The 57,536-nt window shown below is 61.7% G+C and carries 55 protein-coding genes (2 of these 55 only partly in view); 26 read left to right on the forward strand and 29 right to left on the reverse strand.

Annotated elements, in window-relative coordinates:
• The 6 genes from J2887_RS15905 to rpoE form a co-directional block, all read right to left on the reverse strand.
• Positions 1-2,206, reverse strand: the 5' portion of a protein-coding gene (locus J2887_RS15905; RefSeq protein WP_227172077.1) for an EAL domain-containing protein. The gene continues 521 nt to the left of window position 1, outside the view; only the first 2,206 of its 2,727 coding nucleotides appear in the window; its start codon is at positions 2,204-2,206; its stop codon lies off the left edge, out of view.
• A 189-nt stretch (positions 2,207-2,395) separates the two neighbouring features.
• Positions 2,396-3,751: a DegQ family serine endoprotease gene (locus J2887_RS15910; RefSeq protein ID WP_227176152.1), complete on the reverse strand. Its 1,356-nt coding sequence runs from the start codon at positions 3,749-3,751 to the stop codon at positions 2,396-2,398.
• A gap of 155 nt (positions 3,752-3,906) precedes the next feature.
• A complete protein-coding gene (locus J2887_RS15915; RefSeq protein ID WP_227172078.1) occupies positions 3,907-4,374 on the reverse strand; it encodes a SoxR reducing system RseC family protein in 468 nt (155 codons plus the stop codon).
• Positions 4,371-5,405: a MucB/RseB C-terminal domain-containing protein gene (locus J2887_RS15920; protein ID WP_324197221.1), complete on the reverse strand. Its 1,035-nt coding sequence runs from the start codon at positions 5,403-5,405 to the stop codon at positions 4,371-4,373. The genes J2887_RS15915 and J2887_RS15920 overlap by 4 nt, the downstream gene beginning before the upstream one ends.
• 13 nt (positions 5,406-5,418) lie before the next feature.
• Entirely contained in the window at positions 5,419-6,009 is a 591-nt protein-coding gene (locus J2887_RS15925) for a sigma-E factor negative regulatory protein (RefSeq protein WP_227172079.1), read from the reverse strand.
• A gap of 56 nt (positions 6,010-6,065) precedes the next feature.
• Positions 6,066-6,677, reverse strand: a complete 612-nt coding sequence (gene rpoE, locus J2887_RS15930) for an RNA polymerase sigma factor RpoE (RefSeq protein WP_227172080.1) — start codon at positions 6,675-6,677, stop codon at positions 6,066-6,068.
• A 215-nt stretch (positions 6,678-6,892) separates the two neighbouring features.
• Here rpoE and nadB point away from each other — a divergent pair, with 215 nt between their 5' ends.
• From nadB to J2887_RS15955, 5 genes are all read left to right on the forward strand, one after another.
• The gene (gene nadB, locus J2887_RS15935; RefSeq protein WP_227172081.1) at positions 6,893-8,497 is read left to right on the forward strand and encodes an L-aspartate oxidase; all 1,605 of its coding nucleotides are present in this window, start codon (positions 6,893-6,895) and stop codon (positions 8,495-8,497) included.
• A 34-nt stretch (positions 8,498-8,531) separates the two neighbouring features.
• Positions 8,532-8,786, forward strand: coding sequence for a succinate dehydrogenase assembly factor 2 (locus J2887_RS15940; RefSeq protein WP_227172082.1), 255 nt, complete (start codon positions 8,532-8,534; stop codon positions 8,784-8,786).
• A complete protein-coding gene (locus J2887_RS15945; RefSeq protein WP_227172083.1) occupies positions 8,770-9,210 on the forward strand; it encodes a hypothetical protein in 441 nt (146 codons plus the stop codon). The genes J2887_RS15940 and J2887_RS15945 overlap by 17 nt, the downstream gene beginning before the upstream one ends.
• Before the next feature lie 58 nt (positions 9,211-9,268).
• Positions 9,269-10,249, forward strand: coding sequence for a YgfZ/GcvT domain-containing protein (locus J2887_RS15950; RefSeq protein WP_227172084.1), 981 nt, complete (start codon positions 9,269-9,271; stop codon positions 10,247-10,249).
• Between the two features lie 153 nt (positions 10,250-10,402).
• Positions 10,403-11,236, forward strand: a complete 834-nt coding sequence (locus J2887_RS15955; protein ID WP_227172085.1) for an HDOD domain-containing protein — start codon at positions 10,403-10,405, stop codon at positions 11,234-11,236.
• 78 nt (positions 11,237-11,314) lie between these two features.
• Here the strand turns inward: J2887_RS15955 and ung are convergent, their stop codons facing one another.
• From ung to ffh, 13 genes are all read right to left on the reverse strand, one after another.
• The gene (gene ung / locus J2887_RS15960; RefSeq protein ID WP_227172086.1) at positions 11,315-12,055 is read right to left on the reverse strand and encodes a uracil-DNA glycosylase; all 741 of its coding nucleotides are present in this window, start codon (positions 12,053-12,055) and stop codon (positions 11,315-11,317) included.
• 2 nt (positions 12,056-12,057) lie between these two features.
• The gene (gene lysS, locus J2887_RS15965) at positions 12,058-13,593 is read right to left on the reverse strand and encodes a lysine--tRNA ligase (RefSeq protein WP_227172087.1); all 1,536 of its coding nucleotides are present in this window, start codon (positions 13,591-13,593) and stop codon (positions 12,058-12,060) included.
• 62 nt (positions 13,594-13,655) lie between these two features.
• Positions 13,656-14,751, reverse strand: a protein-coding gene (gene prfB / locus J2887_RS15970; protein ID WP_227172088.1) for a peptide chain release factor 2 whose coding sequence is annotated in 2 segments (ribosomal slippage) — positions 13,656-14,678 and positions 14,680-14,751 — 1,095 coding nt in all. Because the reading frame shifts where the segments join, the coding sequence is not laid out codon by codon here.
• A 178-nt stretch (positions 14,752-14,929) separates the two neighbouring features.
• Positions 14,930-16,660, reverse strand: a complete 1,731-nt coding sequence (gene recJ, locus J2887_RS15975) for a single-stranded-DNA-specific exonuclease RecJ (protein ID WP_227172089.1) — start codon at positions 16,658-16,660, stop codon at positions 14,930-14,932.
• 31 nt (positions 16,661-16,691) lie between these two features.
• Entirely contained in the window at positions 16,692-18,092 is a 1,401-nt protein-coding gene (gene thrC / locus J2887_RS15980; protein WP_227172090.1) for a threonine synthase, read from the reverse strand.
• A 12-nt stretch (positions 18,093-18,104) separates the two neighbouring features.
• Positions 18,105-19,406, reverse strand: a complete 1,302-nt coding sequence (locus tag J2887_RS15985; RefSeq protein WP_227172091.1) for a homoserine dehydrogenase — start codon at positions 19,404-19,406, stop codon at positions 18,105-18,107.
• Positions 19,407-19,567: 161 nt separating this feature from the next.
• Positions 19,568-20,314, reverse strand: a complete 747-nt coding sequence (locus tag J2887_RS15990) for a thioredoxin fold domain-containing protein (RefSeq protein WP_227172092.1) — start codon at positions 20,312-20,314, stop codon at positions 19,568-19,570.
• A gap of 141 nt (positions 20,315-20,455) precedes the next feature.
• A complete protein-coding gene (gene xerD, locus J2887_RS15995; RefSeq protein WP_227172093.1) occupies positions 20,456-21,367 on the reverse strand; it encodes a site-specific tyrosine recombinase XerD in 912 nt (303 codons plus the stop codon).
• A 142-nt stretch (positions 21,368-21,509) separates the two neighbouring features.
• Positions 21,510-21,866 carry a 50S ribosomal protein L19 gene (gene rplS, locus J2887_RS16000; protein ID WP_092021024.1) on the reverse strand — a complete coding sequence of 119 codons (357 nt, stop codon included), beginning with the start codon at positions 21,864-21,866 and terminating at the stop codon, positions 21,510-21,512.
• A gap of 24 nt (positions 21,867-21,890) precedes the next feature.
• Entirely contained in the window at positions 21,891-22,649 is a 759-nt protein-coding gene (gene trmD / locus J2887_RS16005) for a tRNA (guanosine(37)-N1)-methyltransferase TrmD (RefSeq protein WP_227172094.1), read from the reverse strand.
• Between the two features lie 3 nt (positions 22,650-22,652).
• The gene (gene rimM / locus J2887_RS16010) at positions 22,653-23,180 is read right to left on the reverse strand and encodes a ribosome maturation factor RimM (RefSeq protein ID WP_227172095.1); all 528 of its coding nucleotides are present in this window, start codon (positions 23,178-23,180) and stop codon (positions 22,653-22,655) included.
• Positions 23,181-23,205: 25 nt separating this feature from the next.
• Complete coding sequence (gene rpsP / locus J2887_RS16015) at positions 23,206-23,445, reverse strand: 30S ribosomal protein S16 (RefSeq protein WP_227172096.1); 240 nt, start codon at positions 23,443-23,445, stop codon at positions 23,206-23,208.
• 142 nt (positions 23,446-23,587) lie between these two features.
• Entirely contained in the window at positions 23,588-24,976 is a 1,389-nt protein-coding gene (gene ffh, locus J2887_RS16020) for a signal recognition particle protein (RefSeq protein WP_227172097.1), read from the reverse strand.
• A gap of 161 nt (positions 24,977-25,137) precedes the next feature.
• Here ffh and J2887_RS16025 point away from each other — a divergent pair, with 161 nt between their 5' ends.
• From J2887_RS16025 to J2887_RS16040, 4 genes are all read left to right on the forward strand, one after another.
• Positions 25,138-25,944, forward strand: coding sequence for a cytochrome C assembly family protein (locus J2887_RS16025; protein WP_227172098.1), 807 nt, complete (start codon positions 25,138-25,140; stop codon positions 25,942-25,944).
• A gap of 115 nt (positions 25,945-26,059) precedes the next feature.
• On the forward strand, positions 26,060-27,340 hold the full coding sequence (locus J2887_RS16030; RefSeq protein ID WP_227172099.1) for an HlyC/CorC family transporter: 1,281 nt from the start codon (positions 26,060-26,062) through the stop codon (positions 27,338-27,340).
• 482 nt (positions 27,341-27,822) lie between these two features.
• Complete coding sequence (locus J2887_RS16035) at positions 27,823-30,042, forward strand: DUF1631 domain-containing protein (protein ID WP_227172100.1); 2,220 nt, start codon at positions 27,823-27,825, stop codon at positions 30,040-30,042.
• Between the two features lie 47 nt (positions 30,043-30,089).
• Positions 30,090-30,953, forward strand: coding sequence for an energy transducer TonB family protein (locus J2887_RS16040; protein WP_227172101.1), 864 nt, complete (start codon positions 30,090-30,092; stop codon positions 30,951-30,953).
• A 108-nt stretch (positions 30,954-31,061) separates the two neighbouring features.
• Here the strand turns inward: J2887_RS16040 and grxD are convergent, their stop codons facing one another.
• Positions 31,062-31,388, reverse strand: coding sequence for a Grx4 family monothiol glutaredoxin (grxD, locus tag J2887_RS16045; protein WP_227172102.1), 327 nt, complete (start codon positions 31,386-31,388; stop codon positions 31,062-31,064).
• Between the two features lie 369 nt (positions 31,389-31,757).
• On the opposite strand from grxD, the gene argF reads away from it, so the two are divergent.
• The gene (gene argF, locus J2887_RS16050) at positions 31,758-32,672 is read left to right on the forward strand and encodes an ornithine carbamoyltransferase (protein WP_227172103.1); all 915 of its coding nucleotides are present in this window, start codon (positions 31,758-31,760) and stop codon (positions 32,670-32,672) included.
• A 6-nt stretch (positions 32,673-32,678) separates the two neighbouring features.
• Positions 32,679-33,746, forward strand: coding sequence for an ABC transporter ATP-binding protein (locus tag J2887_RS16055; RefSeq protein ID WP_227172104.1), 1,068 nt, complete (start codon positions 32,679-32,681; stop codon positions 33,744-33,746).
• Positions 33,747-33,831: 85 nt separating this feature from the next.
• Here J2887_RS16055 and glpK read toward each other — a convergent pair whose 3' ends face one another.
• A complete protein-coding gene (gene glpK, locus J2887_RS16060) occupies positions 33,832-35,313 on the reverse strand; it encodes a glycerol kinase GlpK (RefSeq protein ID WP_227172105.1) in 1,482 nt (493 codons plus the stop codon).
• A gap of 99 nt (positions 35,314-35,412) precedes the next feature.
• Here glpK and J2887_RS16065 point away from each other — a divergent pair, with 99 nt between their 5' ends.
• The gene (locus tag J2887_RS16065; protein ID WP_227172106.1) at positions 35,413-36,174 is read left to right on the forward strand and encodes a DeoR/GlpR family DNA-binding transcription regulator; all 762 of its coding nucleotides are present in this window, start codon (positions 35,413-35,415) and stop codon (positions 36,172-36,174) included.
• Between the two features lie 99 nt (positions 36,175-36,273).
• A complete protein-coding gene (gene glpD / locus J2887_RS16070; RefSeq protein ID WP_227172107.1) occupies positions 36,274-37,839 on the forward strand; it encodes a glycerol-3-phosphate dehydrogenase in 1,566 nt (521 codons plus the stop codon).
• A 196-nt stretch (positions 37,840-38,035) separates the two neighbouring features.
• Here glpD and J2887_RS16075 read toward each other — a convergent pair whose 3' ends face one another.
• Positions 38,036-39,613 carry an ATP-binding protein gene (locus J2887_RS16075; RefSeq protein WP_227172108.1) on the reverse strand — a complete coding sequence of 526 codons (1,578 nt, stop codon included), beginning with the start codon at positions 39,611-39,613 and terminating at the stop codon, positions 38,036-38,038.
• Between the two features lie 54 nt (positions 39,614-39,667).
• The gene (locus tag J2887_RS16080; RefSeq protein WP_227172109.1) at positions 39,668-40,405 is read right to left on the reverse strand and encodes a response regulator; all 738 of its coding nucleotides are present in this window, start codon (positions 40,403-40,405) and stop codon (positions 39,668-39,670) included.
• A 392-nt stretch (positions 40,406-40,797) separates the two neighbouring features.
• On the opposite strand from J2887_RS16080, the gene J2887_RS16085 reads away from it, so the two are divergent.
• Positions 40,798-41,562 (forward strand): GNAT family N-acetyltransferase, encoded by a 765-nt coding sequence (locus J2887_RS16085; RefSeq protein ID WP_227172110.1) that lies wholly within the window; start codon positions 40,798-40,800, stop codon positions 41,560-41,562.
• A gap of 35 nt (positions 41,563-41,597) precedes the next feature.
• Positions 41,598-42,398, forward strand: a complete 801-nt coding sequence (locus tag J2887_RS16090; RefSeq protein WP_227172111.1) for a lysophospholipid acyltransferase family protein — start codon at positions 41,598-41,600, stop codon at positions 42,396-42,398.
• 21 nt (positions 42,399-42,419) lie between these two features.
• Here the strand turns inward: J2887_RS16090 and J2887_RS16095 are convergent, their stop codons facing one another.
• From J2887_RS16095 to J2887_RS16105, 3 genes are all read right to left on the reverse strand, one after another.
• Entirely contained in the window at positions 42,420-42,878 is a 459-nt protein-coding gene (locus J2887_RS16095) for an FKBP-type peptidyl-prolyl cis-trans isomerase (protein WP_227172112.1), read from the reverse strand.
• The gene (locus J2887_RS16100; protein ID WP_227172113.1) at positions 42,878-45,097 is read right to left on the reverse strand and encodes an acetyl-CoA hydrolase/transferase C-terminal domain-containing protein; all 2,220 of its coding nucleotides are present in this window, start codon (positions 45,095-45,097) and stop codon (positions 42,878-42,880) included. The genes J2887_RS16095 and J2887_RS16100 overlap by 1 nt, the downstream gene beginning before the upstream one ends.
• A 210-nt stretch (positions 45,098-45,307) precedes the next feature.
• Positions 45,308-45,625 carry a hypothetical protein gene (locus tag J2887_RS16105; protein ID WP_227172114.1) on the reverse strand — a complete coding sequence of 106 codons (318 nt, stop codon included), beginning with the start codon at positions 45,623-45,625 and terminating at the stop codon, positions 45,308-45,310.
• A 412-nt stretch (positions 45,626-46,037) separates the two neighbouring features.
• On the opposite strand from J2887_RS16105, the gene J2887_RS16110 reads away from it, so the two are divergent.
• The 3 genes from J2887_RS16110 to J2887_RS16120 all read left to right on the forward strand — a co-directional run bounded on the left by J2887_RS16110 (position 46,038) and on the right by J2887_RS16120 (position 48,553).
• Complete coding sequence (locus J2887_RS16110; RefSeq protein WP_227172115.1) at positions 46,038-47,252, forward strand: glycosyltransferase family 4 protein; 1,215 nt, start codon at positions 46,038-46,040, stop codon at positions 47,250-47,252.
• Positions 47,221-47,787 carry a phosphatase PAP2 family protein gene (locus tag J2887_RS16115; RefSeq protein ID WP_227172116.1) on the forward strand — a complete coding sequence of 189 codons (567 nt, stop codon included), beginning with the start codon at positions 47,221-47,223 and terminating at the stop codon, positions 47,785-47,787. The genes J2887_RS16110 and J2887_RS16115 overlap by 32 nt, the downstream gene beginning before the upstream one ends.
• A 91-nt stretch (positions 47,788-47,878) precedes the next feature.
• Positions 47,879-48,553 carry a hypothetical protein gene (locus tag J2887_RS16120; RefSeq protein WP_227172117.1) on the forward strand — a complete coding sequence of 225 codons (675 nt, stop codon included), beginning with the start codon at positions 47,879-47,881 and terminating at the stop codon, positions 48,551-48,553.
• 68 nt (positions 48,554-48,621) lie between these two features.
• Here J2887_RS16120 and J2887_RS16125 read toward each other — a convergent pair whose 3' ends face one another.
• Complete coding sequence (locus tag J2887_RS16125) at positions 48,622-50,022, reverse strand: pectinacetylesterase family protein (protein ID WP_227172118.1); 1,401 nt, start codon at positions 50,020-50,022, stop codon at positions 48,622-48,624.
• Positions 50,023-50,220: 198 nt separating this feature from the next.
• On the reverse strand, positions 50,221-51,324 hold the full coding sequence (gene dinB, locus J2887_RS16130; protein ID WP_227172119.1) for a DNA polymerase IV: 1,104 nt from the start codon (positions 51,322-51,324) through the stop codon (positions 50,221-50,223).
• Positions 51,325-51,520: 196 nt separating this feature from the next.
• Here dinB and J2887_RS16135 point away from each other — a divergent pair, with 196 nt between their 5' ends.
• Genes J2887_RS16135 through minE form a run of 5 tightly spaced genes read left to right on the forward strand, consistent with a single transcriptional unit; the run spans position 51,521 to position 54,077 of the window.
• Positions 51,521-51,814 carry a DUF1244 domain-containing protein gene (locus tag J2887_RS16135; RefSeq protein WP_227172120.1) on the forward strand — a complete coding sequence of 98 codons (294 nt, stop codon included), beginning with the start codon at positions 51,521-51,523 and terminating at the stop codon, positions 51,812-51,814.
• Positions 51,811-52,191 (forward strand): HopJ type III effector protein, encoded by a 381-nt coding sequence (locus J2887_RS16140; RefSeq protein ID WP_227172121.1) that lies wholly within the window; start codon positions 51,811-51,813, stop codon positions 52,189-52,191. Before J2887_RS16135 ends, J2887_RS16140 begins: the two co-directional genes overlap by 4 nt.
• Entirely contained in the window at positions 52,188-52,970 is a 783-nt protein-coding gene (gene minC / locus J2887_RS16145; protein ID WP_227172122.1) for a septum site-determining protein MinC, read from the forward strand. Before J2887_RS16140 ends, minC begins: the two co-directional genes overlap by 4 nt.
• A gap of 27 nt (positions 52,971-52,997) precedes the next feature.
• On the forward strand, positions 52,998-53,807 hold the full coding sequence (minD, locus tag J2887_RS16150) for a septum site-determining protein MinD (RefSeq protein ID WP_227172123.1): 810 nt from the start codon (positions 52,998-53,000) through the stop codon (positions 53,805-53,807).
• A 6-nt stretch (positions 53,808-53,813) separates the two neighbouring features.
• Positions 53,814-54,077 carry a cell division topological specificity factor MinE gene (gene minE, locus J2887_RS16155; RefSeq protein WP_227172124.1) on the forward strand — a complete coding sequence of 88 codons (264 nt, stop codon included), beginning with the start codon at positions 53,814-53,816 and terminating at the stop codon, positions 54,075-54,077.
• Positions 54,078-54,135: 58 nt separating this feature from the next.
• On the opposite strand, the gene J2887_RS16160 is transcribed toward minE, so the two are convergent.
• On the reverse strand, positions 54,136-55,140 hold the full coding sequence (locus tag J2887_RS16160; RefSeq protein ID WP_227172125.1) for a DUF2804 domain-containing protein: 1,005 nt from the start codon (positions 55,138-55,140) through the stop codon (positions 54,136-54,138).
• A 206-nt stretch (positions 55,141-55,346) separates the two neighbouring features.
• Between J2887_RS16160 and J2887_RS16165 the strand changes: the two genes are divergently transcribed.
• The 3 genes from J2887_RS16165 to J2887_RS16175 form a co-directional block, all read left to right on the forward strand.
• Positions 55,347-56,072, forward strand: a complete 726-nt coding sequence (locus tag J2887_RS16165) for an START domain-containing protein (protein WP_227172126.1) — start codon at positions 55,347-55,349, stop codon at positions 56,070-56,072.
• Positions 56,073-56,126: 54 nt separating this feature from the next.
• A complete protein-coding gene (locus J2887_RS16170; RefSeq protein WP_227172127.1) occupies positions 56,127-56,615 on the forward strand; it encodes an HPP family protein in 489 nt (162 codons plus the stop codon).
• A 90-nt stretch (positions 56,616-56,705) separates the two neighbouring features.
• On the forward strand, positions 56,706-57,536 hold the 5' portion of the coding sequence (locus tag J2887_RS16175; protein ID WP_227176154.1) for a PhoH family protein. It continues 525 nt past the right edge of the window; 831 of the gene's 1,356 nt are visible here — the first part of the coding sequence; the start codon lies at positions 56,706-56,708; the stop codon falls past the right edge of the window.

Here is a 57,536-nt window from a genome sequence, read left to right on the forward strand (position 1 = left end):
CTTCAAACCCGGCCCGCTCCAACGCCTGAATCTGGATGCAGGCCTGGCGCAGTGCGACCTCACCGAGGCGCACGATCATTCCGGTTTCTTCTGCCAGGTGAATAAACTGCTGCGCGGACACCAGCCCCTTCTCCGGATGCTGCCACCGCAAAAACGCCTCTACGCCGAGCACTTTCTCTGTCGCCAGATCCACCTTGGGCTGGTAGTGCAGGACGAACCGATCAGCCTCCAGCGCCGTGGCCAGTTCTTCCTGCTGCAACAAGCGCCGAGCCGCCTTGATGTTCATCGCCGGCGTAAAGAACTGAAAGTTATTGCGACCGCATTCCTTGGCCCGGTACATCGCCAGATCGGCGTATTTCATCAACGCACTCGGGTCTTCACTGTCGAACGGAATCATGGTGACCCCGACGCTGGCGGTTACACCAACCTCGTGCTCATTGAGACGGATGCGCTGGCACAGCCGCCGGAGCACCGTCTCCGCCACCTTGGCAACGGCCTCCGGGCCACTGATCCGTGACAACAGCACCACAAACTCGTCGCCGCCCAACCGGGCCACGGAGTCCTCCTCCCGCACGCAGCCGGTCAGCCAGCGTGCCACCTGTTTCAGCAGTTCGTCACCGGCATCGTGGCCCAGGGTGTCATTTATCCGCTTGAAACCATCCAGATCCAGCAGCATCAGCGCCGCCGGCTCTTCGGTACGCCGGCTGCTGCGCACCACATGGTTGAGGCGATCCCGGAACAGCTGGCGATTGGCCAGACCGGTCAGGGGGTCGTAGAACGCCAGTCGATGCAGTTCCGACTGGGCCGCTTTCAGCTGCGTCAGATCCCGCAGGCTCAACACCACCCCGTCTACGCCGGGCACCGCCAGCATCGACGTGTAGGTCCCTTCCATCACCCGCCACTCGCCACCGGCATCCCGAACCCGTGCCCGCACCATCGGCAGAGACTGTCCCGAACTGGACCGGGCCTCGCGGAAGCCGGCTTCCAGCCGGGGCCAATCCTCCCCGTGCACCAGCGCCGACAGTTCCATGGCCTGAACCTGTTCCGCGTCGAAGCCCAGAATGTCCTTACTGGACGGGCTGACGTATCGGGCACGGCCATCCTCAGTCAGCACCAGAGTCACATTGGCCGCGCCCTCGGTGATGGCGCGATACTGCCCGGCACTGATCTGCGCCAGCAACCTCGAGCGGATCAGCACGAGAGCGAAAGCAAACAACAGCAAACTGATCACGACCCCAGCCAGCAGCACGATGGGGGGACGAGGGTCCGAGGCCAGGTAGTCAAAAGCCGGAGTGGAGCGGGTTTGCAGCAACCAGGTTCGACCGCCATGGACAATGCGCTGGGTCTTCTCAAAGCTGAACTCGTTGTCCAGCGACCCCAGATTGGAACCGTACATCAGGTCGTCACGGCTGGCCGCCTCAGCATCGTAGATGCGCACGTCGAGAAACGGTGAAATCAACCCGACAATGCCGTCAATCAGGGTATTCATCCGAAACGCACTGAATACAAAACCCTTGAGCAGGGCCTGACGCTCGGTTGCGTTATCCGGCGTGCGTCCACCCTGGTAGATCGGGTAATACATCAGGAAACCGGCCTGGTCTTCGGCCACTTCCTCCTGCACCAGGACCAGCTTGCCGGTAATCATCGGCTGGCCCCGATCCCGAGCCTGCGCCATCGCCCGCCGGTGCACCGGATCGGTAAAGGAATCATAGCCATTGGCCCGCCGGTTCTGGTGGCTGGCCGGCTCCATGAACACGATCGGGTGATATTCATTGCGCTCACCGATGGGCTGGATGGTGTAATCCGGCATGCCCTGCCCCCGCGCCCACGCCAGATGCTGGTCAAGATTCCAGGCCTTGACCCGCTCCGCATAGCCAATGCCCTGAATCCCCGGGTAGTAACGCTCAATGTCGACACTTTCAATGTAGGTGTGCCAGTCCAGGCGATTGAGCTCAGGCGATACCGCAAACAACCCGGCAGAACCTGCCAGCACCTGCTCGTAGTTCAGCAGACGCTCTTCAATGGCTGTTTTCAGCTGCAACGACTGGGTACGGAAACGGGCCTCGGTGCGATCCTCAACCAGCCGCACCGACACATGCCACAACACCGCAGTGGCCAGCAGGCAGATGGTCAACAGACACCAGGCAATCCAGGCATGACGAACCCGCAACAGGTCACCGAGGGAAAAATCCTTGGAATTCATCATGGCGGTGGTCCCGGTCCTTGGCGATAGGGCGCAACGCGACGAGCTTTAAAGGTCGGTGGCCGATGGGCAGAGGGGGAGCCGACCAATCCAGGCGGGCACAGGCTCCTTAGCGCCTGCAACTATAACAAAAACACCCGCCGGCCGTCGCCTTTGACGACAGCCAGCGGGGACTGGTTCTCATACGCCGGATTAGGGTTTCATCACCAGGTAGATAGCTCGACCCTGGCGAATGACCCGGACCGACACCGCCTTGCCCTGGGGCAGATCGCTGATGGCAGAGCGGAACTCACTGACGGAGGTCACCGGCTGACGATTGATCTCAGTGATGACATCCCTCGGCCGGATGCCGGCATCCAGCGCCGCACCACGGCCAACGTCGGTGACCACCACACCACCATCAATGCCGAGGTCGTTGCGGAGTTTCTCCGGCAGTGACTCAATCACCAGCCCCAGCGGCGCGGTGGACGATCCCTGGGCCGGCGCTCCGGTGCTGCTGCCCCCCTCATCGGGCAACTGGCCGATGGTGACCTCCAGCTCAATCCGGTCACCGCCGCGCAGCACGTCCAGTGTCGCGGACTCGCCCACCGGGGTACGTCCAACCATTGGCGGCAGGTCGGAGGACAGACTGATCTCGTCATCCTCGTAGGCAAGCACGATGTCACCGGCCCGAAGTCCTGCACGCTCCGCCGGTGAGCCAGGCATCACCTCCGCCACCAGGGCACCGCGTGGCCGGCTCAGACCGAACGACTCCGCCAGATCCCGGTTGACCTCCTGAATCAGCACGCCCAACCAGCCGCGGGACACGGAGCCGCTGTCACGCAGCTGACGGAACACGTTCATGGCGTCGTCGATGGGAATGGCGAAAGACACCCCCATAAAGCCGCCGGAGCGGGTGTAGATCTGGGAATTGATCCCCACCACTTCACCGTCCAGGTTGAACAGCGGCCCGCCGGAATTGCCCGGATTGATGGCCACATCGGTCTGAATGAACGGCACGTAGTTCTCTGACGGCAGCGAACGCCCCAGGGCGCTGACAATGCCCGCGGTTGCGGTGTAGTCAAAGCCAAACGGGGAGCCGATGGCAAGCACCCATTCGCCGGTCTTCAGATCGCTGGAGCGACCGATCTGCACCACCGGCAGATCGTCACCGTCATTGATCTTGAGCACCGCCAGGTCCGAACGTGGATCGGTACCCACCAGGGTGGCATTGAGTTCCCGACGATCGCTCAGGCGCACCACTATCTCGTCCGCACCTTCCACCACATGGTTATTGGTCAGCACATAACCGTCCGACGAGACGATAAAGCCAGAGCCCATGGACTGCCGGGGCGCTGACTGTCCCGGCCCGCGACCGAAGGGCGCGCCATGACCACCGAAAAAGTCCTGGAAGAACTCCGGTAACTGCTCAAACTGGCGTTGATTGAAGGGGAGGCGACGCCCCTGGGCGGAAGGTGCCTGGGTGGTACTGATGTTCACCACGGCATCGGCGTTGTCCTCAACCAGGTCGGTAAAATCCGGCAGCCCTCGGGCGGCGGCGGCAGGCATCGCCAACAGCGATGCCAGGGAAAACAGCAGCAGCGCAAAAACTGCGTGAGGGTGTCGGCAGGAAACCACAGATTCAAACCAAGATCTTGACATCTCGAACTCCCCAGTGATTTGTTCTGCTTACCTATTCTGTGTCCGGAGCGGCAATTTTCAACTTACGGATCAGTAGGATTTATCGTCAGAACCTGATCGTGGCCCGCGTCGATGCGGAGCAGCCGCGGACAGGCCTGAGCAGACAACCGCCGCCCCCGCCGCCGGGCGAGCACAAAGCCCACGCCCAGGCCGGCCAGACCGGAAACCACCGCCGCACCGTCCACGTTGGGTAGCAACCAGTCACCGCACAGGGTGCCTGCCACAAACAGCACCAGGGGCAGGCCGTAGACCAGCAACGATGCCTGCAGCAACGCCGCTTCAGGAATCCCCAGAGTCACCCGGTCTCCCACCCGGGCGCCCAGGTGGTTATCCACCGCCACCTGATTGGCACGACCACCGCTGACTTCCGCCAGCAGTTTCTGGCCACACCCCTGACGGGCCCGACAGCTTTGACAGGCACTCTGGCGAATGGTCTGCACCCACACCTGATCACCCCGCTCAGCCACCACCTGGCCAGACTCGGTGATCATGGCGCCGCGGCTCCAAAGGCTCCGGCGTCCTGCACCGCGACGGATTCCGCGACCTTCATCGCGGTCTGCGGCGGAATCTCGCCAATGACCGTCACCAGAAAGGCTTGCTCACCGGCTTCCAACGGGCGCATGTAGGCGGTTGTCGCACCGATGCGAGACGCCCCGGTGGGCATATCCAGACGTCCGGCGGGCTCAACGAACACCGAAAACGCCGCCAGGCCATCAGAGAATGCCACCGCCTGCCCATCTCCGGATACCGGCGCCGCAGCCGGCAGGAATCCATCCGGCCGCCAGCCCAGATACCAGCCATCCATGCGGGGCGGCGGTGCCTCGCCTGCTGTCGCCGGCGGTACCCGTTGGCGGATTTCCTGACCATCCAGTTGTATCTCGAACTCACTGTCTGGTAGTGAGTCGGTAATCTCCAGATCGGTAAACTGAAAGCTCTCCAGTACGCTGCCGTCCTGCCCCCGGACATGGCTCTTGAGCAGCAGTCCGGTGTCTTTCTCCAGCCACAACCGGTAGCTGTACCGGTCGCCATCGCGGGCATTCAGGCCGACCACCTTGGCGCTGTAGCCGGCCACCCGGTCCTCACCAAGCAACTGGGGCTGATACCAGTCCCGGGTCAAGACCCGCTGGCTGGCGAAGGTATCGGCAAACGGGCCGGAGGGGGTCACCTGATCCAGCTTGACCCGACCGTGATCAGGCAAGACGCACACCACCTGCGTGCCCTTGCGAACAATTTCACCACTGGCGCCATCCTGCTGCACCAGACGCTCCTCCACCTGACCGTCGCGGTAACGATGGGCAATGCGCATGGAGCTGACCTGATCGCCCCGGGAATACACGAACACGCCCCGATAGGTGGTCATGTTCAACGCCGGCCCCAGCCGTGACAGCCAGGCTTCGGCGTCGTCACCAGCCGCTGACGACGCCGAGGCCAGCGATGGCAGCGTCACCATCACCAGCAGCCACAGGGCCCACCGCCGACAGCGGAAGCCCCAGGACACAGAGCTGATTGCATAGTTACTCATACCAACAAGGATCTCAGTAAGCCGGCGCGGAAACACTGGCCAGGCGGGCATAGCCCACCGCGCCACGGCCCGCGGCCACGCTGTTATGCTGGGCGTGCTCCAGCAGGTAGCGGCTCAGCTGCTCCCACTGCGCATCATCCAGCCGCTGCAGGGCAACCTCCGGCACGGCAACACCGGCACCGACACCCGCACCACGCGGCTGTTCACTGACCACCGGCACATAGCCGTCGGCGCTGTAGGGCCCCCAACTGCTGCCCATACCAAAACCCACCAGCAAGCCGGCAAACACCATCGCTACCGCCGTCCAGTGCCAGTTCTTGCGCCGGTCACCGGTCACCGCAACAGCCACATTCGTGGCAGCATCGGTTTCATCAACCTGCGGTCCGTGCAGGGCCTGCCGCACCTGGGCACTGATGTCGATAGCGTCAGTGTTGATACCGTCAGACCCGTGACCGTCATGGAGCAGGTCACGCACGGTCTGCCACCGCTGCCACTGCGCCCGCACCTCGTCCTGGTCGGGGCAGGCAAGCACACGCCGGACCGACAGCTCATCGGCCTGGTCGTCCAGCATGGCTGAGAGTGATTCCTTCAGACGTTCATCCATGGAATGGCACCTCGCTTACCACTTGCCGTATCGGCGTTTGATTCATACATATGTCCTCAGCGCCCCTCCAGCAGGGGCCCAAGTTGTCGATCCACCGCATCCCGGGCCCTGAAAATCCGCGACCGTACGGTACCGATGGGGCACTCCAGAATCCGGGCGATGTCCTCATAGCTGAGCCCGTCGTATTCCCGCAGCAGGAAGGCGGACCGCAACTCCTCCGGCAACCCGGAAATCGCCTGACGCAATGCCTGCTGAAGCTGCTCGCGCTGCAACAGGCCTTCGGGAGACGCGTTGTCCCGCAGCCGCACACCATCATCGAAGTTCTCGGCTTCGGACGAATCGGCGCTGCCTTGGGGACGTCGCCCACGGGCTTCGAGGTAGTTCTTGGCGGTGTTGACCGCAATCCGGTAGAGCCAGGTATAAAAGGCACTGTCGCCACGGAACCGGTCCATCGCCCGGTAGGCCTTGACGAAGGTTTCCTGGGCCAGATCCATGACTTCCTGGCTGTCGTAGACGTAGCGGCTGATGATGGAGGCAACCCGCGACTGGTACTTGATCACCAGCAGATCAAACGCCGACCGGTCGCCATTGCGCACCTTGCGGACCAGTTGCAGATCCGTCTGGCTGGTGGAGGTTTCCTCGCCGTGCTGGTCAGAATCCGGGGTCATGGATGGGCTGCCGGGGGTCCGTCGGTTGATGGCCACAGGGCCTGAAATCTGTCGGTTCGAGAGCGTCATACTGATGTCGTATCCGGCGAAACAGAAAAGCAATCAAGAGCTTCAACAGCCTCACGGAGAAGGCTGCCACCCATCTGGCCAAATAGACAGCACGCGCAAAGTTTAGTTCAATACACCTCTTCATTATGGCCCGTGACCCCGACCCGATGCCACAGTCTTACGAATACGATGTTCTGATCATCGGCAGCGGCGCTGCCGGACTCACTGTCGCCCTCAACCTGCCCCGGCACCTGCGGATTGCCGTGATCAGCAAGGCCGATATCAGCAGCGGGGCCACCCTGTGGGCCCAGGGCGGCATTGCCGCCGCGCTCGACGATGAGGACTCGGTCGAACACCACATCAACGACACCCTCAATGCCGGTGCCGGCCTCTGCCACGAGGATGCCGTTCGCTTTACCGTGGAAAATGCCCGCGAAAGCATCGACTGGCTGGTGGACAGCGGTGTCGACTTTACCCGCGATGAAAACGCCGAACTGCACCTGACCCGGGAGGGGGGACACAGTCACCGGCGGATCATTCATGCCGCCGACGCCACCGGCCACGCCGTTTCCACCACCCTGACCGAGCAGGCCCAGGCCCGCGACAACATCGACCTGATGTCCCGCCGGGTGGCGGTGGACCTGATCACCAACCGCAAGCTGTCGCTGCCCGGCAACCGCTGTGTCGGCGCCTACATCCTGAATCTGGACAACAACCACGTAGAGCTGTTTCAGGCCCGCTTCACGGTGCTGGCCACCGGTGGTGCCAGCAAGGCCTACCGCTACACCACCAATCCGGACGGCGCCTCCGGCGACGGCATCGCCATGGCCTGGCGCGCGGGCTGCCGGGTGGCCAACATGGAGTTCAACCAGTTCCACCCCACCTGCCTGTACCATCCCCACGCCAAATCGTTCCTGATCACCGAGGCGGTACGGGGCGAGGGAGGTCACCTGCTGCTGCCCGATGGCAACCGCTTCATGGAACGTTTCGATCCACGCGCGGAACTGGCTCCGCGGGACATCGTCGCCCGTGCCATCGACCACGAGATGAAGCGCCTGGGGGCCGACCATCTGCTGCTGGATATCAGCCACAAGCCCGCGGACTTCATTCGCCAGCACTTCCCGACCATCCATGAGAAGTGCCTCGGATTTGGCATCGACATCACCCGCGACCCGATCCCGGTGGTACCGGCGGCCCACTACACCTGCGGTGGCGTGGTGACCGACGATCGCGCCCGGGCAGATATCAGCCAACTCTATGTGGTGGGCGAAGCCGCCTTTACCGGTCTCCACGGCGCCAACCGGATGGCCAGCAACTCGCTGCTGGAGTGTCTGGTGTATGGCCGTGCCGCAGCCGCCGACATCGCCAGACGCGAGAGCGATATCCCGCCACCTCCGCCGGCGCCGGACTGGGATGAATCCCAGGTACGGGATTCCGACGAAGACGTGGTGATCTCCCACAACTGGGATGAACTGCGTCACTTCATGTGGGACTATGTCGGCATTGTCCGCACCACCAAACGGCTACAGCGGGCCAAGCACCGGGTGGACCTGCTCGCCAGTGAGATCAGCGAGTTCTACTCCAACTACCGGGTCTCCAACGATCTGCTGGAACTGCGTAACCTGGTGACCGTGTCGGACCTGATCATCTGCTCCGCCCTGCAACGGCGCGAGAGCCGCGGCCTGCACTACACCCTGGACTACCCCGGGCTGTCTCCGGATGTCCGGGATACCCTGCTGGTCCCCACCAACTACCGGACCGACACGCCCTGAAGCGTGCCATCCCCGAACCCGAACAGGATCACCGATGTCTGACAAAACCGAATTCAACCGCCTCTTCTGGCACAGCCGCCGTGGCATGCTGGAGCTGGACGTGCTGCTACTGCCGTTCCTCAAGGAGGTCTACCTGGACCTCCCCGCCGAGGACCAGGCCCGCTACCGCAAGCTGCTGGATTGCGAAGACACCGACATGTTCGAGTGGTTCATGCAACGCAGCCGCCCCGAAGACCCGGACCTGCAGCGGATCGTCGACATGATCCTGAACCGTGTCCAGCCGGACTGAACTGACTCTGATGCCTTCCCGGGCAGCCGGTACGCTGGCTGCCCTGCCCTGGCTGGTGCTGTCCCTTGGCGCCCTGGCACTTGGGCTGACCCAGACCACTGTGTTACTGGTAGTGCTGCCCCTGACTCTGGCAGGTGCGGCGATGGCATTTCGCCGCCAGGGCCTGCTGCTTGGCCCCAAAGCTGTGCACACCCTCAGCCTGCGCCAGGGGCAACTGTGGGCCGGAGATGGCAATCAGCCACCAGTGGCAGTTACCGTCAGCCCAGAGAGCCGTATCAGCGCTCGCCTGGCGCTCTTGAAACTGACACCACTCACCTCCAGATCAGGCAGCAAGACCCTGCTGCTCCTGGATCTTGGACCTCATTGCCGCAACGTTCCCCAGGAGCCCTTCCGTCACCTGCGCACCTGGCTCAGGTTGGGGTAGCCGCTGCCCCGGGTACCACCCCGGCAGCCCGGCAACGTACATTCGCAAGGAGACCGACATGACCGACAAGACACCGGCACAGGCCGACCAATCACTGCCGACCCCCGCATTTGCCGTTGTCAGCGACCACCTGGTGGCGCGGGTCAGTGGTCCAGACGCCCGAAGCTTTCTCAACGGCCAACTCAGCCAGAGTCTGGATGACGTCACAGCAGTGCACTCACCACGAGCCGCTGCCAGTACCCACAAGGGCCGCGCGTATGCCCTGTCCCGCTTGGTCAGTGACGGCGATGACATCCTTCTGAGTCTCCAGCGGGACTGCGCCGACGACGTCATCAAGGCTCGCCTTGGGCGCTTCCTGATGCTTTACCGTGGTACCGAGATGGTGGAAGCCGAGAACATCACCGTCCTGGGTCTGCTGGGCGCGGAATGGGCCCAGTGGCTGGCGCCAGAGGCAAACCTGCAAGCGGTCGGTGACACCGTGCAGATCCACGGCCATCATCTGATTCGGACCGAGGATACCGCCGAAGGTCTGGTGCGCTTTGAGTTCTGGCAACAGGGTCCTCTCACCGGAGAGCTGGCCCACCCGTTCAGCGATGACCGCCTGACCACCCTCACCAACTGGCAGGCCTCGGAGATCGCCGCCGGAGTCCCGGCCTTGACGCCAGACAGCCAGGAACAGTACGTCGCCCAGATGCTGAACTGGCAACATCTGAACGGGATTCACTTCAAAAAAGGCTGCTACACCGGCCAGGAAGTGATTGCCCGCATGCATTTCCTGGGGCAGCTCAAGAAAAGCCTGTTCCGCCTGAAGGCCTCGGCCGGCGGCGCTGCGCCCGTCACAGGCACCCCGATCCTGGCCGGTGACAAGGCGGTCGGCGAAGTGGTCAATGCGGTTGGGTTCAGCGATGGCAGCGCGGAGCTGCTGGCAGTCCTGCGGCACGATGCGTCCCAGGGTTCCCTGCAACTGGCCACGAATGGCCAGGAGCTTACCGTGATGCCACTCCCCTACGCGGTACCCGAGCGGGAGTCAGATACATAAGTTGACAGGCAAGCGACTCAGAATTTGCTATAAATGAAGGTAGCTTAGGGGGTCTTACCGACGCCCCACAGGGGTGTGACATCGACCCCGCAGACTCGCCTGTCGGCGCTGCCACGTCCCTCCGATGATTCTTTGCCAAGGAACCTGTAGCCCATGTCAACCATCGCCGAGACCATCAAGAACGATCTTGTCGACGCCATCGAAAACGACAAACTGGTCCTGCCAACACTGCCAGAGGCAGCTCTGCAGGTTCGCGAGATCGCCGAGTCGGACGACTCCTCGATTGCAGACCTGGTCAAGGTGATCAGCAACGACACCGCCCTCTCCGCCCGCCTGATCCGGGTCTGTAACAGCCCGCTGTTCCGGGGCGCGCGGGCCATCGAAAACCTCAACATGGCGGTCAGCCGTCTGGGCATGGCCTACACCAGCAACCTGGCAATGGGCCTGGCAATGGAGCAGATGTTCCAGGCCACCTCCGACATGATCGACAAGCGCCTGCGCGCCACCTGGCAGAGCAGCACCGAAGTTGCCGGTATCTGCCACGTGCTGGCCCAGCACTACACCCGCCTCAAGCCGGACCAGGCGACCCTCGCCGGCCTGGTACACCTGATTGGCGTGCTGCCGATCCTGCGCTATGTCGAGGATCAGGACCTGCAGATCAGCAGCCTGATGCTGGACAACGTGATCGAGGAGCTTCACCCCCGCATTGGCAGCCTGATCCTCAAGAAATGGGATTTCCCGACGGAGCTGCAATCCGTACCCGAGGAATACCAGAACTTCCAGCGCCAGGTTCCCAGCGCTGACTACGCCGACCTGGTCATGGTGGCCAACCTGCAGCGGGTGGCCGGCAGCGAGCATCCCTGGACCGAACTGGACTGGAGCACCATCTCCGCCTTCGACCGCCTGGGTCTCGATCCGGAGATCGATATGAGCGAAGAGGAAGATCTCAACGCCCAGATGGAAGCCGCCATGGCGTTGCTGCAGTAACCACAGCCCCGCCAGACAGCAGAACGGGCGCCATTGGCGCCCGTTTGTGTATCCGTCCCATTCGAAATCGCCGACGGGCTATTCAGGGTGTTTGCGATAGCGCGCCAGCAGCTCTGCCTTGGTTGGCAATTGCCAGTTGACCGGCGGCCGGCCCTGCTGCTGCAGCCAGGCGTTGGCCTGGGAAAAGTGGCGACAGCCGAAGAAACCACGATAGGCACTGAGCGGTGACGGGTGTGGCCCTTCCAGCACCAGGTGACGCTCACGGTCGATCATCTTGCCCTTCTTGCGGGCATAGCTGCCCCACAACAGAAACACCACGCCCTGCCGCTCACGGTTGATGATGTCGATCACGCGGTCGGTAAAGGTCTCCCAACCTCGCCCCTGATGGGCCCCGGCCTGGCTCTGGACAACGGTCAGCACGCTGTTGAGCAGCAGCACACCCTGCTCCGCCCAGGGCTGCAGACAGCCATGGTCCGGGATAGTAATCCCCAGATCCTGCTGCTGTTCCTTGAAGATGTTCACCAGCGACGGCGGCGGCGGCACATCCGGCCGGACGCTGAAACACAGGCCATGGGCCTGGCCCGGGCCGTGGTAAGGGTCCTGCCCCAGAATCACCACCGCCACCTGCTCCAGCGGCGTGCTGTTGAGGGCATTGAAGCAGTGCTGGCTGGCGGGGAACAGGACCTTGCCGGCCTCCTCTTCGGAGGCCAGGAACTCCGCCAGCGACCGCATGTACGGCTGCTCAAATTCCGCCGCCAGGTGCGGGTGCCAGCCACGGTCCTGCCGCAGTTGAGCCGCCAGGGTTGCGACCGGATGCACGCTCAGTCCTCAGCCTGTGGCCCGGCTGCCTTGTGCTCCGGACGCATGGCAGGGAACAGGATGACATCACGGATGGACGGCGAATCGGTCAGCAGCATCGCCAGTCGATCGATACCGATGCCCTCGCCGGCGGTCGGCGGCAGGCCGTACTCCAGCGCGGTGACGTAGTCCTCGTCGTAGAACATCGCCTCATCGTCACCGGCGTCCTTCTCCGCCACCTGGGCACGGAAGCGCTCCGCCTGGTCCTCGGCGTCGTTCAGCTCCGAGAAGCCGTTGGCGATCTCCCGGCCACCCACGAAGAACTCAAAGCGCTCGGTAACAAACGGATTGCTGTCCAGACGACGGGCCAGCGGCGACACCTCGGTGGGGTATTCGGTAATGAAGGTCGGCTGCATCAGTCGATGCTCGGCGGTCCCCTCGAAGATCTCGATCTGCACCTTGCCCAGGCCCCAGCTGTCCTTCAGCGAGATACCCAGATCCTTCGCCACCTGGCGAGCACTGGCGTCATCTGCCAGCTGCTCGGCGGTCAGCTCTGGGTTGTACTTGAGAATGGCTTCCACCACCGTCAGGCGCTCGAAAGTCTTGCCAAAATCGTACTCAATGGTTTCTTCGCTGCCATCGGCCAGAGTCCGGGTATTGCTGACGATATCGCCACCCACAACAGCCCTGGCGGTCTCCCGAAGCATGTCCTCGGTCAGGTCCATCAGGTCGTTGAAATCGGCGTAGGCCTGGTAGAACTCCAGCATGGTGAACTCGGGATTGTGCCGGGTGGACAGCCCCTCGTTACGGAAGTTGCGGTTGATCTCAAACACCCGCTCAAAACCACCGACCACCAGACGCTTGAGGTACAGCTCCGGGGCAATGCGCAGGTACATGTCGATGTCCAGGGCATTGTGATGGGTAATGAACGGCCGTGCCGTGGCACCACCCGGGATCACCTGCAACATCGGCGTCTCCACCTCGATGAAGTCGCGAGCGGCAAAGTAGTTACGGATGCAGTTGATGATGCGGGACCGTGCCAGGAACACACGGCGGCTGTCCTCGTTGGTCATCAGGTCAACATAGCGCTGACGGTAGCGGGTTTCGGTGTCAGTCAGTCCCTTGTGCTTCTCCGGCAGCGGCCGCAGCGACTTGGTCAGCAGCACATACTCATCCATGGTGACGTAAAGGTCGCCCTTGCCGGATTTGGCGAGGGTGCCCCGAACCCCGATGATGTCCCCCAGATCCCAGTGCTTGGTCGCTTTCTGGACATCCTTGGTGGCGTACACCTGAATACGGCCAGACATGTCCTGCACCACCTTGAACGCCTTGCGGTCCAGCATCAGACGGCCAGCAATCGCCACCTGGATACCCAGCGATTCCAGCTCTTCCTTGCTCTTGTCACCGTATTTCTCCTGCAGTTCGGCAGCGGTGGCATCGCGACGGAAATCGTTGGGGAACGGCGAGCCCTGCTCCCGCAGTTCCGCCAGCTTGGCGCGGCGTTCAGCGATCAGTCGGTTCTCTTCCTGCTGGACGTCGGTCGGCGTTTGCTCAGTCATGGTTTCTCACTAACACTCTGGTAAAAGGAGGGATTGGGTGACCGCTGCGGCCACCCGTCCGGTTACAGCGCCATCTTCAGGCTGGCTTCGATGAACTTGTCGATGTCGCCATCAAGCACCGATTGGGTATTGCTGGTTTCAACCTTGGTGCGCAGATCCTTCACCCGGCTGTCATCCAGCACGTAGGAGCGGATCTGGCTGCCCCAGCCGATGTCGGCCTTGGCGTCTTCCTGCTTCTGCTTCTCGGCGTTGCGCTTCTGCATCTCGAACTCATACAGCTTGGCCTTCAGCTGCTTCATGGCCTGGTCTTTGTTCTGATGCTGGCTTCGCCCGGCCTGACAGGCCACCACAATACCGGTGGGGTTGTGGGTCAGACGGACCGCCGATTCGGTCCGGTTTACGTGCTGACCACCGGCACCGGAGGCGCGATAGACGTCCACCCGCAAGTCGGCCGGATTGATTTCGATCTCGAAGCTGTCGTCCACTTCCGGCGACACAAAGACCGAGGAAAACGAGGTATGACGACGATTGCCGGAATCGAACGGCGACTTACGGACCAGGCGATGGACACCGGTTTCGGTACGCAGCCAGCCATAGGCGTACTCGCCCTGGAAGTGTACCGTGGCACTCTTGACGCCCGCCACTTCACCGTCCTGGGCCTCGACAATCTCGGTCTTGAAACCGTGACGCTCGCCCCAGCGCAGGTACATCCGCAGCAGCATGTTGGCCCAGTCCTGAGCCTCAGTGCCACCGGAGCCCGCCTGGATATCCAGATAGGCGTTGTTGGCATCCATCTCACCGGAGAACATGCGACGGAACTCCAGCTTCTGCAGGTCGCCATCGAGGCTTTCCAGATCGGCGACGATGTCGGCCACGGTGCCTTCGTCGTCCTCCTCAACGGCAATCTCCAGTAGCCCCTCGGCGTCATCGAGACCGGAGGTGAGATTGTCGATGGTCTTGACGATCAGTTCCAGGTCAGCCCGTTCCTTGCCAAGGGCCTGGGCCCGGTCCGGCTGATCCCAGACAGAGGGATCTTCCAGTTCGCGTTCTACTTCGACCAGTCGTTCACTGCGATGGTCATAGTCAAAGGTACCCCCTAAGCGCATCAGTGCGCTCACGAAGCTCTTTGATCTTCGTCACTATGGGATTGATTTCCATGAAACCGCTACTCATTGTCGGGAAATGGACAGACGTTCCCGCCGGGCAGGTCAGCCGTCCGCCGGAACGTAAAAAACAGAGGCGGCATTTTACCGGAAATCCGCCGTCAGATCAGCCAGCACGAGCCAGCGATCCGCGGATTGCCCCCGGTGTCCCGCCCGGTCGATTCACGGACCGGTCAGGCCGGCTCCAGATAGTCGATCAGTAACTGCAGATTGGTACGACCGCGGAAGGTGTTGGCGTCGGGCTTGTAGACAATCCAGGCGCCGGTGCGGGTGTAGTCCGGCACCTCGGGGCCGGTGTTGAAGGCAATACCGTCAACCACCTCGCCACCATGATCCGGCTGCAACACCAGCTTGAGGTGGTTCTCGCCGACGATGCGCTGACTGATGACCTGGAACCGGCCATCGAACAGGGGTTCGGGAAAGTGCTGGCCCCAGGGGCCGGCGCGCCGCAACAACAGCGCGGTGTCCAGGGTCAGCTCCTGTGGTTGCAGCGGCCCATCGGTGGTAATCACCGCTTCCAGGTCTTCGGCCTGCAGGCTGTCCCGCACCGCGGCGTCAAAAGCCGCCACGAAGGTGTCCAGATCTGCCCGGGCAATGGTCATTCCCGCCGCCATGGCGTGACCACCGAATTTCTTCAGCAACCCGGGATGCCGGGCATCGACCACCGCCAGGGCATCGCGGATATGCAGGCCGGGAATGGAACGGGCCGAGCCCTTCAGCTCCTGGCCGTCTTCGCCCGGTGCGAACGCCACCACCGGCCGGTGGGTCTGTTCCCGCACCCGCGCCGCCAGAATACCAATCACTCCCTGGTGCCAGTCGGGATCAAACAACGCCAGCCCCCAGGGCAGCCCGTCCTGATCCAGCGAGAGGTCGGCCAACAGATCCTGGGCCTGGCTCTTCATCTCCCGCTCGATGTTGCGACGCTCACGGTTGAAGGTATCCAACTCAGTGGCCAGCCGGCGGGCCTCATCGCGACCATCTGCCAGCAGGCAGGCAATGCCCACGCTCATATCATCCAGCCGGCCGGCGGCGTTGAGCCGCGGCCCCACCACAAAGCCCAGGTCGGTGGCGCTGATCTGGGAGTGATCCCGCCCCGCCACCTCCAGTAGCGCCAGAATGCCCGGTCTGGCCTCACCCTGGCGGATTCGCCGCAGTCCCTGCTCCACAAAGATGCGGTTGTTGTGGTCCAGCGGCACCACATCGGCCACCGTGCCCAGCGCCACCAGATCCAGCAGGCTGCCCAGATTGGGCTCCGGCTGGGGCAACAGGCCCTGCTCTCGCAGGTGTCGGCGCAGCGCGGTCAGCACATAGAACATCACGCCAACGCCGGCGGCATTCTTGCTCAGAAACTCACAACCAGGCTGATTGGGATTGACGATGGCATCGGCATCGGGCAACTGTTCACCCGCCAGGTGATGGTCGGTGATCACAACCTTCACCCCCAACTCACGCGCCACCCGCACACCGTCGAGGGCAGCAATGCCGTTGTCCACGGTCACCAGCAGATCCGGCAACGGGCCATCCTGCTGCAGCCGATGGAGGATGCCAGGGGTCAGGCCATAGCCGTCGGCAAACCGGCTGGGCACCCGGAAGTCCACCTGGTGCAGCCCCAGCATCGACAACCCCAGCATCGCCACCGCGGTACTGGTGGCGCCATCGGCGTCAAAATCACCGAGGATTATCACCGACTGCTGCTGACGAATGGCCTCCGCAAGCAGCTCTACAGCCCGCTCGATACCCCGCAGCTGCATCGGCGACGCCAGGTGTTTGAGGGTGTAGCTGAGCTCGGCATCAGAACGGACGCCTCGGGCCGCATAAAGCCGCCGCAGCAGTGGCGGCAGCTGTTCCCCCCACGCCGGTGGCTGTGCCGGCATGGGGCGTCGCAGAATCTTTCTGGAAGTCATAGAAACGGGGGGCAGGAGCCTGACCGCAAGGTCAGGCGTGTTTCCAGTGGTCAGCAATGAACGACTGTACAGCGGAAAGATCATTCTCCAGAACGGAACAACGCTCTTCCCGCTCGAACAGATCCGCCATATGCACCGGCAGCTCAGGCTTGATGCTCAGGCCGGACTCCGCAATGGCATCCGGGAACTTGGCCGGATGAGCCGTACCGAGAGTCACCATGGGCACCGCCGGGTCACGGCGGCAGTTGCGGGCCGCACGAACACCGATGGCGGTGTGGGGATCCAGCAGGTACTCGTTACGCTCAAACACTTCGCGAATGGTATCGCAGGTGAGCTTGTCATCCACCGCATCGCTGTCAAACAGCTTGCGGGCATGGCGCCAGCGGTAATCCTCGATACTGACCGGCCCCTGCTGGGCACGCTCAAGCAGATCCTTCACCAGCGCACCGTCGCGACCATGCAGATCGAACAACAGACGCTCGAAGTTGCTGGAGACCATGATATCCATGCTAGGCGACAGGGTGTGCTCCAGCTGATGCTGCTCGTAGCGATTGCCACTCATGAAGCGGTGCAGAATATCGTTGCGGTTGGTGGCGATCACCAGCTGGGAGATCGGCAGTCCCATCTTCTTGGCCAGATAGCCGGCAAAGATGTCACCGAAGTTCCCGGTCGGCACGGAGAACGCCAGGCTGCGGTCGGGACCGCCAAGAGCCAGAGAGGCATGGAAATAGTACACAATCTGGGCCATGATCCGCGCCCAGTTGATGGAGTTGACCGCCGCCAGCTGGGTCTTACCCCCCAGGAACGACTGATCACCGAAGCTTTCCTTGACCATACGCTGACAATCGTCAAAGTTGCCACGCACGGCGATGTTGTGGATGTTGTCCCCCAGCACCGTGGTCATCTGCCGACGCTGCACCTCGGAAACCCGTTCGTGCGGGTGCAGGATGAAGATATCCACATGCTCGCAACGGCGGCAACCTTCAATGGCCGCCGAACCGGTGTCACCGGAGGTCGCCCCCATGATCACCACGTGCTGCTTGCGTTTCTCCAGCACATAGTCCAGCAGGCGACCGAGCAACTGCAGGGCAAAGTCCTTGAACGCCAGGGTCGGGCCCCGGAACAGCTCCATCACCCATTCGTTGGTGTCGAGCTGGACCAATGGCGCTACCGCCTGATGAGCAAATTCCTTGTAGGTCTCCTCCAGCATGGCACGGAAGTCGTCAGCCGGAATGGCATCGTCCACGAACGGATGCATGACATTGAACGCCAGTTCGCTGTAGGACAGGCCACGCCAGCTGCGAATTTCCTCAATGCTGAAATGCGGCAGCGATTCCGGCACATAGAGACCACCGTCGGTCGCCAGACCGGTGAGCAGAACGTCCTCAAATCCCAATGCAGGGGCATCACCCCGAGTACTGATATATCTCACGATGGTTTCCTGTTAACTGAAGTTTTCTGCCCGGATGCGCACCACGCGGCCGTCCACGTCGGCCAGAGCCTCAAGTTCCTCGATCGCGAGGTTAACCTGCCGCTCTTGAACGGTATGGGTCAGGATGATGACCGGGATGCGGCCGTCCTCCAGTTCGGACTCCTTCTGAACGATGGACTCAATGTTGATGCCCTGCTCACTGAGGATCGAGGCGACCTTGGCCAGCACACCCGGGTGGTCCAGCGCCTGGATCCGCAGGTAATAGGCCGACTGGATTTCCTCCATCGGCAGCACGGGCAGGTCGGCCATGGCGTCGTTGCTGAAGCCCAGGTAAGGCACACGCTGGGTGCTGTTGTTGGCAACGGCACGAGCCACGTCCACCAAGTCCGCAATCACCGCTGAGGCAGTGGCTTCATCGCCGGCGCCGGGGCCGTAGTACATGGTCTGGCCCACCGCATCGCCATCCACCAGCACAGCGTTGAGCACGCCGTCTACCTGGGCGATCAGGTTGTCCTTGGGCACCAGAGTGGGATGCACCCGCAGCTCGATACCGCTGTCACGGCGACGGGCGATACCGAGGTGCTTGATGCGATAGCCCAGGCCTTCGGCGTGGGTGATGTCGTACGGGGTAATGCCGGAGATGCCCTCGGTGTAGGCTTTCTCGAACTGCAGCGGCACGCCGAAACCGGTGGACGCCAGGATGGTCAGCTTGTGGGCGGCATCAATGCCCTCCACATCGAAGGTCGGGTCCGCTTCGGCGTAGCCCAGTGCCTGGGCCTCTTTCAGCACGTCGGCGAACTCACGGCCGGCGCGCATCTCGGTGAGAATGAAGTTACCGGTGCCGTTGATGATCCCGGCAATCCAGTCAATGCGGTTACCTGCCAGCCCTTCACGAACCGCCTTGATCACCGGGATACCACCAGCCACCCCAGCCTCAAAGGCAACGATCACGCCCTTGGCCTCGGCAGCCTCAAAGATCTCATTGCCATGGACAGCGATCAGCGCCTTGTTGGCGGTCACCACGTGCTTGCCATTATTGATGGCGGTCATCACCAGCTCACGGGCGGTTTCGTAACCACCGATCAACTCAACCACAATGTCCACGTCCGGATCGTTGACGACGTCAAAGATATCGGTGGTAAAGGTAATGTCCCCCAGCTCCAGATCTTCGCGGGCAGTGCGGCTGGCAATCCGGCTAATTCGGATGTTGCAGCCTGCGCGACCGGCAATCTGGTCCGCGTTCCGCTTGAGGACATTGAAGGTACCGCCACCGACTGTACCCAGCCCGCAGATTCCGACATTGACGTCTTTCAAACTCTCACCTCTGTTCCTGTTGATTGGGGAACTCTTGACGCCTGATCACCGACCTGAATCTTTGCCGACCATCACCAGCTTCAAGAAGCTCCTTCGCTGTGGGACGGCATAGTATAACGACTATACCGGCCAATGTGTGCACATCCTGACCAGCCTGGCGCTTACAGTACGCCAAGCCCCTTGGCGAGCTGCTCCGCAGGGACATAGCCGCGAACCATGTTGCCATCTTCCAGCACGATGGCCGGCGTACCGGTGACGCCAAGCTGCCGGCCCAGTCGATACTGCTCCATTACCGGGTTGTCACAACTTGCCGGCGTCACTGACTCGCCCTGTTTGGCCGAATTCATCGCAGAGCGCTGATCCTCGGCACACCAGACCGATTCGTACTTGGCAAATGAGGAGGAACCAGGACCGGAACGCGGGAAGGCGTAATAGTTGACGGTGATGCCAAGCTCGTTGAGGCGGGGAACATCGGCATGAAGTTTACGGCAGTAGCCACAGTCGATGTCGGTGAACACGTTGATTGCCGCCTTTTGCTCGCCGTCGGCAGCAAAGCGGATCACGCCGTCATCGCCCATGTCTGCCAGGGCGTTGACCCGCAGTTCGGACTTGGTCGCCTCGGTCACATTGACCAGGCCGCCCTCGGTTACCTGCAGCAATTCGCCGCTGATCAGAAACTGGCCGTCAGCGGTGGTGTACACCACCTCATTCTGCTCGGTGATTACCTGATAGAGCCCCTCCGCTTCCGTTGGCTGGATATCCAGCTCCCCCAGCGCAGGCAGGGCCTGAGCAATCTGCTCGGCGATGGCATCCTCCACCTCGCCGGCAGAAACGGCCTGGGTAAAAAGTACCGCGCCGCCCAGGACGGTCAACGCCAGCAACCGGATCGCCTGTGTGCATACTGTCATAACGAATCTCGTGTGAATTGGGGTCCATGAATCCCGTCTGGCCAGGACGCCAGTGGTGCGCTCAGGCACCAATCGTGCCCGACACTCACCGGGGATTCAGACAAACACCCAATGTATCAGGCCCAACCGGCATTACCAAACCTAGCCCCGGGGATGGTGCTCCCCGTGCAGGGTTTTCAAGCGATGGCGGGCCACATGGGTATAGATCTGCGTGGTCGACAGGTCGGCGTGACCCAGCAGCATCTGCACCACCCGCAGGTCAGCACCGTGGTTGAGCAGATGGGTCGCAAAGGCGTGACGCAGAGTGTGGGGCGACAGCGGCTTGTGAATACCCGCGCGGGTGGCGTAGCGCTTGATTCGGTGCCAGAAGGTCTGGCGCGTCATCGCGCAGGCACGGTTTCCCGGAAAAAGGTCATCCGAGGCCCGACCCTTGAGCAGCACATCCCGCCCCTGGTTGAGATAACTGAGCAACCAGTCCAACGCCTCCTCACCCAGCGGCACCAGCCGATCCTTACCACCCTTGCCGGTGACCCGGACCACCCCCTGACGCAGATTGACCTGATCCACCCGCAGGGTCACCAGCTCAGTGACCCGCAATCCGCAGCCGTACAGAATCTCCAGCATCGCCCGGTCGCGCAATTCCAGCGGGATCTCGACATCCGGCTCACTGAGCAGCGCCTCGACCTCCTCCTCTGACAACGCATCGGGCAACCGCTGAGGCTGGCGAGGACTGTCAATGCGCAGCGTCGGGTCTTCGGAGATGATCTGCTCCCGCAGCAGGTAGCGGTAGAACCGCCGCAGGCAGGACAGACGGCGGGCCGCTGTACTGCTCTTGCGCCCCTGCGCCAGAGCCTGGGACATCCATCCCAGCAGATCGGTGCGGCTTGCGGCCGCCAGGGGCACTGCGACAGGACGCTGATCAAGCCAGGCCGCCAGGCGAAGCAGGTCACTGCGGTAGGCGGAACGGGTCTGCTCACCGAGCCCCTCCTCCAACCAGATAGCATCACAGAACCGCTCTATCAGTTGGCTGTTGTCAGCCCCGGTCGTAGCCACTTGCAGCCTCTCACCTCCCGCCATCGCCAGCTGCGACAGCCATAAAAAAAGGCAGCCAATGGCTGCCTTTTCTGACCCTGAACTGCCACAGCAGCCCAGCATCCTTGGATCTGTTCGACGCCCGGTCGCCCGGGCAGTCGACTCAGCCCAGCTTCTCTTTGATACGAGCAGCCTTACCAGACAGGTCGCGCAGGTAGTACAGCTTGGCCTGACGCACGTCACCACGACGCTTGACGCTGATGCTGTCGATCAGCTTGGAGTAAGTCTGGAAAGTCCGCTCAACACCCACACCGTAAGAAATCTTACGCACGGTGAAGGAAGAGTTCAGACCACGGTTGCGCTTACCGATAACAACGCCCTCGAACGCCTGCAGACGCTCACGGTTGCCCTCAGTAACACGAACCTGAATAACCACGGTGTCACCCGGCGCAAAGGCAGGGATTTCCTTGGTCATCTGTTCTGCTTCAATCTGACTGATGATGTTGTTCTTGCCGCTCATCGTATGCTCCTGATACCCAATCTCTCAATGCCCTGAACGTTCAGTGGCACCCGGTTCATTTAAAAATTCATCCAGCAGCTCACGCTCTTCGTCCGTCAACACCCGCTGTTCCAGCAGGTCCGGGCGTCGCTCCCAGGTTCGCCTCAGCGACTGCTTCAGCCGCCAACGCCGGATCTGATCATGGTGACCGCCTAACAAAACATCCGGCACCGCCTGACCTTCGTACACTTCGGGCCGGGTGTAGTGCGGACAATCCAGCAAACCGTCGGCAAAGGAGTCCTGCTCCGCCGACTGCGCATGACCCAGCGCTCCGGGGATGAGGCGAGTAACCGCATCAATCACTGACATCGCTGCCAGCTCACCACCGGACAACACGAAGTCGCCCAGCGATACCTCCCGGTCGACTTCCGTCGCTATCAGGCGTTCATCCACACCCTCGTAACGACCCGCCACCAGAATCAGGTTTTCTGCAGCCGCCAACGACTCCACCACGGACTGGTTGAGCGTCTCACCCTGCGGTGACAGATAGACCACACAGGCCTTGCCTGGTGCCGCCGACCTGGCCGCATGGATGGCATCCCGCAACGGCTGAATTTTCATCAGCATACCGGGACCACCACCGTAGGGACGATCATCCACCGTACGGTGCCGATCGTGGGTAAACTCCCTGGGATTCCAGCTCTGGAAACTCAGCAACCCGTCACGAACCGCCCGACCGGTGATGCCGTAATCAGTCACGGCCTGAAACATCTCCGGAAAAAGACTAACTGCTGCAATCCACACCAGTCAGAACTCCGGGTCCCAGTCCACCACCATTTTTCCGGAAGCGAGATCAATCTCCCGGACCACCTGATCGGGGAGATAGGGAATCAAGCGCTCCCGCTGGTCGATGGCATCGACCGTCGCGTGAACCACCAATACGTCGTTGGAGCCGGTCTCAATCAGGTGGTGAACCTTGCCAAGGCATTCGCCTTCGACGGTTTCAACCACCAGCCCCTCCAACTGATGCCAGTAGTACTCCCCGGCAGGGAGTTCTGGCATGACATCAGTGGGGACGACAATATCGGCACCGCAATAACCGCGAGCGACCTCGCGATCGCTGACACCCTTGAGCTGAACCACGATGCCCGGACCGTGCCGACGCCCCTGTTCCAGCTGGATGAGTACCCGCTTGCCGTCCTGAACCAGAGTCCAGTTCGGATAGTTCAGAATACCTTCAATGGGATCGGTATAGGAAAAGACCTTGACCCATCCCTTGACCCCATACACCGAGGTAATCCGGCCTATCACAGTTTCCTGCGAACTCACTGCCATGCCCTACCCCGGTCGAGAGTCGATCTTACTCAGCGCCTTTTAGCAGCTGCGCGACGCGCTCGCTGGCCTGAGCGCCCTGGCCCAGCCAGTAGTCAACGCGATCACGATCTACGCGCAGACGCTCTTCCTGACCACGGGCAACCGGGTTGAAGAAACCAACACGTTCAATGAAACGACCGTCGCGGGATTTGCGGCTGTCGGTGACTGTCAGATGGTAGAACGGGCGCTTCTTGGAGCCGCCACGAGCCAAACGGATTGTTACCATTTCGACCAATATCCTGTTCAGTTGTACGAACTTTGTACGATTCGCATCAACCGCCTAACAGTCGATACGAAGACCCATACTCGAAAGGGGCGCTATTCTATGCCAAAAGAGCGCCAAAGGAAACAGCTAATACCTTCGACTTTTACATACGCCCGAACGGAGGCATACCGCCACCTCCGCCGCCCGGCGGCATCATCCCGCCCATGCCCCGCATCATGTTGGCCATGGCGCCTTTCTTGCTGAATTTCTTCATCATCTTGGCCATCTGCTTGTGCTGCTTGAGCAGCCGGTTGACGTCCTGGATCTGGGTACCAGAGCCTGTCGCGATGCGGCGCTTGCGGGAATTGTTGATGGTATCCGGGTAACGACGCTCTTTAGGCGTCATCGAGCAGATAATGGCTTCCATCTGCCCCATACTCTTGTCATTGACCTGCTGCTGCGCCACCTCGGCCATTTGCCCCATGCCAGGAAGCTTGTCCAGCAGGCCGCCGACACCGCCCATGTTCTTCATCTGCTGAAGCTGGTCGCGGAAATCCTCCAGATCGAAGCTCTTTCCTTTCTTGATCTTCTTGGTGAGCTTTTCCGCCTTCTTCTGGTCCAGCTTGCGCTCGGCGTCCTCAATCAGGGAGAGCACATCCCCCATACCGAGAATCCGAGAGGCAACCCGGTCCGGATGGAACGGCTCCAGGGCGTCACTCTTCTCGCCGACACCAAGGAACTTGATCGGCTTGCCAGTGATATGGCGCACCGACAGCGCGGCACCGCCTCGGGCATCGCCGTCGGTCTTTGTCAGCACCACACCGGTCAGCGCCAGGGCGTCATTAAAGGCCTTGGCGGTGTTGGCGGCATCCTGACCGGTCATGGCGTCGACCACAAACAGCGTCTCAATCGGGTTTACCGCCTGATGGAGCCGACGAATTTCCGACATCATGTCCTCATCGACATGAAGACGGCCGGCGGTATCAACGATCACCACGTCCAGGTGCTTCTTACGCGCCGCGTCAATCGCGCCCTCGGCAATCGCCACCGGGTCCTGGTCAGCGCTGCTGGGGTGGAACTCAACCTCAACTTCCCCCGCAAGGGTCTCCAGTTGCTTGATCGCAGCCGGACGGTAGACGTCCGCACTGACCACCATGACCGACTTTTTCTCGCGCTCCTTGAGCTGGCGCGCCAGTTTGGCCACGGTAGTGGTCTTACCGGCCCCTTGCAGGCCCGCCATCATGATCACGGCCGGCGGCTGAGTGGACAGATTGAGGGCCTCGGAACCATCCCCCATAACCCGCTCCAGCTCCTGCTGGACCACTTTCACAAACACCTGGCCCGGTGTCAGGCTGCGACGAACCTCCTGGCCCACGGCGCGCTTACGCACACTTTCAATAAAGGCCTTGACCACCGGCAGGGCGACATCCGCCTCCAACAGTGCCTTGCGGACCTCACGCAGGGTCGCCTTGATGTTGTCGTCCGTCAGGCGGGCCTGACCGGAAATTTTCCGCAGACTGCCAGAGAGTCGGTCTGTCAGGTTCTCAAACATAGTGAATCCGTACCCTGAAAAAATGGATGCATGAACAGGGAACCGGTTGATTCCGGTTGCACAATCGCGACATTATAACCAGACTATCGCGCTGAAACGACCAACCCGGTCAAATCTGCCCTCTACTGATGCCCGACCCGAGCAACTTGATTAAGGACGACATGGGAACGCTGATCCTCGCGGTAACCTCGCTTTTCCTCTATAGCGTCGGAACAGCCTTGCAGGCCCTCAGCTTTCGCGGCCGCGTCCACACCAATATCGCCGTCACCAGCCTGATCGGTACGCTTGCGCTGATCGGCCACGGCCTGTTGCTGTGGCAGACCCTCCATCACGACGGCGGGTTTGATTTCGGCTTTTTCCAAAGCTCCGTGCTGATCTCCTGGCTCATCGTTGCGCTGTTGCTGCTGTTCAACATCCGCAAGCCGGTGCAGAACCTTTCTCTGGGCGCTTACCCCCTGGCTGGTATCACCATCCTGATGCTGCTGGCGAAACCGGAATCCACCCAATTGGTGGCGGCTGACAACTACGGCATGCTGTCCCACGTAGCCCTGTCGATCACCGCCTACAGCCTGTTCACACTTGCTGCCGCCCAGGCCGTGGTACTGTATTTCCAGAACCGCCAACTCAAGCACAACTACAACAGCCTGCTGGTGCGCAACCTGCCACCACTGCAGACCATGGAATCGCTGTTGTTCGAGATGGTGTGGGCCGGCGTGGTGCTGCTGATCCTGGCCATCATCACTGGCGCCCTGTTCGTCAATGACCTGTTCGCCCAGAACGTTGCCCACAAAACCATCTTCTCGCTGATGTCACTGGCGGTGTTTGTGGCACTGCTGATTGGCCGCTATACCAAGGGCTGGCGCGGCATTACCGCCAGCCGCTGGACCCTCACCGGCTGCCTGCTGCTGATGCTGGGATTCTATGGCAGCAAATTCGTGCTGGAGCTGGTCTTTCACCGCATCGGCTGATCCGGTACCCGTCAGCGAATTCGCCAGACGTCACGCAGGACAAGGAAACGGGGTTGACAGCGAAAACCCCGCCCCCTATGTTCGCAGCTTATCCGCAATATAAGGACACCATCTGTTGAACGAGGCATCGCTTACGGCGCTGTTTTCGCTCCTCGCGGGGCTGATTCTGCTGTCCGCGTTCTTCTCCAGTTCAGAGACCGGCATGATGTCTCTGAACCGTTACCGTCTCAAGCACCTGGCCAAGACCGGCAATCGCGGCGCGAAACGGGCCCAGGGCCTGCTGCAGAGAACGGATCAACTGATCGGGGTCATCCTGATCGGCAACAACTTCGTCAACATCCTGGCCTCCTCCATTGCCACGGTCATCGCCATCCGCATCTGGGGTGACGCCGGCATCGCCATTGCCACGCTACTGCTGACCATCACCATCCTGATTTTCGCCGAGGTCACACCCAAGACCCTTGCCGCGCTGTTTCCGGAAAAGATCGCGTTCCCCGCCAGTTACGCACTTGGCCCGTTGCTCAAGGTGCTGTACCCCGCGGTCTGGCTGGTCAACCTGTTTACCGGCGCCATCCTCAAACTGATTGGCGTGTCCGCCCAGGATGCCGCCAGCGATCACCTCAGCCGCGAGGAGCTGCGCACCCTGGTCAATGAAGCCGGCGCACTGATCCCCAGCAAGCACAAGGACATGCTGGTCAGCATCCTCGATCTGGAGCACGTCACCGTCAATGATATCTTTGTGCCCCGCAACGAAGTGGTGGGCATCGACCTGGATGACGACCTGGATACCATCATCCGCCAGATGCGCAGCAGCCAACACACCCGCCTGCCGGTGTTCAAAGGCGATATCAACAACATTCAGGGCGTGCTGCACCTGCGTAACGCTACCAAGCTGCTGATGGAAGAAGACCTGAACAAGGCCAAACTGATGCAGCTGTGCCGCGAACCCTACTTCATTCCCGAAAGCACACCGCTGAACACCCAACTGATCAACTTCCAGAAAGAAAAGCGGCGGTTCGGCATTGTGGTGGACGAGTACGGCGAAGTGCTGGGCCTGGCCACGCTCGAGGACATTCTGGAAGAGATAGTTGGCGACTTCACCACCGACTACGCCGCCACCAGCCCGGACATCATTCCGCAGGACGATGGCACCTACATTATTGATGGCTCCACAGCGATTCGCACCATCAACAAAACGCTGGGCTGGAAACTGTCCACCGATGGCCCCAAGACCCTGAATGGCCTGATCACCGAAACCCTGGAAACCATTCCGGAGAGCAATGTCTGTCTGACCGTCGAAGGGCACCGCCTGGAGATTCTGCAGATCAAGGACAACGTGGTGAAGGCCGCCATCGTTCACGCTGCGCCGCGCCGGCCCAGACCACTCAGATCGTAGACGGGCCAGCCTGTCCCTCGCCAACCAGGGCGCGGAGCAGGCTGCCAGCAGCTAGCTATAGAGTGATTGGTTATAGCCGGCCAAGAACTCGAAAGATTATCATTTAACCCGTTACTTGACCTGGCGAAGACTCTGAACGAAATTAAAGCTGAGGTTCCCTATAATAAGAATTGGAGTGCGTTCCATGAGTCCAGGGCTGGCCCATCGCCAATCCGCTTCTGTGTTGCGGAGTCCCGACCATGGTCATGATGGCCGGGCCCGTCACCGACTGACGCCCACACCCATCCATCGCCCTCCCCTGCGGCAAGTCCGAGGTCCACTGTGGCACGCTGTTCATTACGACGGCGACATCGGACATCCCGCGGACGTGTATTTTCGGTCATTTTACCAGGCCGGGAATTGCGGTAGATTGATCACAATAACCATAAACGAAGCAGTTCGGCTCGGTCATGTATCCGGTTGAGGCGTAACAGGAGTCGGCCATGAACAAGCAGTCCGGCATACATTATCTCCACGAGCGCAAGGACGCCGGCAGCCAGAACGGGCTGCCCAGCGAGGTTGTTCGCATTCGCGATACGGTGTCTGCCGGGTTGGGAGATCTCTTGCAGGGCGCGTTTGACGCCGTTGATGACTCATTGTTCGAGCTGGCCAACAACGCCCGCAGCAACAATGAGCAAAACCGCTATTTTGAGGCGATGCGTGAAATCCGCATCAAGCGCAAGGGCATCGAAAAGCACTTCCAGGGCGCGGTGGTCAAACTGTTCAACCACCCACCCCGCATCGGCGCCACACCTTTCAGCCAGCCCGAAGGGCAGCAGCAGTCCAATGCAGACTCATTGTCCCTGGTTCAGAACGAGGAGCTGGAAGAGCAGGTCGCCCTCAATGCCATGGTCAGTAAGTCCCGCGCTCATTTCCAGGGGCCACTACTGCAACTGCAAACCCGTTTTTCCAGCGTCTACCCCGACGCCAACGACGACACGCCTGTAAATCCTCTGGCGCCGGAGCTGCTGTGCGCCGCGTTTGTCGAGGCCGCCCAGGTACTGGAAATCCAGATCCGGGAACGACTGATTGTCCTCAAGCAGTTTGACCGCTACGTGGTGTCCAACCTGGGCATGCTGCTGGATGAAGCCAACCGCATCCTGGTCCAGGCCGGCGTTATCCCCAATTTCCGTTATCACAGCAAGACCTCTGGCACCTCGACAGCCACCAGTGCCAGCACCGCCCGCTCCCCGGAGAGCGTGGGTGAGCAGGTTACCGGCGATAGCGCCTCTCAGTACGAAGACGAGGTTCTGTTCGAGCAGATCCGCCAGTTGCTTGGCCGGCACCGGGCCGCCAGCGGCCAGATGCCCAGAGCCGCCGACCCCACCATTCAGGTCATCGGCACCAGTGAGCTGTTCCAGTTAATGAACCACCTGCAACAGCCGCCCCGGGACCTGAGCCATCGCAACCTCAGTGCCGGCGAACCCGTGGTACTGGATCTGCACCAGGTGATGGAACAGCTGCTCAGTCGCACTCAGCCGGCGGAAGGCAAGAAGCCGGCGCTGAACGAGATGGATGAGGATCTGATCAATCTGGTGTCGATGCTGTTCGAGTTCATCCTCGACGACTACAACCTGTCGGCGCCCATCCAGGTCCTGATCAGTCGTCTGCAGATCCCCATTCTCAAAGTGGTGATCAAGGACAAATCCTTCTTCAGCAAAGCCACCCACCCGGCCCGACGACTACTTAATGCCCTGGCCAAGGCCGGCATAGGCTGGAGTGAGAGCGACGAAAAGAGCCGCGATAAACTCTACGAACAGATCCACAACATCGTATTGCGGATTCTGGAAGAGTTCGAGGGTGACATCAGCCTGTTTGAACAACTGGGTGAAGAGTTCGATCAGTTCCTGGCTCGGGAAAACCGCAAGGCATCACTTGTCGAGCAGCGCACCCGGGAATCCGAGCGCGGACGGATCAAGTCCCGCAAGGCCCAGGAAACCGTCGATAAACTGCTGCAGGAAAAGCTGTCGCATCAGCCCATACCGGACACGGTGCGAGACATCCTGACCAACGGCTGGAGCCGGGTCATGTTTCTGGCTTACTTGCGCAACGACATCGAGAACCGCTGGAACAGCGTGGTCCGGGTGGTGGATGACCTGATCTGGTGCCTGCACCCACAACAGGATGACAATGACCGGGACCAGTGGGTCAGGGTCGTACCCGGGCTCCTCAAGTCACTTCGGGCCGGGCTGGAAGAAGTGTCCTATAACTCCAGCAAGCTGGATGACATGATGGGCGAGCTCAAGCATGAGCTGACCGAGGCGTTCCGCGCCCACGCCCTCGCCGAGGCCCGCGGCCAGAGCCGAGAGGAACCCGAAGCGTCAGAGCCCGAACCCAGCGAGATTACCCAGCAGGCCACTCAGGACGACGCAGCACTCGCGGAGCATGTCACGGTGATAGACGGACTCACCATCGGGACCTGGGTGGAGTTCGGGCTGGTCAATGGCGCCCGCTTCCGCTGCAAGCTTACGGCCATCATCGAGGAAGCGGACAGCTTCGTATTCGTCAACCGCATGGGTCTGAAAGTGGTGGAGAAATCCCGGCTCGACCTCGCTCGCGAACTGCAACGGGGTCGACTGACCGTGCTTGAACAGGGCGCCCTGATCGACCGGGCACTGGATGCGGTGGTGGGCTCGTTGCGGGGCCATACCGCCCAGGCCTGAACACTCACTGGTTACGATGAGCAGTTACTCGGAGTATCGTTACCTCAATGTCTGACACCGCCAGCCACACAGTCCTTCCGGCCAACTACCGGATTGGACTGGCGGTTTCGATCGCCCTTTTATTGCACACCCTGGTGGCCACCCTGGTGCCTCCGGTGACCACACCAACCATCCCCGAGTTGCGGACCCTGCAGGTCACCCTGACGGCCACCCCGCAACCGGCCACACCCGCTCTCGAACCGGAACAGGAAACTCCAGCAACACCGGAGCTGGCGCCAGCACCCGCGCGACCGACAGACACCGCTGCCGACGCCGCCCCGAGCCGGCCCGCCACCGTCGTGACCACCCGCGCCGCCTCATCATCCGCAGCACCACCGCAATCTGAGCAAACGCAAACCAGAGGCAGCAATCCCAAAGACACGTCGTCGCCGACGCCGCCCACTCAATCTCAACGGCAACCGGCGACATCGACCCGCAGCCCCCGATCTGCGCCGGCGCCGAGCGCCAGCCAGAGCCGAGCCTCCGCTCCGGCAACACCCTCACAACCCTCGACCGCAACCACCAGCCCGACTGCGACGCCCAGCGAGCCGGAAGCGACCATTACCCAATTGGGGGACATTACCCAGCAGTCGCCCTACGAAGCCGCCCTGGCCCGCCGCATCTCCGAGCATTCGCGGCAATACCTGCAGGTGCGGACGGATCGCCTGATGGTGGTGGAGCTGGAACTGAACCTGTTGGACAACGGGGCGTTGATGGCGGCAAACGTCGCCCAGTCCTCCGGCAACGATCTGGCGGACCGGGCAGCCTACCGCGGCGCACTGAACGCCAGCCCCTACCCGGCTCCGCCGAGCGGAAATCAGCAGGGCAACCGGTTTCGGGTGAAGATCGTGTTTACGCCAGAACGGCTCTGAACAACAAGGATGGGTGATCAGGCCCGGAGGCCATTAGACGGGACACGAGGCTGTCGGCAAGACGGGGAAAAGAGATGGGCCAGGCAGTGCCCGGCCCATGGGGATCACTCAGGCTTCGGCCTGCTTTGACGCAGCCTTGACCATGGTTTCCAGCTCACCACTCTCGGACAGCTCAAGAATGATGTCGCAGCCACCCACCAACTCACCGTTGATATACAGTTGCGGGTAAGTGGGCCAGCTTGAATAGACCTTCAGCGCCTCACGCAGCTCCTGATTGTCCAGAATATTCACGAAGGCAAACCGCTCACCACACGCCATCAGGGCCTGCACCGTACGGGCGGAAAAGCCACACTGGGGCGACTGGGGAGTGCCCTTCATGTACAGGATGATCGGGTTCTCATCCAACTGGCTTTTGATCGTTTCATTGATATCCATGAACACTCCTCATCATTCACTTCGGGCCGATGTGACGCCACGGACCTGAGCGGTCTCAGCGCCAACACCGGCGGATTTGCTTCTATTGTACACACCCACCAGAACCAGCACCAAGCAAGCCTCCGATTAACCCCGAATCGGCTGCGCTGGTATCCCGCCAGAGCATCACATTGTGTTCCCCGGGGTTACCGGATAGACTCTGAAACCTGCCCAGAAATGGGCCACCATGGAATCCCCCTTAAGTCCCCCTGGCCATGGCCGGTGCCTAACGTGCACGCCGGCCTCTATTGCTATTTGACTCAGGACCACCAGGGGGCCGAACCCGCACGCCCGGGCCGATGCCTCCGGGAACCAACAAGGGCCGTCAACATGGCAGTAAGACACTTTCTGACCCTCGAAGACCTGTCACCCAGCGAACTCAATGATCTGCTGGACCATGCCAGCCACCTGCGCGACACCTGGCGCCAGGGCAAAACCCGCGATTCCCTCAAGAACCGCGTACTGGCCATGATCTTCGAAAAGTCCTCTACCCGAACCCGGGTTTCGTTTGAAGCTGGCATGACCCAGCTTGGAGGCTCAGCCCTGTTCCTGTCTCCGCGGGACACCCAACTGGGCCGAGGCGAACCGATTGAGGATTCAGCACGGGTGATTTCCAGCATGGTGAGCGCGGTGATGATCCGCACCTTCGCCCACGACACCGCCGTGCGCTTTGCCGCCGCATCCCATACCCCGGTAATCAACGCGCTGACTGACGATTACCATCCCTGCCAGCTGCTCGCCGACATGCAGACTTACCGCGAGCACCGGGGCAGCATTCAGGGCGGCACCGTGACCTGGATCGGCGACGGCAACAACATGTGCAACTCCTACATCAACGCCGCCATCCAGTTCGACTTCCAGCTGCGCATCGCCTGCCCGGCCGGCTACGAGCCGGACAGCACGCTGCTCGCCAAGGCCGGTGAGCGGGTGACCGTCTGCCCAGACCCGGGCGAAGCCAGCCGTGACGCCAACCTGGTGGTAACGGATGTCTGGGCCTCGATGGGGCAGGAGCAGGAACAACAGGCGCGGGAATCCGCGTTCAACGGCTTCCAGGTCAACCCCGAGCTGATGGCGCTTGCCGACAAGGATGCCCTGTTCATGCACTGCCTGCCGGCGCATCGGGGCGAGGAAATCTCCGAAGGGATGCTGGAGCACCCCAGTTCGGTAGTCTGGGACGAGGCTGAAAACCGCCTGCACGCCCAGAAAGCCCTGCTGGAATTCCTGATTCTCGGCACCCTGGACTGATCTTCCATGACCGACAAGCATCGCGGCGACAACGCCTGGCTGCTGGAAGTGGACGATCTGGCCTGCGGCTACGACAACGGCGCCGTGGTCAAATCGATCCACTTTGCCCTCGGCCACGGTGACATCGGCTGCCTGCTGGGCCCCAGCGGCTGCGGCAAGAGCACCATCCTGCGAGCACTGGCCGGCTTCCTGCCCCTGAGCGCCGGCGAAATCCGGCTCGATGGCCGCACCATCAGCCTGCCGGGCCGGGCACTGCCTCCGGAGCAGCGACGGATTGGCATGGTGTTCCAGGACTACGCACTGTTCCCGCATCTGACCGTCGCCGCCAACGTCGGCTTTGGCCTCGGCAAGCTCGCGGCCGGCGAACGGGAACGCAAAGTGCGGGAACTGCTGGAACTGGTTCACCTGCAGGACCTGGCCCAGCAGTACCCCCACGAGCTTTCCGGTGGCCAGCAACAGCGGGTCGCCCTGGCCCGGGCATTGGCACCAGAACCCACCCTGATCCTGCTGGACGAGCCGTTTTCAAACCTGGACGCCGACCTGCGGCGACGCCTCAGCCTGGATGTGCGGGAAATCCTCAAAAGCCTTGGCATCAGCGCCATTCTGGTCACCCATGACCAGCAGGAAGCCTTTGCCATGTGTGACCAGGTCGCGGTACTGAAAGACGGTCAGATCCAGCAGTGGGACGTTCCCTACAACCTGTACCACGAACCGGCCAACCGCTTCGTCGCCGGGTTCGTCGGCCAGGGCGGATTTGTGCCCGGGCGGGCGCTGGGCCCGGACACCATTGAGTCGGAACTGGGCGTTATTGAAGGCAATCGGGCCTATAACTGGCCCCAAGGCACCTTGCTGGATGTGCTGATCCGCCCCGATGACATCGTCTACGACGCCAACTCCGAGCTGACGGCCAAGGTCATCGAGAAAACCTTCGCCGGCACTTCCACTCTGTATCGCTTCCGCGTTTCCGAGGACACCGAGTTCGACGCCCTGTTCCGCAGCCACCTGGATTTCCATCTGGGCGAGCAGGTGCCGGTGCGGGTCGAAGCGGAGCACCTGATCGCCTTCGAACGCTGAGCCCCAAAACCTCTGCGCCAGGGGCCGGCGTTTTGAGAGATCCTTCGTGGTCCCCGCTTAAAAGGCACTACCCGCGTAACAGGCACTAATGGTGGCGCACCCGCTCCACCGCATCCTCCCAGCCGGCGTAGAGAGACTCCCGCAAGCCCGGGGCCATTGCCGGCTGGAAACGCCGCTCCCGCTCCCACAGCTCGGCGATGTCGTCCAGCCCCTGGTACACCCCCACCTGCAAGCCAGCCAGGTAAGCCGCACCCAGGGCGGTGGTTTCGGTAATCCGCGGCCGGTCCACCGGCACATTGAGAATGTCCGCGAGAAACTGCATCACCCAGTCATTGACCGCCATGCCACCGTCCACCCGCAACTCCTGCAGCCGGGCGCCGTCGTTCTGGATTGCCCGGATCAGGTCCTTGGTCTGGTAACACACCGACTGCAAACCGGCCGTCACCAGTTCGGCAATGCCGGTATCCCGGGTCAGCCCGAGAATGGCACCGCGGGCATTGGGGTCCCAGTGGGGAGCGCCCAGCCCGGTGAAAGCGGGCACCATGTACACCGGGTTCTCGGCCCCGACAGCCTCGGCATGCGCGGTGGACTCGCTGGCGTGATCGATTAGTCGCAACCCGTCCCGCAGCCACTGCATGGCGGCACCGGCCACGAAAATGCTGCCCTCCACGGCATAGTAGGCCTGCCCCTGCAACCGGTAGGCAACGGTGGTGAGCAACCGGTTCTCCGACCGCAGCGGCTCGGTCCCGGTATTGAGCATCAGGAAACAACCGGTACCGTAAGTGCTCTTGGCCATACCGCGCTCAAAACAGGCCTGTCCCACCAGAGCTGCCTGCTGATCACCGGCGATGCCCGCGACCGGCACAGCGGCCCCCAGCAAACTGGCACCCACCTGACCAAAGTCTGCCGCGGAATCGCGAACCTCCGGCAGCAACGTCCGAGGTACCCGGAACAGGCGCAGCAAGTCATCATCCCACTCCTGCCGGTGAATATTGAACAGCGCCGTTCTGGAGGCGTTGGTGGCGTCAGTCAGATGGGAACGGCCGCCGGTGAGATGCCACAGCAGCCAGGTGTCGACGGTCCCAAACGCCAGCTCCCCGGCTTCGGCCCGCGCACGGGCGCCCTCCACCTCGTCGAGAATCCAGGCAATCTTGGTGGCGGAAAAGTAAGGATCGATCAACAGTCCGGAACGCTCCACAACCCGGCTCTCCTGTCCCCGGGCCCGCAGGCCGGCACAGATATTGGCGGTTCGCCGATCCTGCCAGACAATGGCCGGATGGATCGCCTCACCGGTTTTCCGGTCCCAGATAATGGTAGTCTCACGTTGATTGGTGATGCCCACCGCCGCCAGCTGAGAGGCCTCGAGCCCCGCCGTCGCCAGTACCTCACGGCACACGGCCAGGCTGCTTTCCCAGATCTCCCGGGGATCGTGCTCCACCCAGCCATCGCGGGGAAAAAACTGCCGGAATTCCTGCTGGGCAACCGCCACGGTCTTCCCCTGTCGTTCAAAGATGATGGCCCGGGAACTGGTGGTTCCCTGATCGATAGCCAGCAGATAGGTGGGCATGGAATGATCCTTTTATTTTCGAAAACGAAAATTATAATGAAGCTGTTATCGCTAGCCTAGCCAAAAACCGGCACCCATGTCACAGAACGGACCCTTGCAATGACCCTTAACGCCCGTCACGAACAGATCGTCGAACTGGTTGGAGAGCGGGGCTTCATGACCATCGAAGCTCTGACGGAACACTTTAACGTCACACCGCAAACCATCCGTCGCGACCTCAACACCCTCGACGAGGCCGGTCGATTGCGCCGCTACCATGGCGGCGCCGGGCTCAGCGCCAGCACCCGCAACCTGGCCTACGCCGAACGCCGCATCCGCAACCTGGACGAAAAACAGCGCATCGCCGCCACCATCGCGGAACGGGTGCCGGACAACAGCTCGCTGTTCATCAACATCGGCACCACCACCGAAACCATTGCCAAGGCACTGCTGGAGAAACAGGGGCTGACGGTGATCACCAATAACCTGCATGTGGCCAGCATTCTTTGCAGTCGCGACGATTTCACCGTCATCATCGCCGGTGGCATGGTCCGTAATCGGGATGGCGGTGTCATTGGGGAAGCCACGGAAGAGTTCGTGCGCCAGTTCAAGGTGGACATCGCCATCATCGGCATCAGCGGCATTGACGGCGACGGCGACCTGCTGGACTTCGACTACCAGGAGGTGCGGGTGGCCCAGGCGATCATTGAACACAGCCGTCAGGTCTACCTGGCCGCCGACCACACCAAGTTCGGCCGCAACGCCATGATCCGGCTCGGCCATATCTCCCAGGCCACCCACCTGTTTACCGACAGCCGTCCTCACCAGCGCCTGAGCGATACCATCGCTCAGGCCGGGGTAAAGCTGGTTATTGCGAACTGACACCGTTCGGAAACGAAAATTTAACTTGATGAAATCGACGGAAAACGCCTAAAATTCGCTCAGATTGTTTTCGGAAACGAATATCTGGGTAGGATTTTGATGACCACCAACGCTTCAGCGCCCCCTCTCACGGTTACCGACACTTACGACCTGGTGGTGGTCGGCGGCGGCATCAATGGCTGCGGTATCGCCGCCGACGCCGCCAGCCGCGGTCTCAAGGTACTGCTGTGCGAACAGCACGACCTCGGCTCCGCCACCTCGTCAGCCAGCAGCAAGTTGATCCACGGCGGCCTTCGCTATCTTGAGCATTACGAATTTCGCCTGGTGCGGGAGGCATTGGCAGAGCGGGAAGTGCTACTGAACATCGCCCCTCATCTGGTTAATCCGTTGCGCTTCACCCTGCCCCACCAGTCACACCTGAGACCAGGCTGGATGATCCGCACGGGGCTGTTTCTCTACGATCACTTGGCCAATCGGGATACCCTGCCAGGCTCCCGCAGCGTTCGATTTGACGGCACAGGCCCCCTCGCTCCGGATCTGCGGAAGGGATACAGCTATTCAGACTGCTGGGTAGACGACGCCCGCCTGGTGGTGGCCAATGCCCAGGCCGCCCGTAACCAGGGCGCCAGAATTCTGCGGGATACCCGCTGCGTTGAAGCCCGGCGATTGGCGGAGCAAGCGCTCTGGTCGGTGGCGCTGGCGGGCACCCGCTCCGGCCAACGCCAGACGGTATACGCCCGTGCACTGGTTAACGCCAGCGGTCCCTGGGCTACCAAGCTGTTCGATGACGCCCTGGAACAACCCAGCCCGCATCGCGTCCGGCTGATCAAGGGCAGCCATATCGTGGTGCCGCGCTTTATCGACCAGGAAGGCGCCTTCATCCTCCAGAACAGTGATCGGCGGATTGTCTTTGTGCTGCCCTATGAGGACCACTTCAACCTTATCGGCACAACCGACAAGGAATATCAGGGAGATCCAGGCAACGTCACCATCGACGACGAAGAGATCGATTACCTGCTGGCGGTGGTCAACCGGCATTTCATTCACCAGGTGGCGCGGGAAGACATCGTTCACAGCTACTCGGGCGTGCGCCCGCTGCTGGACGACGAATCCAGTGATCCATCCGCCATCACCCGGGACTACACTCTGGAGATTCAGGGCGATCCGCAACAGGCGCCGCTGTTAAGCATCTTTGGTGGCAAGATCACCACCTATCGCAAGCTGGCGCTGGCGGCGGTGGAAAAGCTGCGGCCCTGGTTCCCTACCTTGGCCGCCTCGCGCACAGAGTCACTGGCGTTGCCCGGCGCCACCCGCCAGATCCATACCCGACCGGCAATTCTGGAGTGCCTGCGCAGTCTCTACCCGGGACTCCCGGACGCCATGATCCGCCGGTTCAGCCGCAGCTATGGCCTGCTGGCGATTCGCTTCCTGGGAGACCGGCAGACGCTGACGGCACTGGGCGAGCATTTTGGCGATACGCTGTACGAGCGCGAAGTGACTTACCTGATGGACCAGGAGTGGGCCAGAACGCCGGAGGATGTCCTGTGGCGCCGGACCAAGCTGGGGCTGCGGCTGAGCACAGAGCAGGTAGACAGGCTGGGGCAGTGGATGACGAACCATCAGGGTGAAACCGCTGCCCCCGAAGCGCATGACCAGTGCGGCTGACTGGCAGCAAAAAACAGCCATAAAAAAAGGGCTGGAAAGATCCAGCCCTTAAAATGACGAATGAAACAAGGAAAGTTCGTAAGAACTACAACCTCAAAAGTCATCCCTTACACTGTCAGTATCGCTGCTTCAGCCCCGGCCATCAGTGGAGGTTGTGTATCCCTTTGTTACAACGGGTGATTAAGCGGTACAGCCGTCACAGAAGTGAGTCCACCGGCTTCTTGCGGGGCCATACCAGGCTGAACTTCGCACCACCGAGATCGTCGCTGCGGCTGACAAACGCCTGGCCACCATGCCAGTACAGAATTCTACGAACGATGGACAACCCCAGACCATAGCCGCCGGACGTCCGGGTACGACTGTCATCCAGCCGGGCGAAAGCGGTAAACACCTTCTCCCAGTCCTCTTCCGGTATGCCCGGGCCGTTGTCCTCCACATCAATCCGACAGTTGGACTCATCCAGCTGGCAGACCACCCGCACCTTGCCATCGGCATAACGGGCGGCATTGCCCACCAGATTCTGGATCGCCCGGTGAATATGCCGAGGCTCCACGTCTGACAGCGCCCAGCGTTCCGAGGCCTCGGGAATGTCCGATTCAATCACCGTCTCCGGGCGGATCAGTTGCTGCTCATCCACCACCTGCCGGACGATATCCGTTACCGAGGTTTCCACCTGGGTAAATACCGGCCCGCCCTGCTCCAGACGGGCGTAGGTCAGAATCTCATCAATCAGCTCATCCAGCTCCTGGATGTCGCCATCAATACCGTCGAGCTGTTTCTGCAGCATCTCGGAGTTGTTACAGCCATCGAGCATCTGCACCCCAAAGCGAATTCGGGCCACCGGGGTACGCAGCTCATGAGACACCGCATGAATCATCTCCCGCTGCACCCCGACCAAACGCTGAATGTGCTCCGCCATGCCATTGAAGGCGTTGGCCAGACGGGAGACCTGAGTTCGACCGTTCTGCTCAACCCGGGCACCCAACTCACCACGGGCGATGCGAACCGCCACCGATTCCACCGCCCGGAGGTTACGGTCCACATCCCGCATCAGCAGGCACAGGGCCGCCGCCAGCACGGCGGACACCAGCACCAGCATCAGCATCCACACGCCCCAGTGCCAGGGGTCAAACGGCGCAGGCAGAGACAGGGTTACCAGGGTGCCATCCTGCAATCGCAGCAGGATGGTGGCCGCATCACTGTCATCGTGAGGCCGGTAGAACGCCAGCCCGCGTTCAGACACCCGCGCCAGCACGTCGTCGGCTGGCAGCATGGCGTCGTCGTCCAGCGGGGCCAGGGTGATCGCCAGGGTCTCGGATAGCCGCGCCATTACCTCCTGACGTTGTTCCGGCAGGCTTTGATTGAGATGCGCGAGGGCAATGTAGGCCATCGACTCGGCCACTTCCCGGTAGCTGTCCCGCAACTGGAGTTCCAGCACCATGCCGTGATGCCCCTGCACCAGCACTCGCCACCCGAGACTGGTTTCCAGGGCCACCACCTGGCCATACCCCAAGCGCTCGAGGGTCACCGATGACAGCGTCAGGTTTTCAGGTGGCACCACCCGGAAGTCGTGTAACTGGCCAAGCCAGTGGTAGGAGTCCTGAGGGTTTGGCAACGCCGCCAGCCATCGCAACAGCGGCTCCGGGTACTGCTCCTGCCAGGATTGCAGGCGGACACTGTTAATGCCGGAGAACAGGCCATAACACAGCAGCAGCACAACAACGGTGAGTCCGAGCAGCCGCAGGTACAACTTGAGGAAAAACTTCAGGGGCATGGGGACCAACCCGGGGCAGGAACGCCGGCCTCCGGCCGGCGCTGTCGGTATCAATCAGGCTTCCTTTACAAACAGATAGCCCTTGCTGCGAACGGTCTTGATGCGCCGGGGATGAACCGGATCATCACCGATCTTGGGCCGGATACGGGACACCCGGACGTCGATCGAGCGGTCCTGGCCGTCGTACTCGATTCCCCGCAGCGCGGTGAAGATTTCTTCCCGGCTGAGCACCCGGCCGGCACTGCTGGCCAGCAGCCAAAGCAGGTCGAATTCGGCGCTGGTGAGATCGATGCTGGCGCCATCCAGCCAGGCCTCACGCATCGAGCGGTCGACCACCAGATCATTGAACTGCAGCCTTACCGGCTCTTCGCCCGCTTCCGCCTCGGCGCCATTGTTGCTGCTTTCACCCACCCGGCGCAGTAACGCGCGGATGCGGGCCAGCAGCACCCGGGGCTGGACCGGCTTGCCGATGTAGTCGTCGGCACCCATCTCCAGGCCAAGGACCTGATCGAGGTCATCCGTGCGCGCTGTCAGCATGATAATGGGGCCGGAGAAGAACGGTCGCACCCGCCGGCAGATGGACAGACCATCCTCGCCAGGCAGCATCAGGTCCAGAACCACCAGATCCGGCTGCTCGTTGCGGATACGCTCCACCGCGTGTCCGCCGTGAGTCTCTATGGCTACCGTCAGCCCGTTGCTTTCCAGGTATTCGCGGGTCAGGTCCGCCAGCCGTTCGTCGTCCTCAACTATGAGGATACGCCAACTCTCATTCGTCTGTTCCACGCCATCCATCTCTGATATTGATTTCCGGAACGGGCTCTCGTGAATCGTGGGCCCGGTTTATTGTGGTGTCCCGGACTCGCCCGGAACCCCGGTGACATCCAAAGACTGCACAGGTCATTCCGGGCCAGATTGTCTCATTCCCGGAACAGCTGTTCATGGCTCAGAGCCTGGCAGCAGGCTCCTCAAGTAAGTTCTAAAACCATACAGGCAACGCCCTGTAACAGCAATTATACATGCTATTCAGAAATATACATGGAACCGGGGAAACGTTACACCGAGTGACATTAATGAAACCCCGGTCACAGCCCATCCGGATGTCACAGTCCCGTCACCACCAGGTCATCCCGCTGTCACAGCCGCTTCATAGCCTTGTCTGAAAATGGAAACAAAGAGACAACGCCATGACCGTACAAACCGCTCGCGCACCTCGTTCGGCACGTCGACTGCAGACCGTGATCACCCGCCAGCCGGAATTGGTCGAAGCCGCCCAGCGGCTGCGTTACGACGTCTTCTCCAAGGAGTACGACTCCGACCTTGGCAGCTGCACGCCAGGCCTGGATGCGGACCAGTTCGATGAATGGTGCGATCACCTGATCGTCACCGATGAGAACACCGGCCACCTGGTAGCCACCACCCGCATCCTGCACCGCAGCAGCGCCGACCAGGCCGGCGGTTTCTACTCCGAGGGCGAGTTCCACCTCGACAACCTTTACCAGCTGCCCGGCACGGTTGCCGAACTGGGTCGTACCTGCGTTCACCCGGACTACCGTAACGGCGCCACCATCAGCCTGCTGTGGGCCTCGGTGGCGGAGTACCTGGTGTCCCACCAGGTCGACTACCTGATTGGCTGCGCCAGCATCGGCATGTCTGACGGCGGTCTGAAAGCCTGGCGGATCGCTCGCTACCTGCAGCAGGAGTACCTCGCCGACGACAGCTGCCGGGTAACGCCCAAGCGTGAATTGCCGCATCTCACCCATCCGATCAATGAAGACCGGCCAGTGGAGCCTCCGGCACTGATCAAGGCCTACATGCGCCTGGGCGCCCGGGTCTGCGGTGAGCCCTGCTGGGACCCGGACTTCCGCTGTGCCGATCTGCTGGTGATGCTGGAAGTGAACAGGCTGGCGGATCGTTACAGCCGCCACTTCATGCGCAAGGCCAAGGCCTGACGTCATCCGGAACCAAGGGAGGAGCCAATATGGGCATGATTCGACTGACGGTGCGGTTACTGCTGTTTGTGCTGTTTCTGGGCTTCACCGCTCTGGTGGCGGTAGCGGTATCGCTGACTGAGTGGTGCCTGCGCCGGCCCCTGGACCGCACGCCTTACGCCCGCTTCTGTTTTGCCGGCGCCGGCCGCTGCCTGGGCTTCCGCCTGCGCCATCGGGGCGAGCCTGCCGAGGCCCCGGCGCTGTTTGTCAGCAATCATATCTCGTGGTCGGACATTCCCGTGCTGGGAGGACTGGCGCCGCTGCGGTTTCTGTCCAAGGCCGAGGTGGGACGCTGGCCCGTGATTGGCTGGCTGGCCCACCAGGCCGGCACGCTGTTCATTCAGCGTGGACGCGGCAAGGCCGGCCAGAGCCGGGAGGAGATTGCCCGCACCCTCAACGCCGGCCAGTCGGTGCTGGTGTTTCCCGAAGGCACCACCACCGCTGGTCTGACCGTGCTGCCTTTCCATGGCCGGCTGCTGAAAGCGGCGGTGGAAAGCGGCCGGCCGCTGCAGCCCATCAGCATAGGCTATCTGCGCAATGGCCTGCCGGATCATCTGGCGCCGTTCATCGGCGACGATGATTTCCACACCCACCTGCTGCGGATGCTGCGCCAGCCGGCGGTGGAAGTGGCGGTGATCTACCACCCACCGGTTACGGTCAGCCAGGACAGCGACATCGAAACGGTTGCCGCCCAACTGCAGCAGACCGTCGCCGATGGCCTGCACCAGATCCACCAGGCCGGCGGTCTCCAGGCCAGCGGCCAGGCCGGGGCTGCCGGGTCGGCGATGATGCCCTGAGACGGGGCGGCAACGCCGGAATCAGGTCAGCGGGTGGCCGGCCTCGAGTTCGGCCTCGGTGGCCTCACGACGGTCGATGATTTCCAGATCAAAATACAGCGTCAGCCCCGCCAGCGGGTGGTTGGCATCCACTTTCACCAGGTTGCCATCGATCGCCACCACCTTCACCACCTGCGCTTCCTCGCCGGTGTTGGTCTGGAACTTCATTCCCACCTTGAGGTCCTCAATGCCCTCGAAGGCGGATCGCGCAACCTTGCGCACCAGCTCGGGGTTGTGTTCACCGTAGGCCATGGCGGGTGGAATGGTGACTTCCAGACAGTCGCCTGGCCCGCGATCACGAACCGCTTCCTGAATGCCTTTGATGACGTTGTCGCTGCCCATCAGGAAACGCAGCGGCTCACCTCCTTCTGAGGTATCCACAACTTCCCCGACTGGGTTCTTGAGCCGGTAATGTACGGTATAGACGGCGGTTTTCTGCATTACGATGTCTTGGTCTCCAGGGCGCTGACCGCGCCTGTCTGTGTCAGGCCCAGGATCAGCAGACGCTGATCCAGCTTCTCCCGCCAGGTGGTGGGAGACTCCAGGCCCATGCGTTCCAGCAGGGGCTGCAGCGCCGGTTGCGACTCCGAGGCTTTCAGCGCCTGCCAAAGGGTCGCGAGTTTACCACGCCGGCTTGCCGTTGCGGCTTTCAGATGCTTCAGCGCTTTGCCGAGTACCAGCTCCTCGTCGGTGAAATCACAGCCGAACGGGAAGGCCGGGAACAGGTTCTCGCCGCCCTCCGGGGTAAAGGCCGCTTTCAGCGCTTCCGGCGTGTTCTGGCGCCAGGCTTCGGGCAGCTCCACATCCGCCGCCACCTTGCCGGCCTTCTTGGCCTGTTTCAGCAACTCCGGCTGGAACCGGGCATCGGCGATGCGGATCATCTCCAGGTAGACCTCCTGGTCGGAGCGCCCCCGCAGGTCGGCAATGCCGTACTCGGTGACCACCAGATCCCGCAGGTGGCGGGGAATGGTGCAGTGGCCGTAGCTGAACACAATGTTGGAGACCGTTTGGCCGGCGCTGGTGCGGGTGCTTCGCAGGGTCAGAATCGAACGCGCACCCGGCAGTTCGTGGGCCATGGCGACAAAGTTGTACTGCCCGCCAACACCGCTGACCACTCGGCCATCCTCCAACCCATCCGAGATCGCCGCGCCGCCCAGGGTGTACATCATCGCCGAGTTGATGAAGCGGCTGTCCCGACGCTGGGCCGCCTTCAGTCGCTGATTCCCAAAGGTATGGTCGTAAAGGTGGTTGATGTAGTTGACGCTGGTCATGCAGATCCGCTCACGCTGTTGCGGTGTCAACTCCCGCAAGGCCTGATAGAAGTCCGCCGGCCCCAGGTAAAAGCCGCCGTGCATCACCACGCCACCGCGCAGGCGGTCCCCCAGGGCCAGGTCGGCCAGCCGGGTCCGGGCCTCATCACTGTCGAGGTCCGGCTCCAGGGTGTAGTCACGCACCACCAGACGGCCACCCTTGAACACCACGTCTTCGTGCAGCACGCCGTAACGCTGCAGCCACTGCACGTCACGGGCACGCAGGGGCGAGTCAATCAGCTCTGCCTGTCGCAGGGTATCCAGGGTGGCCAGTGACACCGTGGGTTCCAGCTCGCCGGCGTTGACCAGCTCCTGCAGCCCGGCGTGGTCGTACACTTCACGGCTCAGCACCCCGGCTTTCATCAGATGCGCAAAGCCGTCCACCATCATCTCGCTGCAGCCGTACAGCCCTTGCTCGAAGGGGCCAGTGCCGCCGTCACGCACCGCCGCCGGTTGGCGGCCGGCGACATGGATACGACGGTAGAGCGCCTGCCAGGCGTCATTACGGGTATGACGGAGGATCGCGCTGTGAACCAGGGCGGCTCCCAGCGACCCGATGCCTACCTGCAGGGTTCCACCATCCCGCAGCAGGGTACTGGCGTAAAACCCGATGGCATGGTCTGCCAGGCTAACGGCCATCTGCGGTACCGGAAACAAGGGGTGGTCGGAGGCTTTATGGTCCAGCACCAGATCAAATTCCGACAGCGGCACCTCGGCGTCCCGCCCCAGGTACGGCAGTTGCCGGTTGAGCTCCGCCACCAGAGCCACGGGCTGCCCCTGCTCGGCGCGCTCACGGAATGCCGGTAACAAGTCCAGGGAAAGATCCGGGTTGCAACTCAGGCTGACCAGCGGCTGCTCCGGGTCGTCATGGGGAGACACCATCTGCCCCACCACATTGACCCCCATCGCCAGCAGGTCACGGGCGGCGTGGGTGTAGTTGGTGCAGACATAGTTCTGTTGCTGCTGCCGGTCTCCCAGGAAACTGCCAGCCTTGAAGAAGAATTCGGAAACTCTGACGTTGTCTGGCAAGCACCGATTCACCACATCGCGGGCGTACTCCAGCTCTGGAATCTCACCGTAGAGGCGCTGGACAAAGGGGTCCAGAAAGCGTTTCTCCAGTGACGACGCCCCCCGCGGGGCCAGCATCGAGATGGCGGTGACAATGTGCAGGTTCAGGGTGGAATCCTGCTGCGCTCGCCGATAGAGCGCGTTGGCGAATAGCACCGGTTTGCCCAGACCCAGCGGCAGCCCCAGGACAATGTCCCGTCCCACCCGCTCGATCACTGCATCAACACACGCTTCCGTATCGGCCGAAACCGACGGTGCCCTCTTCTGCTGCCCTTCTGCCATCGCTGTCTCCCTTTCGTGCGATTCGCCGGATGGTTGCGATCATCACACGATCCACAACCCCAGACAATGCGATTGGTCAGGGCAAACAGGTCAATTCTGGTGTTGCTACGCAGTCACAGCGGCGGCGAAAAAACGAGTAGGGGTAAAGCAGGGAGGGAAATCAGGAAGAACAGGCTGAGCGAAACCGTCCGTGGTCAGTGAGCGCCGATCTCAGAAGTTCCACTTGAAGTTGAGGCAGGCCCCTTCTTCCAGCAGTGCCACGCCGTGATCCGGACGGATCGCTTCGGAAGCGTAGCGGCGGCCCTGGTCCTGGCGACTGACCAGGCTCAGGCTCAGCAGCCGGGAACCAATTTCGGTGACAGCATCCGTGTTGTCTCGTTCAAAGTCGCCGGACATCTGCTCCTGAAGCAGATAGACATTGTCGGGTCGCGGCTCCTTGTTCAACTCAACGGCGTCGGCAGCTTCGGCGCGAACGACGAACGCAAGCATGTTGAGTACCAGTAAGGCGAGAAACAGACGAATGACCATGTATAGCCTAGCTATTAATTGACGGTTCGAATTGTAGGTTTTGTTACGCCTAAAGTCTAATCCAGACGCGTTGGATATCTGTGAAAAAGAGCACACTTGCCTCGCTTTCCTGTAGTGAATTGGCAAGCACTTGGTCACCGACTGCAGTGGTTCTATTTCAGACTGTAACCAGGCGGATGCCGGGCCGGCATCCAACGCGGCAAAACAGTATCCAACAGCCAGATTTCAGAACCGTTTCATGTCGCTCCAGGCCCCGTATGGCAAGGGCTGGCGGGTAAACAGAATGTCACCGGAGTGTCTCGCGACTGTCACACTGGACGCCCATAGTGAATGACAACACGGTGAAAGATTGACCAGTCCCGGTTTGGCCTGGACAACCATCACCCGCCTGAACCACCGGCATGGTAAGCGCATGACAGATACACCGAAAACCACCCGCCCCCGTCACATCGCCATCGTCTCTGAGACCTTTCCTCCGGAGATCAACGGTGTGGCCAACACCCTCAGACACCTCTGCCAGGGGCTGATGAAGCAAGGGCACAGGGTCTCGGTGGTGCGCCCCCGTCAGCGCCACGAGCAGGCCGGGGCCGTCGCCAGTGCTGGCCAGGCGCTGTTCACCTCGGAACAGGTGGTGACCGGCCTGCCGCTGCCGGGCTATCCCGACCTGCGCTTTGGTGTCACCCGCAGTCGCCGTCTGGTGAACCTGTGGCGGGAGCAGCGACCGGACGCCATCTACGTCGCCACCCAGGGGCCATTGGGGGTTACGGCGGTCAACGCCGCACGTCAGCTCAGCATTCCGGTCAGTTCCGGTTTTCACACCAACTTCCACACCTACAGCCGCTACTACGGCGCCGGGTTCCTGGAAAAATTGTTGTGCAGCTACGGCCGCTGGTTCCACAACCGCACCTCAGTTACTTTGGTACCAACCCGCAAGATGCAGTTGATGGTACAGGCCATGGGCGTGAACCCGACCGGTCTCTGGAGTCGGGGCGTGGATTGTCACCGCTTTGCTCCCCACAAGAGGGACATGGCGCTGCGCAAGCACTGGGGCGTGGGCGAACACGATCGGGTTGTGCTGTACGTGGGCCGGCTGGCGTCGGAGAAGAACCTGCAGATGGCCACCGCCTGCTTTGAGCGTATCCGCAATCTGCATCCCCGCAGCAAGTTCGTACTGGTAGGGGATGGCCCGCTGCGGCGACGGCTGGCGGAACGCCATCCGGATTACCTGTTCTGCGGCATGCAGCGGGGAGAGGATTTGGCCCGGCACTACGCCTCCGGAGACATTTTCCTGTTCCCCAGCAAGACCGATACCTTCGGCAACGTGGTCACCGAGGCCATGGCCAGCGGGCTGGCCGTGGTGGCCTATGACGACGCCGCCGCCAGCGAGCACATCCGCCACGAGGGCAACGGGATGAAGGCCGACCTCAATGACGACGACGGTTTCATCGACGCCGCCCTAAAACTGGTGGACCAGCCGACCCTGCTGAGCCGGCTGCGGGCCCAGGCGCGTCTCGACGCGCTGGACCTGAACTGGAGTTCCCAGATCGAACAGTTCGAACAACTGGTACTGAACCAGCAACACAGGGCCAAATATCATGCCATCAAGCAGAGCATCCCGCTTCTTTGACGCGGTCGACCAACGCGAGTACGCCCTCTGCCAGACCATCAACCGGTCGTTACGCTTTCGCCCGGTACAGACCTACTTCCAGGTGGTCAGCCGCCTGGGCGACGGCTGGTTCTGGTACGCACTGATTCTCACCCTGCCCCTGCTGGCACCGGAACAGGGGCTCGCCATCGCCCTGCTGATGGTGGCCACCGGGCTGACCTGCACCCTGCTGTACAAGGGCCTCAAGCGCTGGCTGATCCGGGAGCGGCCGTTTATCTCCTTCCCCACCATCAATTGCGGGACGCCGCCACTGGACCGCTACAGCTTCCCATCCGGCCACACCCTGCACGCGGTCTGTTTCAATACCCTGCTGGCCGTACTGTTACCGGGCCTGGCGTGGCTGCTGCTGCCCTTTACCCTGTCGGTGGCCGCATCCCGGGTTATTCTCGGCCTGCACTACCCCAGCGATGTCGCCGCCGGCGCCCTGATCGGCATGACCCTGGGCCTGCTGGCAGGGCACGGCCTGGCCGAACCGTTTCTGACACTGTTTGGTTGAGTACCAAGACGCACGGGAACAGCACCCGGGCAAATCTTGACTACACTTGCGGGACGGATTTCAAGGAATCGAGACGCCCCAGGTGCCAATCATGAAGATGCCCCTAACCGCCCTTGCCCTGGCCGGCTGCGGCAGCGCCCTGCTGCTGGCCTGGGCCTGGAACACCGAATCCCCCGCCCCCCTCGCTGGCGAGACGTCCGCATCAACGCCAGCTTCGGCTACGACTGCACCGGCAGCGTCGACAGCCGCCGGCGCACAGCCACCGCAACTGCCCGACCAGCCACTGACACCTCAACAGCAGGCGCTGCTGAACGATCCCCGCACCCAGGCCCTGGGTGATCGCCTGGCGTTCCAGGACCGGGTCCGCAGCCTGTTTGATCAAGCCGATACACTGACCGACCGCCAGCGCCAGCAACAGGCCGCGGCTGTGCGTCAACAACTGGCGGACTATGAGCAGGTCGGCGAAGTCAGTGCACCGGAAGCACTGATGGTGAAGCTGGCGCTGCTCAATCTGACAGAGGCCGACCCGGAGCAGCGCAAGCGCCAGGCGCAGACACTGGTGAACCATTACCGGCAACAGGGCGAGCAACAGCGGCAGGCCTGGGCGTCCCAGCCCACTCCGCAGTTTGATCAGTACAAGACACAGGAACGGGCGATCGTGGCGGAAGTGATGGCGATGGAGTCGTTCCCGGGCAACCTGACCCGGGATCAGTACCTGCGACAACGATTGCAGCAGGCCCGTGAACAGACCATGGGTCAGCCCTGACAATCAAACCGCCAGAGTGACCCATGGGCCGGCCGCGGAAGCGATGGCCGGCCCATCAAGCCGTGAACTTACAACAACTGGTCGAGGGTCCAGTACAACAGGTTGAACGGCTTGTTGTAGTCCGCCTGGGTGTCGGTCTCAGACGCCTGCATCACCGCACCGCTGCCATCCAGCACACTGGCGATGAAATCATCCAGCTCCAGCCCCTGCTCCTGGATATCGGCATTGGCGAACTCGATGATGCTGGTGCAGTGGCTCTCGTTCACATCCCGGAACATCGGCAGGTAGTAGCCAAAGTTATCCAGCCCCGCCAGGGTGTCCCGCAGGCGGCGGGTATCCTTGCCCCAATATTCATGCAGCAAGGCCTCCTTGGTGGCCTGGTCCGGCGCGTTCTCGATTTCCGGATAGAACCGCTCGTAGGAATAGGACGAGTAATTGAGGTCACGCCAGAAATGGGTATGGCCCATCCGGTCCTCTGGCAAGGCCGACGACAGCGCCGGATAGAGGCTGCCCAGATCGTCGGTATCCAGCCCCGGCAACTGGGCCTGCAGGAAGTCCAGCGGACCGTCGGGCTGATCCAGCCCCCAGACCTGACGGATCAGATTCTGCAACAGCACCGATGGGTACTGCTCCGGATCAGCGTCCACCGGCGCACTGAAGGCCGGTCCCGAGTCGTTGATCAGATACCCCCGGGTCGGGGCCAGATCCTGCCGTGACGGGAAGTAGTTGGTGAAACTGCCGATGCCGCCGGCGCTGCAGCCGGTGGCCAGCATCTGCCCGGGACGCTGGAGGTTATCCTTGAGCCAGGCAATGACCGCCCGGGAATTGCGCAGGCCGTTGTGGTGCCAGACCAGCGGTTCGGCTTCCCCATCCGGGTCTTCATACACCGCGACCCGGTCGCCGGAATAGATGTCCCCGGTACAGTACGGCACATACACCATGTTCCAGTTCTGGGTCTTGACCCGGCTCCAGGGATGCAGACGCACCACGAACGGACTGACGATGCTGGCCGACGGGTTCATCAGGGACATGTAGTCGTCGGGTATACCGTTGGGATTGCGGGCACCGCGAATGCCGGTCTGGCCGGTGCAGCTCTCATAGTCCCAGCAGGCGCCACCACCCTCAAAATAGAGGATGGTATTACTGGAATTCGGCACCCGATTGACGAAGAATTTGTACGGCGAACCGTTACCGCATACGGCCCCGGTTTCCGGCGCCAGGTCGATGGTCTGCCAGGCGTAGTAGTTACCGGGGGAGAAACCATCATTGAAGCCAGGCGGATTGGCCAACAACGGGTAATCCCCCTGGCGCTGATCGGCGGTGACCGGATTGTCCGCCCCCGGCGGATTTACCAGATTACCCAGGGTATCCCAGAACCCGTAGTCACCCAGTTCAGCCGCTGCCGGCGACGGCGGCACCAGGCAGGCCGCCAGCAGCGCCCAGCACAGAGTTGTGATTGCCTTGTTCATAGTCCTTTTCCCATGTTGTTTTTATTTGCATGGCATTGTGTGTCCACGGGCAACCGCTGCGGACGCCCATGGACGCCCGACGCAGACAGCAGGACTACGTCAGCCTGAAAACTAGACGTGACAACCTGTTAGATCAATCTCGTGCTCTAGATGAATTACGACTAAAAAGTGACGGGTTATTCGCTAAGGAGTCTCGGTTTAATCGAAGAGCCGCAACTGCTGCAGCGGCGACCGGTCGTTGCGGAATCGGACCCCCAATCCCAGCAGGCGTACCGGGCGTTCACTGTCCTGCACCAGCTCCGCCAGCAGCGGCTGGTAGTCCTCCGGTTGAGGAACTGCAGACAGGTCCCGGACCCGTTCCAGGGTATGGGTGGAGAAATCGCTGTAACGAATCTTGATGAAGAGTTTGTGGATGGCTTTCTCCGACGCCTTGCGCGCCAGTCGCTGCTGTAGGTCCAGCGCCAGCTCGGGTAACAATGCCTCACAGGCCGCCCGCCCCGGCAGGTCCTGGGCGAAGGTGCGCTCCACACTAACCGACTTGGCGTCACGACTGATCACCACCGGCCGGTCATCGCGACCGTGGGCCATTTCGTAAAGCCGGTAGCCCTGGCGGCCAAACGCATCCACCAGGACTTCCGGCCGCTGCTGCCGGAGATCACCGCAGGTGCTGATCCCCATCCGGTGCAGCTTGCCGGCAGTAACCGCACCCACCCCGAAGAGCTTTTCAACCGGCAACGCCGCCACAAACTCCGCCACATCCCCGGGCCGGATCACGAACAGCCCGTCGGGCTTGTCCCAGTCGCTGGCAATCTTGGCCAGAAACTTGTTCGGAGCCACTCCGGCCGACACCGTGATGCCCACCTCGTCCCGCACTCGCTGACGCAGGTGACGGGCCATCAGCGTCGCGCTGCCCTTGTGCTCAGACACCTCACTAACGTCGAGAAAGGCTTCGTCGAGGGACAGCGGCTCCACCAGATCGGTCAGCTCGCGAAAGAACCCCATGACCTGGCGGGACACCTCGCGGTAACGCGCCATGTTCACCGGCACGATCACCAGGTCCGGGCACAGTCGCCGGGCTTCCGCCGTTGGCATTGCTGAACGCACACCATAGGCCCGGGCCTGGTAGTTGCAGGTGGTCAGCACCCCCCGGCCACCATCGCCGCCGACCGCAAGCGGCACCCGGCTCAGCGACGGATCATCCCGCATTTCCACCGCAGCGTAGAAGCAGTCGCAATCGATGTGAATGATCTTGCGCTGTGTCGCTGATGCTGACAGCGCTTGAGTTGAAGGTGCGTGTGACACTGGCCGGTCGCTCTCCCGCAAGGCATTTCCTCTACCCGGTATCTTGGGTACCATTCAGAGGTTCCCTACAACCCCCGGTCTTCCACAGCCCGAGCGGGGATGCGGAGTTGATCAGAGGCTCCCTAGTTTACCATCCCCTCACGCTGGAAGCCGGTGTCGGATCGACCACGCCCATTGATGAAGGAACCAGCCCGGCATGACCACCCCGATCCCCGAGCCCACCCAGACCGAAATCGAGGCCGCCGCCTTCCGTCGCCTGGTCGCACACTTGCGGGACCACCCGGAAGTCCAGAACATTGACCTGATGAATCTGGCCGGCTTCTGTCGTAACTGCCTGTCGAAGTGGTATCGCGCCGAAGCCGCCGAGCGTGGTGTTGAGCTGAGCAATCCCGATGCCCGCGAGCGGATTTACGGCATGCCCTACGACGACTGGAAAGCCCGCTACCAGAAGGGCCCCAAACTCGACCATAAAGGTACCCCCGAATCATGACCGTGACTGAAGCGATCAATATCCACCTGGCCGCACTGGATGCCGGCCGGCACGACTTTGAAGACACCCTGGCGCTGATCGAGCGCTACTTCGAGTACACCGCCAGCGCGTTCCATAACGGCCCGCTGTACAACCAGGCCAGCGAGAACCAGGGCTCGTGCAAGCTGTTCGCCCTGGGCCAGTTCTGCAACCTCACTGAAGCCCAGACCCTGAGCTGCTTTGGCCGCCACTATCGGGACGTTCTGGAAAACCCCGCTGGCACCAGTCACGGCAACATCCGCCAGTTCATCAGTACCGGTTGGTCCGGCATCCATTTCGATCGGCCACCGCTGCAATTGCGCACCTCCCCGCAGGCGGAAACGGAAGCCAGCTCATGAGCCAGGACACCCAGACCGCAGCCAGCTTCCAGCTCAAGAGTGCCTCAGTCTCGCTGACGGCACTGGAGCTGTACCACTTTGATCCGGACGACTTCGAAGCCACCCTGCGGGACAAGATCAGTCAGGCACCTGGTTTCTTCCGCGACATTCCGCTGATCATCAGCCTGGACAAGTACGAAGGCCCCAACGCCGAACTGGATTTCTTCAAGCTAATCGGCAGCTGTCGCCGCCACGGCATTCAGGTGGTGGGGGTGCGCGGCGGTGACGACGACCAGCGTCGCCTGGCCCGCAATGCCGCCCTGGCACTACTGCCTGGCGGTGGTCGCCGGGACAGCAACCGCAATGCCCAGAGCGAAGACGACAACGGTGACGAATCAGCAGCAGCTAACGAAACCGTAACCGAATCCCCGGCCGCCGCCGAACCGGCCCCGGTGGAGAGCGGAAAACCGGCGAAAATCATCAACCAACCGGTACGCTCGGGTCAGCAGATCTGTGCGCCAGACGGCGACCTGGTGATATTGGCCCCGGTGCAGGCTGGCGCCGAGGTGCTGGCTGCGGGTAACATCCACGTTTACGGTCCTTTGCGCGGTCGTGCGCTGGCAGGTATCCACGGAGCCACTGAGGCCCGGGTGTTCTGTCAGTCCCTGGAAGCCGAGCTAGTCTCCATCGCCGGACACTATAAAATCTCTGAAGACCTGCAGGAAAACGGCTGGAAAAGCCCGGTGCAGCTTCAGCTGAAAGATGAGGTGCTGGTGGCCACGCCGCTGGACAAAGCTTAAGACACTCACGCAATAGGGATTGCAACCTTGGCTAGAATCATTGTCGTTACTTCAGGAAAGGGCGGCGTCGGTAAGACCACCACCAGCGCCTCAATCAGCACCGGGCTGGCCCGCCGTGGTCACAAGACGGTGGTAATCGATTTTGACGTTGGCCTGCGCAACCTCGACCTGATCATGAACTGCGAACGTCGCGTGGTGTACGACTTCGTCAACGTCATCCAGGGCGACGCCACACTCAACCAGGCGCTGATCCGTGACAAGCGGGTCGAATCCCTCTACATCCTGCCGGCGTCCCAGACCCGGGAGAAAGAGGCGCTGACCAAAGACGGCGTTGAGGCGGTGATCAACGAACTTTCCGCAACCTTCGACTACATCGTCTGCGACTCCCCCGCCGGCATCGAGCACGGTGCCCAGATGGCGCTGTACTACGCCGATGAAGCCATCGTAGTCACCAACCCTGAGGTCTCCTCGGTGCGGGACTCCGACCGCATTCTGGGCATTCTCCAGAGCAAATCCCGGCGCGCTGAAATGGGCCAGGACCCGGTCAAGGAACACCTGCTGCTGACTCGCTACGACCCAGCTCGGGTGGAGAAAGGCGAAATGCTGTCAGTGGGTGACGTGGAAGAGATCCTCGCCATTCCCCTGCTGGGGCTGATTCCGGAGTCCCAGGTGGTGCTCAATGCCTCCAACCAGGGCACCCCGGTGATCCTGGAGGACGAGTCCGACGCCGGCCAGGCCTACGATGACGCCGTGGCACGTCTGCTGGGAGAGGAGCGGGAGCATCGCTTCATGACGGCCCAGAAGAAGGGCTTCTTTGCACGGATGTTCAAGGGGTGATAACGGATGAGTTTCCTGGATTACTTCAGAAGCAAGAAGACCACCTCCGCCAACGTCGCCAAGGAACGCCTGCAGATCATCGTTGCCCATGAGCGTGGCCAGCGTGACCAGCCGGACTACCTGCCCCAGTTGCAGGCGGAACTGCTGGCGGTGATCCGCAAGTACGTGCAGATCGACGATGACATGGTCCAGGTGGAAGTGGACCGCAACGACAGCTGTTCGGTACTGGAGCTGAACGTCACGCTGCCGGAGCACTCCCACTCGCACTGAATCACGCGGGGTCCGACCGGGCCCCGCGCGTTCACCTTCCGCACTTGGCCCGCCTCACCTACCAGCGGGCAAAGTGATCCTCCATCAGCCCCCGCAGGCCGGAGACCGCCAGCGTCTCGCCATTGTCATCACGGACCCAGCCTTCAAAAGTGCCGCTGAACTGACGAAAGTTCGACGCCATCACCACCGCATCCAACCGTTCCTGCCGCACCCCTGCCGGCTCAAACCGAAGATCCACCCGGCCGTCACTGGTGGTCACCCGCCAGGGCGCCGATGGGTCCTGACGCTGGAACTCGAACCGGGCCTGGTCCAGCTTGAGACAGCGACCGTCCAGCCACAGCGCATTCTCCGTCATCCCGGTTTCATTGACCCCGGACGCCAGGTTCAGCCCCAGCGAGCGACCGTCCTCAAGCACACCGGCCAGACAGGCCCAGTTCCAGGCGGTCTCCCGCCGCATGTAGCCGCAACTCCAGTCGATCGAGCCGCGCTGGCGGGGGTCGCAGTCGTACCTTACCCCGTCCCAGGTGATCGAGCCGGTCACCGGCAGGCCTGCCGACTTGCGGGTGAACACCCAGCCGTTATAGCCCGCCGGGCAGGTCAGCCGTAACGGGTCCCGGTCCTGGCTCAGCGTCAGCTCAACCTGCACGCCAGCGCGATCGGACACCGACACCCGGCGTTCACCCGCATCGGTCGGGCAGATCTCGATCCGGCTGCCACCACCGGCAAACCGGGCCACGCCATCCTCCGGGCGGGGCTCGATCTGGGTGTGACGGGCCAGCGGTTGCAAGCGGCTGCACTCGCGCATCTGGCCGCTGCGAAAATCGTAAAGGTAGTAGAAGGCGTTGCTGACCAGCTTGAGATCGACGATCGCCAGCCCGAACAGCCAATCCGGCCCCATGGCACTGACAAACTGGAACTGATTGAAACGCCAGCGCCGGGCCAGGGCCGAACGGGGCCGATCCATCACCGAACGCAGATCGTAATCGAGGTAATTGATCCGCTGCACCGGCTCCTCATGGACCCCGGTCCTGACTCGGCCCTTGTCATCTATCAGCTCGTTCATGACGGCATTGCTCTTGTTATGGTTGATGTATTGACGGCCTGCGGCGATTGCAGCCGGCCATTTACCAGCCTCTGACGGTCAGCTGTCATCCTCATTTGAGGCCAAAAATCGGCAGGGACCAAGCAGTTCACAAACCGCCGGCAAGAACGCCCGGGCCATTCCTCGAGTCGTGATAGACTCGACCAAAAACCAAGGAAGTCTACCCCATGACATCGCTTTGCACCCGAATGGCTGGCCGCTGGATGATTGGCGTTGCCGCCGCGCTGCTGTCGCCGCTGAGCCTCGCCAGCCTGCCGCCGGAAGATGCACCGGACTGGTCACTGCGCAAGACCGAAGGCAACATTCGCGTCTACACCATCGAGCAGCCGGACTCCAGCTTCAAGGCCTTCAAGGCCATCGCCCTGATGGACGTGCCGCTGGAGAACCTGATGGCGGTGATGATCGATCCCACCTCCTGTATGTCATGGGTCCACGGTTGCACCGAAGCCTACGGCCTCGAGGGGGGCAGCTTCCAGGACCGCTACGCCTACTCCATCAACGACATGCCCTGGCCGGTCACCGATCGTGACTACGTTCTGCACATCACCACCGCCGGCAACGAATCCCGTGGCGAAGTGATCATGGAACTGAACGCGGTACCGGACTACCGCGAGCCCGACGACGACCTGGTGCGGGTGGACCGCTCCGACACCCGCTACCGCTTTGTTGCCGAGGGCGACCAGACCCGGATGATCTGGCTCCAGCACACCGATCCCAACGGCTCCCTGCCCGGCTGGCTGGTCAACAACCTGCTGGTGGACATTCCGGTCAAGTCACTGCAGAGCCTGGAACAGCTGGCAACCGAGCCCCGGTACGCCAATCACCGCCTGCAGTTTGATGCCGATGGCCAGCTCACCGGCGTGGCGACGGTGCAGAGCGGGGATGACGAGTAGGCAAGGAAAGGCTAAGCTCTGTTACAAAGGAACTGACTGCGCAGGACCCCGGAAATGACCGTTCTCGCCCACGAGATCATGACCCCCAGCATCAAGGCGGTGCCCCAAACCTGGACCATGGAAAGACTGGCCCGCTTCCTCACCGACAACGACATTGCCGGCAGCCCCGTCACCGACGACAGCGGGGAGATTGTGGGCATCGCCACCCTCAAGGACATCACCGAGTTCCGCTGGAACGCCACTCGCAATGACGTTGATGCCGAACTGACACCAGAAGAGCAGCAGGAAGCCCGGCGGCTGCGGATGGCCATCTTCGAGGAAATGGGCAAGGTCCCGGTGGAGGTCCGCGATATCATGACCCCAAGCGTGCTGTCGGTGGACGAGAGCACCCCGGTCAAGGACATCGCTGATATCATGATGAAAGAGCACCTGCACCGGATCTTTGTCACCAAAAATTCGAAAATAACCGGTATCATAACCACTTACGATATGCTGAAATTGATATCAGACAAGGCACTGACCCAACGCTGCGCCGACGAGTAACACCCCGGCGCAGTGTGACTGCCGGACCCGACAGCCGCCTGCCAGAGAGGTATCGAGCCTATGCCCAGAGCATCCCAAGCTCACCAGAAGATGTACGTCCTCGACACCAACGTCCTGATCCACGATCCCAACGCCCTCCTGAATTTCGAAGAACACGATGTCATCATCCCCATGACGGTGCTGGAAGAGCTCGACAGCCTGAAGTCCGGCAAACAGGCGGTCGCGGCGGACTGTCGCCAGGCCATCCGCACCATCGACAAGCTGCTGGGTGACGCCACCCCGAAAGAGATCGAACTCGGCGTCCCCATCGTGCGGGCCAAGAAGGCTGCGCCCCTGGGCACCCTGTCGATCCTGATGAACACCGAGCTGAGGAGCAGCCACTCGCTGCCCGACAACCTCAACGACAACAAGATCATCAACTCCCTGGCAGCGCTGCAGGAACAGTACCCGGACCGGGACATTCTGCTGGTCAGCAAAGACATCAACATGCGCCTGAAGGCGCGGGGCTTTGGCGTTGAGGCCCAGGACTACCATAACGACCAGCTGCTGGACGACATCGATCTGCTGCCCCAGGGCTACCGCGAGTTCCCCAACTCGTTCTGGGACACCATCGAGAAGGTCGAGACGGTCCAGCGCGAGGGCATCACCGAGCACATCCTCAAGCGCGAAGGGGACCTGGCCAAACTCAACATCAACGAGTTCGTGATTGACGAACAGGGCTTCGTCGGCAAGGTCACCGACATCCGCGATGACCAGTTGGTGATGCAGGACCTGCACCAGGACGACCTGATGAACGAGGAAGTCTGGGGTCTGGTGCCCCGGGACATCTACCAGGCCATGGCACTGAACCTGCTGCTGGACCCGGAGATCCACCTGGTGAACCTCACCGGCTCCGCCGGATCGGGCAAGACCATCCTGGCA

This window comes from Marinobacter sp. CA1 (assembly GCF_020546665.1).
Lineage (GTDB): Bacteria > Pseudomonadota > Gammaproteobacteria > Pseudomonadales > Oleiphilaceae > Marinobacter > Marinobacter xestospongiae.

Bases quoted from the DNA above. Each gene is read 5' to 3' on its own strand.
- J2887_RS16065 (WP_227172106.1), top strand. From the start codon at position 35,413: ATGACCCTTAACGCCCGTCACGAACAGATCGTCGAACTGGTTGGAGAG.
- lysS (WP_227172087.1), bottom strand. From the start codon at position 13,593: ATGACTGAGCAAACGCCGACCGACGTCCAGCAGGAAGAGAACCGACTG.
- J2887_RS16085 (WP_227172110.1), top strand. From the start codon at position 40,798: ATGACCGTACAAACCGCTCGCGCACCTCGTTCGGCACGTCGACTGCAG.
- J2887_RS15915 (WP_227172078.1), bottom strand. From the start codon at position 4,374: ATGATCACCGAGTCTGGCCAGGTGGTGGCTGAGCGGGGTGATCAGGTG.
- glpD (WP_227172107.1), top strand. From the start codon at position 36,274: ATGACCACCAACGCTTCAGCGCCCCCTCTCACGGTTACCGACACTTAC.
- rpsP (WP_227172096.1), bottom strand. From the start codon at position 23,445: ATGGTAACAATCCGTTTGGCTCGTGGCGGCTCCAAGAAGCGCCCGTTC.
- minC (WP_227172122.1), top strand. From the start codon at position 52,188: ATGAGCCAGGACACCCAGACCGCAGCCAGCTTCCAGCTCAAGAGTGCC.
- J2887_RS15940 (WP_227172082.1), top strand. From the start codon at position 8,532: ATGTCTGACAAAACCGAATTCAACCGCCTCTTCTGGCACAGCCGCCGT.
- J2887_RS16120 (WP_227172117.1), top strand. From the start codon at position 47,879: ATGAAGATGCCCCTAACCGCCCTTGCCCTGGCCGGCTGCGGCAGCGCC.
- recJ (WP_227172089.1), bottom strand. From the start codon at position 16,660: ATGACTTCCAGAAAGATTCTGCGACGCCCCATGCCGGCACAGCCACCG.
- J2887_RS16135 (WP_227172120.1), top strand. From the start codon at position 51,521: ATGACCACCCCGATCCCCGAGCCCACCCAGACCGAAATCGAGGCCGCC.
- J2887_RS16110 (WP_227172115.1), top strand. From the start codon at position 46,038: ATGACAGATACACCGAAAACCACCCGCCCCCGTCACATCGCCATCGTC.
- rpoE (WP_227172080.1), bottom strand. From the start codon at position 6,677: ATGACCCCGGATTCTGACCAGCACGGCGAGGAAACCTCCACCAGCCAG.
- ffh (WP_227172097.1), bottom strand. From the start codon at position 24,976: ATGTTTGAGAACCTGACAGACCGACTCTCTGGCAGTCTGCGGAAAATT.
- J2887_RS15955 (WP_227172085.1), top strand. From the start codon at position 10,403: ATGTCAACCATCGCCGAGACCATCAAGAACGATCTTGTCGACGCCATC.
- J2887_RS16035 (WP_227172100.1), top strand. From the start codon at position 27,823: ATGAACAAGCAGTCCGGCATACATTATCTCCACGAGCGCAAGGACGCC.
- J2887_RS15910 (WP_227176152.1), bottom strand. From the start codon at position 3,751: ATGCCTGCCGCCGCCGCCCGAGGGCTGCCGGATTTTACCGACCTGGTT.
- rplS (WP_092021024.1), bottom strand. From the start codon at position 21,866: ATGAGCGGCAAGAACAACATCATCAGTCAGATTGAAGCAGAACAGATG.
- J2887_RS16115 (WP_227172116.1), top strand. From the start codon at position 47,221: ATGCCATCAAGCAGAGCATCCCGCTTCTTTGACGCGGTCGACCAACGC.
- J2887_RS15925 (WP_227172079.1), bottom strand. From the start codon at position 6,009: ATGGATGAACGTCTGAAGGAATCACTCTCAGCCATGCTGGACGACCAG.
- nadB (WP_227172081.1), top strand. From the start codon at position 6,893: ATGCCACAGTCTTACGAATACGATGTTCTGATCATCGGCAGCGGCGCT.
- J2887_RS16140 (WP_227172121.1), top strand. From the start codon at position 51,811: ATGACCGTGACTGAAGCGATCAATATCCACCTGGCCGCACTGGATGCC.
- J2887_RS15920 (WP_324197221.1), bottom strand. From the start codon at position 5,405: ATGAGTAACTATGCAATCAGCTCTGTGTCCTGGGGCTTCCGCTGTCGG.
- minE (WP_227172124.1), top strand. From the start codon at position 53,814: ATGAGTTTCCTGGATTACTTCAGAAGCAAGAAGACCACCTCCGCCAAC.
- J2887_RS16125 (WP_227172118.1), bottom strand. From the start codon at position 50,022: ATGAACAAGGCAATCACAACTCTGTGCTGGGCGCTGCTGGCGGCCTGC.
- J2887_RS16075 (WP_227172108.1), bottom strand. From the start codon at position 39,613: ATGCCCCTGAAGTTTTTCCTCAAGTTGTACCTGCGGCTGCTCGGACTC.
- J2887_RS16095 (WP_227172112.1), bottom strand. From the start codon at position 42,878: ATGCAGAAAACCGCCGTCTATACCGTACATTACCGGCTCAAGAACCCA.
- J2887_RS16100 (WP_227172113.1), bottom strand. From the start codon at position 45,097: ATGGCAGAAGGGCAGCAGAAGAGGGCACCGTCGGTTTCGGCCGATACG.
- J2887_RS16105 (WP_227172114.1), bottom strand. From the start codon at position 45,625: ATGGTCATTCGTCTGTTTCTCGCCTTACTGGTACTCAACATGCTTGCG.
- J2887_RS16080 (WP_227172109.1), bottom strand. From the start codon at position 40,405: ATGGATGGCGTGGAACAGACGAATGAGAGTTGGCGTATCCTCATAGTT.
- argF (WP_227172103.1), top strand. From the start codon at position 31,758: ATGGCAGTAAGACACTTTCTGACCCTCGAAGACCTGTCACCCAGCGAA.
- J2887_RS15950 (WP_227172084.1), top strand. From the start codon at position 9,269: ATGACCGACAAGACACCGGCACAGGCCGACCAATCACTGCCGACCCCC.
- J2887_RS16040 (WP_227172101.1), top strand. From the start codon at position 30,090: ATGTCTGACACCGCCAGCCACACAGTCCTTCCGGCCAACTACCGGATT.
- J2887_RS15990 (WP_227172092.1), bottom strand. From the start codon at position 20,314: ATGACAGTATGCACACAGGCGATCCGGTTGCTGGCGTTGACCGTCCTG.
- rimM (WP_227172095.1), bottom strand. From the start codon at position 23,180: ATGGCAGTGAGTTCGCAGGAAACTGTGATAGGCCGGATTACCTCGGTG.
- J2887_RS16055 (WP_227172104.1), top strand. From the start codon at position 32,679: ATGACCGACAAGCATCGCGGCGACAACGCCTGGCTGCTGGAAGTGGAC.
- grxD (WP_227172102.1), bottom strand. From the start codon at position 31,388: ATGGATATCAATGAAACGATCAAAAGCCAGTTGGATGAGAACCCGATC.
- J2887_RS16165 (WP_227172126.1), top strand. From the start codon at position 55,347: ATGACATCGCTTTGCACCCGAATGGCTGGCCGCTGGATGATTGGCGTT.
- J2887_RS16160 (WP_227172125.1), bottom strand. From the start codon at position 55,140: ATGAACGAGCTGATAGATGACAAGGGCCGAGTCAGGACCGGGGTCCAT.
- J2887_RS16090 (WP_227172111.1), top strand. From the start codon at position 41,598: ATGATTCGACTGACGGTGCGGTTACTGCTGTTTGTGCTGTTTCTGGGC.
- J2887_RS16170 (WP_227172127.1), top strand. From the start codon at position 56,127: ATGACCGTTCTCGCCCACGAGATCATGACCCCCAGCATCAAGGCGGTG.
- J2887_RS16025 (WP_227172098.1), top strand. From the start codon at position 25,138: ATGGGAACGCTGATCCTCGCGGTAACCTCGCTTTTCCTCTATAGCGTC.
- glpK (WP_227172105.1), bottom strand. From the start codon at position 35,313: ATGCCCACCTATCTGCTGGCTATCGATCAGGGAACCACCAGTTCCCGG.